Source organism: Frankia alni ACN14a (assembly GCF_000058485.1).
Classification (GTDB): domain Bacteria; phylum Actinomycetota; class Actinomycetes; order Frankiales; family Frankiaceae; genus Frankia; species Frankia alni.
Map to the genome: position 1 here is coordinate 7,066,485 of NC_008278.1, position 57,671 is coordinate 7,124,155.

At 72.9% G+C, this 57,671-nt stretch carries 44 protein-coding genes, 1 tRNA gene and 1 riboswitch (2 of these 46 cut by a window edge); of the genes, 23 read left to right on the top strand and 22 right to left on the bottom strand.

From position 1 onward, the window contains the following. Window positions 1-1,187: the 5' portion of a serine hydrolase domain-containing protein gene (locus FRAAL_RS28340; RefSeq protein WP_083867061.1), read on the bottom strand. 364 nt of this gene lie to the left of the window's left edge; the window shows 1,187 of its 1,551 coding nt (coding positions 1-1,187); its start codon is at window positions 1,185-1,187; the stop codon falls past the left edge of the window. Between the two features lie 59 nt (window positions 1,188-1,246). After that, a complete protein-coding gene (locus FRAAL_RS28345; protein ID WP_011607541.1) occupies window positions 1,247-2,311 on the bottom strand; it encodes an isopenicillin N synthase family dioxygenase in 1,065 nt (354 codons plus the stop codon). A 368-nt stretch (window positions 2,312-2,679) separates the two neighbouring features. Here FRAAL_RS28345 and FRAAL_RS28350 point away from each other — a divergent pair, with 368 nt between their 5' ends. Beyond that, on the top strand, window positions 2,680-3,294 hold the full coding sequence (locus FRAAL_RS28350) for a superoxide dismutase family protein (RefSeq protein ID WP_011607542.1): 615 nt from the start codon (window positions 2,680-2,682) through the stop codon (window positions 3,292-3,294). A gap of 42 nt (window positions 3,295-3,336) precedes the next feature. Here the strand turns inward: FRAAL_RS28350 and FRAAL_RS28355 are convergent, their stop codons facing one another. Continuing rightward, window positions 3,337-3,852, bottom strand: coding sequence for a DUF3291 domain-containing protein (locus FRAAL_RS28355; RefSeq protein ID WP_231861403.1), 516 nt, complete (start codon window positions 3,850-3,852; stop codon window positions 3,337-3,339). A 528-nt stretch (window positions 3,853-4,380) separates the two neighbouring features. Here FRAAL_RS28355 and FRAAL_RS28360 point away from each other — a divergent pair. The 5 genes from FRAAL_RS28360 to FRAAL_RS28380 all read left to right on the top strand — a co-directional run bounded on the left by FRAAL_RS28360 (window position 4,381) and on the right by FRAAL_RS28380 (window position 13,483). After that, the gene (locus tag FRAAL_RS28360; protein WP_011607544.1) at window positions 4,381-4,845 is read left to right on the top strand and encodes a hemerythrin domain-containing protein; all 465 of its coding nucleotides are present in this window, start codon (window positions 4,381-4,383) and stop codon (window positions 4,843-4,845) included. Between the two features lie 290 nt (window positions 4,846-5,135). Further along, entirely contained in the window at window positions 5,136-5,720 is a 585-nt protein-coding gene (gene idi, locus FRAAL_RS28365; RefSeq protein WP_011607545.1) for an isopentenyl-diphosphate Delta-isomerase, read from the top strand. A 1,654-nt stretch (window positions 5,721-7,374) separates the two neighbouring features. After that, the gene (locus FRAAL_RS28370) at window positions 7,375-8,790 is read left to right on the top strand and encodes a family 2B encapsulin nanocompartment shell protein (protein ID WP_041939907.1); all 1,416 of its coding nucleotides are present in this window, start codon (window positions 7,375-7,377) and stop codon (window positions 8,788-8,790) included. A 122-nt stretch (window positions 8,791-8,912) separates the two neighbouring features. Then, window positions 8,913-11,189 (top strand): family 2 encapsulin nanocompartment cargo protein terpene cyclase, encoded by a 2,277-nt coding sequence (locus FRAAL_RS28375; RefSeq protein ID WP_011607548.1) that lies wholly within the window; start codon window positions 8,913-8,915, stop codon window positions 11,187-11,189. A gap of 317 nt (window positions 11,190-11,506) precedes the next feature. Continuing rightward, complete coding sequence (locus tag FRAAL_RS28380; protein ID WP_157734512.1) at window positions 11,507-13,483, top strand: serine/threonine-protein kinase; 1,977 nt, start codon at window positions 11,507-11,509, stop codon at window positions 13,481-13,483. Window positions 13,484-13,519: 36 nt separating this feature from the next. Here FRAAL_RS28380 and FRAAL_RS28385 read toward each other — a convergent pair whose 3' ends face one another. Next, window positions 13,520-15,418, bottom strand: coding sequence for an ABC transporter ATP-binding protein (locus FRAAL_RS28385; protein ID WP_011607550.1), 1,899 nt, complete (start codon window positions 15,416-15,418; stop codon window positions 13,520-13,522). Between the two features lie 577 nt (window positions 15,419-15,995). Between FRAAL_RS28385 and FRAAL_RS28390 the strand changes: the two genes are divergently transcribed. Then, window positions 15,996-17,363, top strand: coding sequence for a lipase (locus tag FRAAL_RS28390; protein WP_011607551.1), 1,368 nt, complete (start codon window positions 15,996-15,998; stop codon window positions 17,361-17,363). Between the two features lie 97 nt (window positions 17,364-17,460). Here the strand turns inward: FRAAL_RS28390 and FRAAL_RS28395 are convergent, their stop codons facing one another. Beyond that, window positions 17,461-18,315, bottom strand: a complete 855-nt coding sequence (locus tag FRAAL_RS28395; RefSeq protein WP_011607552.1) for a hypothetical protein — start codon at window positions 18,313-18,315, stop codon at window positions 17,461-17,463. A 683-nt stretch (window positions 18,316-18,998) separates the two neighbouring features. Here FRAAL_RS28395 and FRAAL_RS28400 point away from each other — a divergent pair. Both FRAAL_RS28400 and FRAAL_RS28405 read left to right on the top strand, forming a co-directional pair. Beyond that, the gene (locus FRAAL_RS28400; protein ID WP_011607554.1) at window positions 18,999-20,651 is read left to right on the top strand and encodes a peptide deformylase; all 1,653 of its coding nucleotides are present in this window, start codon (window positions 18,999-19,001) and stop codon (window positions 20,649-20,651) included. Between the two features lie 496 nt (window positions 20,652-21,147). Next, window positions 21,148-21,323, top strand: a riboswitch (cyclic di-AMP (ydaO/yuaA leader). Between the two features lie 2 nt (window positions 21,324-21,325). Then, the gene (locus FRAAL_RS28405) at window positions 21,326-21,706 is read left to right on the top strand and encodes a transglycosylase family protein (RefSeq protein WP_041939909.1); all 381 of its coding nucleotides are present in this window, start codon (window positions 21,326-21,328) and stop codon (window positions 21,704-21,706) included. Window positions 21,707-21,908: 202 nt separating this feature from the next. Here the strand turns inward: FRAAL_RS28405 and FRAAL_RS28410 are convergent, their stop codons facing one another. Together FRAAL_RS28410 and rlmB are read right to left on the bottom strand one after the other, a co-directional pair. After that, window positions 21,909-24,092 carry a hypothetical protein gene (locus FRAAL_RS28410; protein WP_011607557.1) on the bottom strand — a complete coding sequence of 728 codons (2,184 nt, stop codon included), beginning with the start codon at window positions 24,090-24,092 and terminating at the stop codon, window positions 21,909-21,911. A 191-nt stretch (window positions 24,093-24,283) separates the two neighbouring features. Continuing rightward, window positions 24,284-25,330 carry a 23S rRNA (guanosine(2251)-2'-O)-methyltransferase RlmB gene (rlmB, locus tag FRAAL_RS28415; protein WP_011607558.1) on the bottom strand — a complete coding sequence of 349 codons (1,047 nt, stop codon included), beginning with the start codon at window positions 25,328-25,330 and terminating at the stop codon, window positions 24,284-24,286. A 742-nt stretch (window positions 25,331-26,072) separates the two neighbouring features. On the opposite strand from rlmB, the gene FRAAL_RS28420 reads away from it, so the two are divergent. The 3 genes from FRAAL_RS28420 to FRAAL_RS28430 all read left to right on the top strand — a co-directional run bounded on the left by FRAAL_RS28420 (window position 26,073) and on the right by FRAAL_RS28430 (window position 30,100). After that, window positions 26,073-27,188 (top strand): PP2C family protein-serine/threonine phosphatase, encoded by a 1,116-nt coding sequence (locus tag FRAAL_RS28420; RefSeq protein WP_041939910.1) that lies wholly within the window; start codon window positions 26,073-26,075, stop codon window positions 27,186-27,188. After that, on the top strand, window positions 27,188-28,540 hold the full coding sequence (locus FRAAL_RS28425) for a VWA domain-containing protein (RefSeq protein ID WP_011607560.1): 1,353 nt from the start codon (window positions 27,188-27,190) through the stop codon (window positions 28,538-28,540). Before FRAAL_RS28420 ends, FRAAL_RS28425 begins: the two co-directional genes overlap by 1 nt. 75 nt (window positions 28,541-28,615) lie before the next feature. Then, window positions 28,616-30,100: an FHA domain-containing protein gene (locus FRAAL_RS28430; RefSeq protein ID WP_231861405.1), complete on the top strand. Its 1,485-nt coding sequence runs from the start codon at window positions 28,616-28,618 to the stop codon at window positions 30,098-30,100. A gap of 163 nt (window positions 30,101-30,263) precedes the next feature. Here the strand turns inward: FRAAL_RS28430 and cysS are convergent, their stop codons facing one another. The 5 genes from cysS to FRAAL_RS28455 all read right to left on the bottom strand — a co-directional run bounded on the left by cysS (window position 30,264) and on the right by FRAAL_RS28455 (window position 34,464). Continuing rightward, window positions 30,264-31,805: a cysteine--tRNA ligase gene (gene cysS / locus FRAAL_RS28435; protein WP_011607562.1), complete on the bottom strand. Its 1,542-nt coding sequence runs from the start codon at window positions 31,803-31,805 to the stop codon at window positions 30,264-30,266. A 47-nt stretch (window positions 31,806-31,852) separates the two neighbouring features. Further along, window positions 31,853-32,245, bottom strand: a complete 393-nt coding sequence (locus FRAAL_RS28440; RefSeq protein ID WP_041939911.1) for a PPOX class F420-dependent oxidoreductase — start codon at window positions 32,243-32,245, stop codon at window positions 31,853-31,855. A 113-nt stretch (window positions 32,246-32,358) separates the two neighbouring features. Then, window positions 32,359-32,841 carry a 2-C-methyl-D-erythritol 2,4-cyclodiphosphate synthase gene (ispF, locus tag FRAAL_RS28445; RefSeq protein ID WP_011607564.1) on the bottom strand — a complete coding sequence of 161 codons (483 nt, stop codon included), beginning with the start codon at window positions 32,839-32,841 and terminating at the stop codon, window positions 32,359-32,361. Between the two features lie 71 nt (window positions 32,842-32,912). Beyond that, window positions 32,913-33,707, bottom strand: coding sequence for a 2-C-methyl-D-erythritol 4-phosphate cytidylyltransferase (gene ispD / locus FRAAL_RS28450; RefSeq protein ID WP_050997289.1), 795 nt, complete (start codon window positions 33,705-33,707; stop codon window positions 32,913-32,915). A gap of 274 nt (window positions 33,708-33,981) precedes the next feature. After that, window positions 33,982-34,464: a CarD family transcriptional regulator gene (locus tag FRAAL_RS28455; protein WP_009741775.1), complete on the bottom strand. Its 483-nt coding sequence runs from the start codon at window positions 34,462-34,464 to the stop codon at window positions 33,982-33,984. 761 nt (window positions 34,465-35,225) lie between these two features. On the opposite strand from FRAAL_RS28455, the gene FRAAL_RS28465 reads away from it, so the two are divergent. From FRAAL_RS28465 to FRAAL_RS28480, 4 genes are all read left to right on the top strand, one after another. After that, window positions 35,226-36,002, top strand: a complete 777-nt coding sequence (locus tag FRAAL_RS28465; protein WP_041939913.1) for a copper chaperone PCu(A)C domain-containing protein — start codon at window positions 35,226-35,228, stop codon at window positions 36,000-36,002. 313 nt (window positions 36,003-36,315) lie between these two features. Beyond that, a complete protein-coding gene (gene radA, locus FRAAL_RS28470) occupies window positions 36,316-37,773 on the top strand; it encodes a DNA repair protein RadA (protein WP_011607568.1) in 1,458 nt (485 codons plus the stop codon). A 129-nt stretch (window positions 37,774-37,902) separates the two neighbouring features. Beyond that, a complete protein-coding gene (gene disA / locus FRAAL_RS28475) occupies window positions 37,903-38,982 on the top strand; it encodes a DNA integrity scanning diadenylate cyclase DisA (RefSeq protein WP_011607569.1) in 1,080 nt (359 codons plus the stop codon). 67 nt (window positions 38,983-39,049) lie between these two features. After that, entirely contained in the window at window positions 39,050-40,042 is a 993-nt protein-coding gene (locus FRAAL_RS28480; RefSeq protein ID WP_011607570.1) for an HhH-GPD family protein, read from the top strand. 94 nt (window positions 40,043-40,136) lie between these two features. Here the strand turns inward: FRAAL_RS28480 and FRAAL_RS28485 are convergent, their stop codons facing one another. The 5 genes from FRAAL_RS28485 to pstS all read right to left on the bottom strand — a co-directional run bounded on the left by FRAAL_RS28485 (window position 40,137) and on the right by pstS (window position 45,257). After that, entirely contained in the window at window positions 40,137-40,961 is an 825-nt protein-coding gene (locus tag FRAAL_RS28485) for a response regulator transcription factor (protein WP_041939914.1), read from the bottom strand. A 32-nt stretch (window positions 40,962-40,993) separates the two neighbouring features. Further along, a complete protein-coding gene (gene pstB, locus FRAAL_RS28490; protein ID WP_011607572.1) occupies window positions 40,994-41,770 on the bottom strand; it encodes a phosphate ABC transporter ATP-binding protein PstB in 777 nt (258 codons plus the stop codon). Between the two features lie 76 nt (window positions 41,771-41,846). Next, window positions 41,847-42,914, bottom strand: coding sequence for a phosphate ABC transporter permease PstA (gene pstA / locus FRAAL_RS28495; RefSeq protein WP_041939915.1), 1,068 nt, complete (start codon window positions 42,912-42,914; stop codon window positions 41,847-41,849). Then, window positions 42,911-43,954, bottom strand: a complete 1,044-nt coding sequence (gene pstC / locus FRAAL_RS28500; protein WP_011607574.1) for a phosphate ABC transporter permease subunit PstC — start codon at window positions 43,952-43,954, stop codon at window positions 42,911-42,913. Before pstC ends, pstA begins: the two co-directional genes overlap by 4 nt. A gap of 232 nt (window positions 43,955-44,186) precedes the next feature. After that, complete coding sequence (pstS, locus tag FRAAL_RS28505) at window positions 44,187-45,257, bottom strand: phosphate ABC transporter substrate-binding protein PstS (protein ID WP_011607575.1); 1,071 nt, start codon at window positions 45,255-45,257, stop codon at window positions 44,187-44,189. A gap of 957 nt (window positions 45,258-46,214) precedes the next feature. Here pstS and FRAAL_RS28510 point away from each other — a divergent pair. From FRAAL_RS28510 to FRAAL_RS28535, 6 genes are all read left to right on the top strand, one after another. Continuing rightward, window positions 46,215-46,523, top strand: a complete 309-nt coding sequence (locus tag FRAAL_RS28510) for a hypothetical protein (protein WP_011607576.1) — start codon at window positions 46,215-46,217, stop codon at window positions 46,521-46,523. Window positions 46,524-46,651: 128 nt separating this feature from the next. Continuing rightward, entirely contained in the window at window positions 46,652-48,058 is a 1,407-nt protein-coding gene (proS, locus tag FRAAL_RS28515) for a proline--tRNA ligase (protein WP_011607577.1), read from the top strand. Between the two features lie 200 nt (window positions 48,059-48,258). After that, a complete protein-coding gene (locus tag FRAAL_RS28520) occupies window positions 48,259-49,266 on the top strand; it encodes a phosphopantetheine-binding protein (RefSeq protein WP_011607578.1) in 1,008 nt (335 codons plus the stop codon). 52 nt (window positions 49,267-49,318) lie between these two features. Continuing rightward, window positions 49,319-50,935, top strand: coding sequence for a long-chain-fatty-acid--CoA ligase (locus tag FRAAL_RS28525; protein WP_308205970.1), 1,617 nt, complete (start codon window positions 49,319-49,321; stop codon window positions 50,933-50,935). Continuing rightward, window positions 50,932-51,390: a hypothetical protein gene (locus FRAAL_RS28530; protein WP_011607580.1), complete on the top strand. Its 459-nt coding sequence runs from the start codon at window positions 50,932-50,934 to the stop codon at window positions 51,388-51,390. Before FRAAL_RS28525 ends, FRAAL_RS28530 begins: the two co-directional genes overlap by 4 nt. Before the next feature lie 177 nt (window positions 51,391-51,567). After that, complete coding sequence (locus FRAAL_RS28535; RefSeq protein ID WP_011607581.1) at window positions 51,568-51,993, top strand: hypothetical protein; 426 nt, start codon at window positions 51,568-51,570, stop codon at window positions 51,991-51,993. A gap of 295 nt (window positions 51,994-52,288) precedes the next feature. Here FRAAL_RS28535 and pyrH read toward each other — a convergent pair whose 3' ends face one another. The 4 genes from pyrH to FRAAL_RS28555 all read right to left on the bottom strand — a co-directional run bounded on the left by pyrH (window position 52,289) and on the right by FRAAL_RS28555 (window position 54,953). Continuing rightward, a complete protein-coding gene (pyrH, locus tag FRAAL_RS28540) occupies window positions 52,289-53,083 on the bottom strand; it encodes a UMP kinase (RefSeq protein ID WP_011607582.1) in 795 nt (264 codons plus the stop codon). A gap of 239 nt (window positions 53,084-53,322) precedes the next feature. Next, window positions 53,323-53,676: a VOC family protein gene (locus FRAAL_RS28545; protein WP_011607583.1), complete on the bottom strand. Its 354-nt coding sequence runs from the start codon at window positions 53,674-53,676 to the stop codon at window positions 53,323-53,325. Window positions 53,677-53,818: 142 nt separating this feature from the next. Continuing rightward, a tRNA-Pro gene (locus FRAAL_RS28550) sits at window positions 53,819-53,895 on the bottom strand. A 125-nt stretch (window positions 53,896-54,020) separates the two neighbouring features. Beyond that, entirely contained in the window at window positions 54,021-54,953 is a 933-nt protein-coding gene (locus FRAAL_RS28555) for a metallophosphoesterase (protein ID WP_041941120.1), read from the bottom strand. Window positions 54,954-55,270: 317 nt separating this feature from the next. Here FRAAL_RS28555 and FRAAL_RS28560 point away from each other — a divergent pair, with 317 nt between their 5' ends. After that, entirely contained in the window at window positions 55,271-55,747 is a 477-nt protein-coding gene (locus FRAAL_RS28560; protein WP_041939917.1) for a GatB/YqeY domain-containing protein, read from the top strand. A gap of 97 nt (window positions 55,748-55,844) precedes the next feature. Here FRAAL_RS28560 and FRAAL_RS28565 read toward each other — a convergent pair whose 3' ends face one another. Continuing rightward, window positions 55,845-57,671, bottom strand: partial view of a penicillin-binding protein gene (locus FRAAL_RS28565; protein WP_011607586.1) — the 3' portion only. It continues 912 nt past the right edge of the window; 1,827 of the gene's 2,739 nt are visible here — the last part of the coding sequence; its start codon lies off the right edge, out of view; it ends in the stop codon at window positions 55,845-55,847.

Consider the following 57,671-nt stretch of genomic DNA (forward strand, 5'->3'; position numbering starts at 1 on the left):
TCCCGCCCCGCCACCGGCGCGGGCACCCACTCGGCCGCCAGCGGCGGCTCGGCCGTGTCGACCGCGTCGATCAGGCCGACGGCGAGGTCGACGACGGCGACCCCGCTGGTCGCGTTCGCCATCGCCACCGCTGCGGTCCCCCGCGGTCGGGTCCACAGGGCGGCGACGAAGCCGGGCATCGAACCCCCGTGCCCGACAAGCACGCCACCGGGTTCGCGCAGCAGCTGCACGCCGAGCCCGGCTCCCAGGCGCCACTCGCCGCTGTCACCCTCGACGGCGGCCGGCTCGCGCATCTCGGCGAGGGTGTCCGCGGACAGCACGGCGTCGGTGTGCCCGGCGAGGACGGCCGACCAGCGCACCAGGTCCGCGGCGGTCGACCAGAGCTGGCCGGCCGGGGCCAGCACGCCCGCGTCGTGGGCGGGCTCGGGCAGCAGCACGTCGGCGTGCGGGTGGACGGCGAAGCCGTGGGCGTGCGGCGCGACGGGCAGCGCGGTGGTGCGGACCATCCCCAGCGGCGCCAGCAGCTCGCGGTGCAGGGCCTGCGCCCAGCTCGTCCCGCGCAGCCGGGCGACGAGCTCGCCGAGGACCGCGAATCCGACGTTGGAGTAGTGATGGCGACGTCCGGGGCGAAACCGGTCCGGGTCGGGACCGAGCGCGTCGGCGAGGGTGGGATGGGCCTGCCCGGCCACCCGCTCCCACCACGGCGGCGGCGTCTCGGCCGCGATGCCGCCGAGATGGGACAGCAGCTGCGCGACCGTGCGATCGCCGACCGCGGTCCCCGGCAGATGCCGGTCGAGGGGGTCGCCGAGCGCCAGGCGACCCTCGTCGCGCAGGCGCATCACCAGGACCGCGGTGAAGGTCTTCGTGATCGAGCCGATCCGGTACTGGGTGTCGGCGTCAGGCCGCCGGCTGCCCCGGCCCTCACCGACTGCACAGCCCTCACCGACGGCACAGCCCTCACCGACGGCACGGCCCCGCCCGACCGCCCACACCGGGCGGCCGTCGCGCGCCACCGCGGCGACGAGCGACGGCGCCCGCCCGCCAGCCTGCTCGGCCGCGACCCGCTGCAACAACAGCCGCTCGGTGGCGGGCAGCAGGCCCCCGCCCGGTCCCGGCCGCGACGCGGGCGCCACGGGCACCCGGGTCGCGGCGTCCGACTGTGGGCCCTCCGGCGGCTCCGGCGGCATCGGCACCCCCCGTCTGTCGACCAGCCCTCCCGGTTCGGCGTCCGGGCTATCCCATCTGATCAGCCTCTTTGCCTCGGCGCCAGTGGAACCCGCGGCGTGAGCTCGCCGTTCGCGGCGTACTGAGCCGCCTGCGCGGCAAGGTACTGTGCCTCCCACCCGTACGGCGTGACCGGACCGTAGTGCGGACCGTCCGCGCCCACGCAGGTCGCCAGCGGCTCGATCACCGTGTCGACCGCTGGGTAGCAGAACGTGGTCAGCGAGGTCCGCGTCATCCCGGGCCGTGGCGGCACGGCGACGCGGTGCCGCGTGGCCAGGAACTGGTCGTTGGTCCACCGGGACATCAGCAGGCCGACGTTGACCACCAGCGCGTCGTCCCGCACCGGCACGGTCAGGACCTCGCCGTCGAGCAGCCGCACCTGCAGGCCGTCGTAGTCGCCGCGCTGGTGCAGCAGGGTGAGCATGCCGGAGTCGGCGTGCTCGGGCAGAACGATGTCGATCGTGTCGAGGTCGGCGGCCTCGACGGGGTGGGCGTCGGCGGCAATGGGGTCGGCGGGGCCGGTGGGATCTGTGGGATCGGCGGGATCGGCGGGGTCGGCGCGGTGGTAGTGGTTGGCTGCCATGTCGCTGACGTCGTGACGCAACGCCGGCGCGAAGTAGTCCGACGGCAGGCCCAGGGTGACGGCGAAGTAGGACATGAGTGTGCGGCCCACCGCCCGCACCGCGGCGAAGTGGGCGCTGAACGCCTCCTGGAAGGCGACGTCGTCCGGCCACGGGCAGAGCTGGAAGTAGTCCAGGTAGCGCTCCTCGACGCCCAGCGCCGCCGCCTCCGCCGCGGACGGCACGGCGCAGGCCTGGAACCGCTGCATATCCGTGTCGCAGCCCACCCGCCGGTGACTGCTCCAGCCGCGGAACGGGTGGGGGTGCTCCAGCCTCGCCTTCTCTTCGGTCGGCCAGGCCAGGAAGCGCGCCACCGCGGCGTAGGCGGAGTCGATGACGGCGGCCGGCACCCCGTGCCCGACGACCTGGAAGAAGCCGATCTCCCGGCAGGCCCGGCCGATGGCGGCGGCGACCTGCGCGCCCGCGGGGCTGTCGACGTCGGGGCTGATGTCGATGACGGGAATCACGCAGGCTGCTCCTTCGGGATACGGCGCCGCGGCGGCCTTCGGCGGTGTCGGCCGCCCCTACGAGGACTGTCGGTCCCGCGTGTGTCGGCCGGCAGCGCTGTTTCGTTACCGCTGACCACTCACCACCGTCTCCTGGCCGCGGGGTGCCGATCGGCAGCCCGCAGGCGGGAGGTGATCTCGCACCGTGACCGGCAGTGCGTGGCCGGGAAAAGCAAGAACGGCTCGACGGGATCGCGGCGTTCAGTCCGTTATCACCGGAGAATGGGGTGGCACCTTTTTCCCATCGGGCCGAGTCGGTGCCCGCCGGGCAGCTCCGTCCGCCCTAGGATCGTCGCCAGCGACCGGAACTCCCGTCTCAGAGGGGTCTCATGCGACGGCGTCTGTCCATCATTGCGGCCGGGCTCGGACTGCTCCTGCTGTCCGCCGCGCCGGCCGGGGCCGCCGGCTCTCCGTCACCGGCCACGACCAGCGGCCCGATCCCGAGCCCGGCCGAGGCCGACAGGGTGGTCGCGGAGCCGGTGGTGTTCGGCGCGTGGAACGACCGGCAGCCGCCCACGGCCGTCACCTACGACGCCCATCTCGTGCCGCCGGGCACGACGGCGGTCGCGCTCGCCGTCCGCGGTAAGCGGACCGTGGTCGGCCTGATTGTTCAGGGCCTGGCGCCGAACCACCAGTTCGGTGCGCACGTCCATCAGAAGGCCTGCGGGGCGACCGGCACGGCCGCCGGTGCGCACTACCAGAACGTCCCCGATCCCGTGCAGCCGTCGGTGAACCCCCGCTACGCCAACGCGAGCAACGAGGTGTGGCTGGACTTCACCACCGACGACCGTGGCACGGGATCCGCGTTCGCGGCGGTCGCGTGGGACTTCCGGGCGGGCGGCGCGCACTCGATCATCCTCCACGAGCACCACACCGACAGCTCCCCCGGCGCCGCCGGGACGGCGGGCGCACGCGCGGCCTGCCTCACCGTCCCGTTGTCCTGATCGTCCTGGCTGGCCGGCGGGCCGGCTGGCCGGCGGTCGGGCTCAGGCCGGGCAGGTCCAGTGCGCCCGCCGGTCCGGCAACGCCGCCGGGTCGGGATCGCCGCCCGGCGGCGGGAACGGCTCGCGCAGCGTGAAGGCGTACGCGGTGGGCCCCTGCCGGCGCAGACGGCGGACGCGCTGCTCCGCCTGCGCCGTCGTCGGGCGTACGCCCGCGGGCACCCACCACAACGCCGCGTACGCCTCGCGCATGGTCTCGAACCACTCGCGCCGCCGTCGCAGCACGTCGCGATGCGGACCGGAGAACGCGAAGTTCCCCAGTGATTCGACCGAATCCCACACCGTCAGGTTGACGATGACCCCGGCGCTCGTGCCGGCGTCCCAGGCAAAGGCGCGTATCGCGGTGGCGTTGCCGTCCTCCGTCTGCAACCGCCACCGAAATCCCGGCGCCGCGTCGGCGAGGGCGTTCACGGGATCGAGGGCGGCCACGAAGTCGGCGAGGATGGGATCGTCCAGCGGCGCCCGCAACCGGGCGATGTTCACCTGCGCGAGTTCCCACATTCCCTGATTGTCCCGCATGTCGGCGGGCGCCGGCGATCCGCCGACCGGCACAACGGCACCGAGCGCATTTCGTTCGCGATTTCCGCGCATTGGCCGTGTCGACAGCGGCGACTCCCGGACCTGCCGTCGCAGTCGTTCGGAAGGCCCGGAAGGGGACGAAAGTCCATATAGCTGACGCGAGCGCCGGCCGATGATGGCGGCAGCGGCGCTCCCCGTGCGCCGCCGGGCGGGGCAGGAGCGAGATGACGTTGTCGGAGCTCGATCGCGTCACCGGTCGCGGCGCCGCCACGCGGTCAGTCCGCCCGGCCGGCGGGCACCCTGACGGACCTCGCCGGCATCCTTGCTGCCCGGCCCGCCCCATCGGCCCGATTCCCGACCGCGTCCGCATATCCGGGCCTCCCGCAGAGCCGGCACAACCAGCACGGAGCATGGTTGGACCGGTCCCCGGCGGCACGCGGCGGATCCGGCGCATCTCGTTCCCGGCGCCGGAAATCAGCCGATCTTCTTCTCCCCGAGGACGGCCCTACTGTGTCTGATTACTGCTGGTGCACGGCCACTCCGGCCATCGAGGACCTGATCCGGGAGCACGACGAGCTGGTCGAACTCTCGGCCGAGGCGCGTGAGGCCTTCCGGCGGGGCGACCTCGACTCGCTGATCGACTGCTGCGCCCGGATCTCCACGGTCCTCGGCCCGCACACCGTGGTGGAGGAACGCGGCCTGTTCCCCCCGATGGCCACCGAGTTCCCGGAGAAGATCGCGATTCTGCGCGGCGAACACCGCCGGATCGAGGCGGTCCTCGCGGGCGCGGCCGACGGCACCGCCCGCACCGATCCGGCCTGGGCCCCCCTGGCCGTCGAGATGCTGACGCTGCTACGGCGGCACATCGTCAAGGAACAGGAGGGGCTCTTCCCCGCTGCCCTCGCCGTCCTCAGCAACGAACAGTGGGACATGCTCACCGCCATCCGCGCGGGAACGAGCCTCATCGGCTCCTGAACCGCGGCCCGGACCGGCGGCGGGCGGACAGACGGAGCGCCGGGCGGGCGAAGCGACGGGCTGGCGGGCCGGTGGGCCGCCCGCCACCTTCAGGTGCCCCCTCGCCGCCTGTCGACCCCGACAGGCGGGCCGTCTGCAACGGATGTGACCAGCGGGATCCGGGGTCGGGGCGCCGCCTGGTCGCGGCGGCGGGAGGATGGGGCGATGAGGACATCCACCGGGGACGTTACGCATCGCTTACGTGCCCGGCGGGATCCGGTCGCCACTTCCACGGAAAGCGAGGCCCACGCGTGAGTCCACAAGGACCCGGTACCGCCGTCGACGTCGACGACGAGGTCGTGCTGCTGGACCCCGACCGCCGCCCCTGCGGGACGGCGCCCCGGCTCGCCGTGCACGGTCTCGACACGCCCCTGCACCTGGCCTTCTCCTCGTACCTGTTCGACGCGGCCGGCCGGCTGCTGGTCACCCGCCGGGCGCTGGGCAAGCGCACCTGGCCGGGGGTGTGGACCAACAGCTGCTGCGGGCATCCTCGCCCCGGTGAGGACATCGCCCTCGCCGTCGAGCGCCGGGTGGACCAGGAGCTGCGGCTGGCCCTGACCGACCTGCACTGTGCGCTGCCGGACTTCGCCTACCGCGCCACCGCCGCGGACGGGCTGGTGGAGAACGAGGTGTGTCCCGTCTACGTGGCCCGGGCGGTGGGCGACCCGGACCCGGACCCGGCCGAGGTCGTGGAGTGGCGCTGGGTCGACTGGGAGAGCTACCGGCAGGCGGCGCTCGCCGCGCCATGGGCGCTGAGCCCCTGGTCGGTCGATCAGATGACCGCGTTCGGCCAGGCCGCGCACCCGTTGACGGCCGCCCTGCGCGCCGTCGGCTGACCGAACGTCGCACGAGGAGCCCATCCGGGGGGTGGCCTGGTCGGCCCGGGCGACGCCCGAGTACCGCCCGGGTGGGTCCCGTCCTTCCGCGGCGCCGGCAGGCATGCCGGGAGGTCCTGGCCCGGATCAACCGACCCGTCGCCCGCCCAGGGCCAGATCTTCTGGTCGGAACGGGTCACCCTTCCGCCCGATACGTGTGGCTACTTATCACTAGTACAGAAACGGGTTCGGCTACTCTTCGTCAACGCTTGATCGCGAAGCGATCATTGTCGAGACGGTCGGACGGCATTCCCGCAATGCGGTGTCGAGTTACAGCGCTGTCACTACATCGGCAGCCCCCCGAATTCCGCGGACGGCGCCGCGCCCGGCAAGCCGTGACCCGTCGGTCGGTCAGGAGTAACCGGGCGCCGCCACGGGCACATCCGCCCGGCCGACCGTCCCGCGCTCCGACGGCCTCTCGCTCCGGTGCATCGGGTCGGCTACGGACGACCCTCGATCGAAAGCACGTCTGTCGACCGGCAGCAACGGCAGGACGCCCTCTTCTCGTCAGGCAGTTGGTCCCGGCTGACTACCACGATGGTGCCGGGTCGCGCACCGCTCGAGGTCGGCCCGGGCCGGCAGAGCCGAGTCCGCGGAGCTGGGCCTGCGGAACCGAAGCCGGCGTCTCGGCTCCCGTCCCGCCCCGCCGCCCACGGCGGCCCACCGCGAAGGCCGGCAGCCGGCCGCCCTGGTGACGATCCGCCACCGGCGCCGCTGACCCGGCGTTCCGCCCAGGCCCGACCGCGCGGGGCGCACGGGAGGGGTCACGGGGGCCGCGGCGCGTTTCATCCGTGCCAGGGAATCAGGCGGGATGACGAGGTCGGCGGTACCGCCGAAACCCAGACGCCCGCCACGCGAACCATTGTCGCGGCAAGCCGTCCGCACCCGGATCCCGCGACTCCGAGCCGATCGCCCGGTCGGCCGTCCGGAATAGCGGTCATTCAATTTTCAAGAATTCCGGGCGACGAGCGATGTATTGACTGTCCGTGACCGTGGACCCTGGGGGCAGGGCTAGAAGTAGCCCTCTTCTCGGGCCAGTCCCCGATTGGTTCCGCAAAGTGCTTGCCGCCCACGCCGTCGATGCGGGAGGCTGCCGATGCGCGCCGAGACGCGCCTGCCAGCACGACAAAGCGCATGTCGGCGAACCGCGCGACACCCACGGGGGTTACTGGTATATGGAGCGTTCAACGGTGCGATCAGCCGGGCCGCGACCGGCCCGACGGTGTCCGTACCCATTGTTCGAATCCTGACCGGGCGAGACCGGCAAACTCGCTCCGGCCGTCGGCCCGCGGCCGAAAAAAGACCACGCAAGTCGTCGAGAGGCCGTCACTCTTCCGTGCGCGGCCTCGGCGTACGACCGCGCCGCGTTCCACCCCGACCCCTGTTTTCACCCCAGTCCCAAGGTCACTTCAGTCCCAAGGTTCGCCTCAGTCCCAAGGTTCGCCCGAGCCCCGGGGTTTCGCCCCAGCCCGATGATTCACCCGGGCCCCATGATTCACCCGAGCCCCGTGGGCTCACCCGAGCCTGCTGGTTTCACTCCGAGCTTCGGGATCTCACACCGAGCCCCGAGGTCTCACCCCAGTCCCTGGAAGACCGACGATAGGTGGAGTCTGCCATGACCGAGCCCGTACCGACCGACCCCGGAGCGACCGGCGCGGCCCCCGGCGAGGACCCCCGGCTGAGTCTGAGCACGGCGGCCGCGCGCAACCTCGCGACGACCACCAAGTCCGTCCCGCAGATGCAGGAGATCACCTCGCGGTGGCTGCTGCGGGTGCTGCCCTGGGTCCAGACCGCCGGCGGCGTCTACCGGGTCAACCGGCGGTTGACCTACGTCCTCGGCGACGGGCTCGTCACGTTCACCTCCGTCGGATCCGAGGTGCGGGTGGTGCCCGGCGAGCTCGCTGAGCTGCCCGCGCTGCGCGGCTTCGACGGCGGCGCGCTCGCCGGTCTCGCCGACCGCTTCGTCCAGCGGGAGTACGCCCCGGGCGACGTGCTCGCCGAGACGGGCGCGCCCGCCGACGAGGTGTTCCTCATCGCCCACGGCAAGATTGGGAAGTTCGGTCCCGGCGAGTACGGCGCCGAGCGGTCGCTCGGGGTGCTCGGCGACGGCGAGTACTTCGGCGACGAGGTCCTCACCGAGTCGGAGCTGTCCTGGGAGTACACCGCCAGGGCGCTGACCGCCGCCACCGTGCTGGTGCTCTCCCGCCAGCAGCTCGCCGAGATCTCCGGGCAGGACGCCGAGCTCAGCGGGCATCTGGAGGACTACCGCAGCCGGCCGCGGCCGGCGAGCAACAAGCAGGGCGAGGCGGAGATCGCGATCGCCGCGGGGCACGCCGGCGAGCCGGACCTGCCGGGCACGTTCGTGGACTACGAGCTGAAGCCGCGCGAGTACGAGCTGTCCGTCGCCCAGACGGTGCTGCGCATCCACAGCCGCGTGGCCGACCTGTACAACGAGCCGATCAACCAGCTCTCCCAGCAGTTGCGACTCACCGTCGAGGCGCTGCGCGAGCGCCAGGAGCACGAGCTGGTCAACAACCCCGACTTCGGCCTGCTGCACAATGCCGACCTGCGCCAGCGCATTCACACCCGCTCGGGCCCGCCGACCCCGGACGACCTCGACGAGCTGCTCAGCCGGCGGCGCAGCACGCATTTCCTGCTCGCCCACCCGCGGGCCATCGCGGCTTTCGGCCGGGAGGCCACGGCGCGGGGAATCTACCCGGCTACCGTCCTGTTCCACGACCAGCACGTGCCGGCCTGGCGCGGCGTGCCGCTGCTGCCGGTGAGCAAGATTCCGATCAGCGCCACCGGGACGACGTCCATTCTTGCGCTGCGTACCGGCGAGGAGAACCAGGGCGTGATCGGCCTGCACCACACCGGGCTTGCCGACGAATACGAGCCGGGGCTGTCCGTCCGATTCATGGGCATCAACGAGAAGGCGATCATCTCCTACCTCGTGACGACCTACTTCTCCGCCGCCGTGCTCGTGCCGGACGCGCTCGGGATCCTGGAGAGCGTCGAGATCGGGCGCTGAAACCACCGACCGGTGCGCCGCCGCGGCCACGACACTCCGCGGCGGCGCACCGGTTTCGGTGATTCCTTCCGGATCGCACCGTCCCGGCCCCCACGGCAACCAAGGGTTTTCCCGGAGAAATCATGCAGCCTTTCACCCTCCCCGAGTTCTACGTGCCCTATCCCGCACGGCTCAGTCCGCATCTTGAACAGGCCCGGGAACACAGCAGGGAGTGGGCCCGGGCGATGGAGATGATCGACACGCCCCAGCACGGCATCGCGATCTGGACCGAACGGGACCTCGACGCCCACGACTACGCCCTGCTGTGCGCCTACACCCATCCCGACGCCACCGCCGATCGCCTCAATCTGATCACCGACTGGTACGTCTGGGTCTTCTACTTCGACGACCACTTCCTCGAGCTCTACAAGCGGTCGCACGACCTGGCCGGTGCCCGGGCCTACCTCGACCGGCTCCCCGCGTTCATGCCGGTGGACGGCGAGATCACCGAGGAGCCGTCGAACCCGGTGGAGCGGGGCCTGGCCGACCTGTGGACACGGACCGTGCCGGCCCGCTCGGCCGACTGGCGGGCCCGCTTCGCCGTCAGCACCCGCAACCTGCTCGACGAGTCCCTCTGGGAACTCGAGAACATCAACGCCGCCCGGCTGTCCAACCCGATCGAGTACATCGAGATGCGCCGCAAGGTCGGCGGCGCCCCGTGGTCGGCGAACCTCGTCGAGCACGCCGCCGACGCCGAGGTCCCCGCCCGCGTCGCCGCCACCCGCCCGTTGCAGGTGCTGCGCGACACCTTCGCCGACGCGGTGCACCTGCGCAACGACCTGTTCTCCTACGAACGCGAGGTCACCGAGGAGGGCGAGCTCAGCAACGGGGTGCTGGTCGTGGAGCGGTTCCTGGACATCGACACGCAGGCCGCCGCCGACACCGTCAACGACCTGCTGACCTCCCGGCTGCACCAGTTCGAGCACACCGCCGCCACGGAACTGCCGGCCGTCCTCGACGAGCACGCCATCGACCCGGCGGGCCGGCTGGCGGCGCTGGCGTACATCAAGGGTCTGCAGGACTGGCAGTCCGGCGGGCACGAGTGGCACCTGCGCTCCAGCCGCTACATGAACCGCGAGGCGACACCCGACGCGGTCCCGCCCGGCCTCGGGCCGCTCGCCGGGCTCGGGGGGACGGGCAGCCTCGTCCCCGCCGCCGGGCTGCCCGGCATCCCGGGGATCCCCAGCCTCGGCACCTCGGCCATCCAGGTCCTTCCGTCGCTGCTCGCCACCGCACCGCGGCGGATCCGGTCCTTCGCCAACGTGCCGTTCCGGCTCGTCGGCCCGACCCCGCTGCCGGAGTTCTACCTGCCCTACACCACCGGACTGAGCCCCCATCTGGACTCCTCGCGACGCGCGATCATCCCCTGGGCGCGCTCGATGGGGATGTTGGACCGGGTGCCGGGCATCTGGGACGAACACAAGCTCTGGTCCTACGACTTCGCCCTGTGCTCGGCGGGCATCCATCCGGACGCGACCGCCGACGAGCTCGACCTCACGACGGCCTGGCTCACCTGGGGGACCTACGGGGACGACTACTACCCGGTGATCTTCGGCGCGTCCCGGAACCTGGCCGCGGCGAAGCTGTGCAACGAGCGCCTGCGGCTGTTCATGCCGGTCGACGGTCCGCTGACCGAGCCGCCGGTCAACGCCCTGGAACGCGGCCTCGCCGACCTGTGGGAACGGACCGGTGCCGGGATGGAGCCCGCCGCGCGGGCCACGTTCCGCCGGACGATCGAGGTGATGATCGACAGCTGGCTGTGGGAGCTGGCCAACCAGGCCCACAACCGCATCCCCGATCCCGTCGACTACCTGGAGATGCGCCGCGCGACCTTCGGCTCGGACCTGACGATGAGCCTGTGCCGGCTGGCTCGCTGGCACAGCGTGCCGGCGGAGGTCTTCGGGACCCGGCCGCTGCGGGCGCTGGAGAACGCCGCCGCGGACTACGCCTGCCTGCTCAACGACATCTTCTCCTACCAGAAGGAGATCCAGTTCGAAGGCGAGATCCACAACTGTGTGCTGGTCGTCGAGAACTTCCTCGACTGCGACCGCGGCCGGGCCGTCGAGGTGGTCAACGCGCTCATGACCGCCCGGATGCGGCAGTTCGAGCACGTCGTGGACCGTGAGCTGCCCGATCTGTTCGACCGCCTCGACCTCGACGGCGAGGCCCGCGCGGCGATCGTCTCCTACGCCCGGGAACTGCAGAACTGGTTGGCCGGCATCCTGCGATGGCACCAAGGGACGCACCGATACGAGGAGGCCGAACTGCGCTACCACCCCGCTGCCGACAGGCGGCCCTTCGGTAGCCCGACCGGGCTAGGCACCTCCGCCGCCGACGTTCGCCGGCTCGCGTCCCGCTGACCCACCGGTCGCCGCGCCCGACCGAACCCGCAGGTGGGCGCGGGGTCACCGCGTCCGCGTGGTCCGGTCGCGTTTGGTTGGCCTGCTCGCCCGATCGCGCCCCTCGGGGGTACCGGCCCGTCCAGGCGTACTTCACAGAGAGTGGTCGAGTGGTCCACATTCCGGCCGAATCGTCCGGGTACAACAGATTCGGTCGGGTGGCGGCGTGGGCCGCGACCGGGCGTGCCGGCGTTCGTGGTGTCGCCGCACCCCGGTGCCCGGCACGGCGGCGCCTGGGCGCGGCCTCGGCGCACGCAAGCATCCGAGGGGGACGTGGCGTGTCCTGGAAAGCTTTGCGGGCGGGCGATCCGCCCGAAGTGGGTCCGTACCGGCTGATGGGCCGGCTCGGCAGCGGGGGCATGGGCATCGTGTACCTCGGCGTGGACGACGCGGGTACCCGGGCCGCGGTCAAGGTGATGCGGGAGGAGCACACCGCCGACACGGCGTTCCGCCACCGTTTCCACCGGGAGGCCGCGGCGGTGGCGGCGATCGACAGCCCCCGGGTGGCGCGGCTGCTGGCTGCGGACGTGGACGGCGACCAGCCGTGGATCGCCACCGAGTACGTGGCGGGCCCCACCCTGTACTCGTCGGTCGCCTCCGGGGGCCCGCTGTCCGGTGAGGCGCTGTGGGAGGTGGCCCGCGGGCTCGCGGAGGCGCTGTGCGCCATCCACGACGCCGACGTCGTGCACCGCGACCTCAAGCCCGGCAACGTGATGCTGGCCGCGGACGGCCCGAAGGTGATCGACTTCGGCATCGTCGCCGGCCTGCCCGGCATGATGACCGCCTCGGGCGTGGTGATGGGCAGCATCGGCTACCTCGCGCCCGAACTGCTGACCACCACGCGCCGCCCCCGGCCCGCGTGCGACATCTTCTCCTGGGGCCTGACGGTGTGCTTCGCCGCGAGCGGGCGTCCGCCGTTCGGCGGCGGCCCCCTGGACGCGCTGCTCTACCGGACGGTCCACGGTGAGGCCGACCTCAGCGGCCTGCCCGGGCCGTTGCGCGGCGTGGTCGCCGCGAGCCTGCGCAAGAAGCCGGAACGCCGGCCGGACGCGCACCGGGTCCTCAGCCAGATCGCCGCCACCGCGAGCGCGGTGGCGGCCGACGGCGCGGACGCGGCCGTAGCCCTGCCGGGTGGGCGCCTGCCGGTCACCCGGCTGCGCGCGGCCGGCGCCGAGCCGAACCCGACGCTCCCGCGCGAGCGGCGCCCCGCCCGCCGACCGCGGACGCGGCGCGGCGTGCTGGTCCCCGGTGCGGGGGCGACCGCGGTCGCCGCGGCGGTGACCGCCGCGATCCTGCTCGCCTCCGCACCGGCGGAGCCGCCCAACGCCATCGCGGCGGGGGGCGCCGCCGAGCCGGACGCGACCAACTCCCATCCCGCCGGTCCGACCGGCCACTCTCCAGGCGGCACCTCTGGCGGCGGCCGCTCCTCCGACGGCGGGGGGCAGTCTCTCATCGCCGCCGGTCCGGCCCTCCACCCCGGCGGGGACGGCCCGACCCCCGACGACCCGACCACCGACGACCCGACCGCGGGCTACCTGGCCGGCGCCGGTCCATGGGGCCTGGCCGTGCCCGAGGCCGCCGGGCAGCCGCTGCCGGGTGGGTTTCGCACCGGCCGGAAGTACCTCTCGGCCCCGCCCGGCTCGGCGGCGGCCTACCCGGCGGGCACGGCAGCGCCGCCCGGCGCCGGGACGCCGACCCGCGCAGCGGGCTGGGTCGCCTCGACGGCCACCTGGGCCGGTCCGGCGGCCTCCTTGGCGGGCGGGACGAACCCCGCGCCCGTGACGGGCGCGACGGCGGGAACGACGGGGGGCACAGGCCCCGCCGCGGCGGCCGCGGCGCAGGTGAGCGCGGGGTCTGCGGCGGTGATCCGCGAGGTCGACTTCCCGGCACCGGTTGCGCAGGCCGGCCCCGCCACCACCTCCGCGAGCGGAACCGGGACGCCCGCGACGACGCCCACGACGACCCCCACGACGACGCCAGCGGGAACCGCCGCCGCTGCCGCCTCGACCGCCAGGCGCATCGCCGCGACCCTCACGACCGCGTCCGCCGCCACCCGCACGACGAGCACCTGCCTGCCCGGCGGACCCTGGGGGCCGCTGCAGTTCACGCCCGGTTGCGGCGGCGCAGTCGCCCTCCCGGCGATCTTTCGTGCCGCGACGGCGCCGCCGCCGTGGTCGACGGCGCTCGCCGAGGGCATCCCCCGGCTCATCGCCGCCGCCGTCAGCTCCGAAGTGCCCTGGGACGAGCTCGACTGACCCGACTCGCCGCCGCCCGGGCCCGAGCCCGGGCGCTCAGTCGACGGGGATCATGCCGCCGCTCTGCCGCTGCCAGAGGGCGTGGTAGCGGCCGCGACGGTCGAGAAGCTCGCGGTGTGAACCCTGTTCCACGATGCCGCCGTCGGCGAGGACGATGATGCGGTCCATGTTCAGCAGCGTCGACAGGCGATGCGCCACGGCGATCACCGTCTTGCCGCGCCAGAGCTCCTCCAACGCGTGCTGGACGAGCACCTCGCTCTCGCTGTCCAGGGCGCTCGTCGCCTCGTCGAGAACGAGCATGGGCTTGTCGTCGAGGAAGGCCCGGGCGATCGCGATCCGCTGCCGCTGCCCAGTCGACAGCTTGATGCCGCGCTCGCCGACGACGGTGTCGTAGCCCTCGGGTGCCTGGCTGATGAAACCGTGCGCGTGGGCCCGCCGCGCCGCCGACTCGACCTGTTCCTGCGTGGCCGCGGCGGCCGTCCCGTAGGTGATGTTGTCCCGGATGGAACGGTGGAACAGCGTGGTGTCCTGCGGGACGTAGGAGATCGCCGCGCCGAGCGCGTAGTTCGGCGTCGGGCGGCCGTCCAACCGGACGGTGTCCGCCGGCAACGGGTAATAGCCGAGCAGCAGCTTGACGAGCGTCGTCTTGCCACTTCCGCTGCGGCCCACGATGCCGATTTTCTCGCCCGGTTCGATCGTCAGATCGATGCCGGCGAGCACCGGCCTGCCGTCGTTCTCGGGATAGGCGAACGACAGCCCACGGAACTCCAGTCGCCCCGGCGCTCCCGGCACAGCCGCGGGAGACGTCCCAGCCAGCACGGCCGGCCGGTCCGCGGTGACGGGTCGACCGGCGAAGAGATAGTGGTAGGCCTCCTCGACCCGCGCCAGGCGGAGGTTCAGCTCGGCGATCTCCCAGACCGTGCCCCAGATGAAGTCCGAGAACATCACCAGCACCGACAGGAACGTCGCGAACTGCGCCAGGCTCAGCTCGCCCGTCAGATACAGGTGGAGGTTGAGCAGGATCGAGACCGGCCAGACCAGATAACGTACCACGAGGGACATCGAGGCCCAGAAGACGATGGTCCAGAAGAACGAGCTGCGGGCGGCCTCGATGACGGCACGGCGGCGTCGGGTCACCTGCTCGTACTCGGCCGTCTCCTGCCGGAACGACTTCACGCTGACGAAGTTCGCGATGACGTCGATCACGTAACCGTCCATCTCGGAGACCTCGTCCGCGAGACGCTTCTCCGCCCGCGACGAGCGGCTCACGGTATGCCGGCCGACGGCCATCATGAGCAGCACGGCCACCAGGAACGTGAGCCCCGAGTAGACGTTGACGGAAAACATGATTATGACAATGGAAGGCACTCGGATAACCTGCTCCACATAGGTGAAGCAGGTGGTTTCCAGGATCTCCCGGAACTCGCGGCCCAACGACGCGATGTAGCTGCTGATCTTTCCGGTGAACTTGCCGACGAAGTACGGGTAGCGCTCGTCGATGACGCTGCGGAAGAGGATGTTCTCGTACTCGTAGCCCCGATCGTTCAACAGGCGAAGGTAGGTGAGCTCGCCGGTGCGCCAGGTCAGGTCGTGCAGGAGATTGCAGCCGATGAGGATGGCCGCATACCGGTACACCCCGTCGGTGGACTCCGTCACCTGGGCCAGCGACTGGACGAACCTCCCGATGAAGACGGGCAGGATGGCGAGCGCCGTGTTCGAGACCGCGAAAAAGGCGACCACGACCAGCAGGGATCCCTTGAAGGTGCCGACGAAACCCAGGTAGGAACGCAGCCCGGCATGCCGCCCCGGCTCGCCGCGAGCGGCGCTGCCGATATCGCCGGCCGAGGACTCGGCGGATCCTGTTCGTTGCCAGGGAATGTCGTCGCCCGCAGCGTCCACCCGGAAATCATGACAGGCTGGGGGCGGTATCCGCATCCCATTTTTCGGCCGCGGCCCCGCCGGGGCCGCAGACCCTCCGGATCAGTGCGCATCGGATCGGACCGCTCCGAATCGGGTCGCACCACATCGGGTCGGGTTGCACCCCATCGGGACGGGTTGCTGCCGGGCCCGGGACCGGAGCGGATGGCGTGGGACTGTTGGGGCGGCCCGCCGCGGTGAACCGCTCACCCCACCGACTCACTCAGCGAAGTGGAGCGAGCACGCTCGCCGGGCGACGTGGAGCGAGCACGCTCGCCGGGCGACATGGAGCGAGCACGCTCGCCGGGCGACGTGGGTTGGACGTCGTCGCCGGGCGAGGGGCCGCACGGGCACCCGACCGCAGTCGGCGTGACGGCCGTTCACCCCACCGGGCGTTCTCACCGCTTCCCCAACGGACGCCACACCCTGCGGCGAGGGGGTGGCGACGACGCCCGAAAACGATAGCTTTTGTCGGCCGACCAGGCGATTGCGACTCGCTCCGGCGGGTTCTCGCGCTTCTGTAGCGTCATGAGCGGAGCATTCCCGGTGGCGGCCGGCCGCGGCCGCCGAACACCCACAGGGAAAGGGGCGTCGCATGCCTCGCGGACGCTGGTTCGGTCTGGCGGCGGTGGTTCTCGTCGCGGTGACGGCCGCGTGTTCCACCAGCGAGGGCTCGGCCGGCGCGCAGGCCCGCTCCGCGGCGCTCGCTCGAGAGGTGGCGGGCCCCGTGGGCCCGCCGGACGCCGCACGCCTGCCGCTGCTGTTCGTGCACGGCAGCCTCGGCTCGGGGGACCAGTTCGAGTCGCAGGCGCAGCGCTTCACCAGCAACGGATATCCGGCCGACCGAATAGCCGCCTTCGACTACGACGGATCGGTCTCGGACATTCCGTTGGACAAGATCTTTCCACAGCTTGACGCGAAGATCCAGGACCTGCTCCGGGCGACGGGGGCGAAGAAGGTCGATCTGGTCGGGCAGGCGGAGGGCGCCGGAATCACCGAGCGGTACCTGGCAAGCTCCGCATCGCGGGCGAACCGGGTCGCGCATCTGATCAGCGTGGAGGGCTCCCTCGCGAGCGGACCGCCCAGGGGGGTGCCGATGCTCGCCATCTGGGGCATCGGGGATCCCACCCGACGGGTGCCCGGGGCGAGCAACGTCCGTTTCCCCGACCAGGAACGCACCCGCCTGCTGACCTCGACGGGCACCTTTCGGGAGATGTTCCGCTTCCTCACCGGGACCGAACCGTTCACCACCGACGTCGTCGCGGAGAAGGGTCAGATCGAAATCTCCGGCCGCGTGCTGCTCTATCCCGCGAACACCGGGGTCGGACGGGCCCGCCTGGAGGTCTACCGACTCGATCCGAAGACGGGCAGGCGCCTGCCGAAGGGGCTCGGGGGCCTTTTCACCCTGACCGACGACGGATCCTGGGGCCCGTTGCGGGCGGACGGCACCACCCCCTACGAGTTCGCCGTCGTCCGGTCCGGGGAACCCGTCCACCATTTCTACTACCAGCCCTTCCGCCGCACCGATCGACTCGTCCGCCTCCTGACCAGCCGGCCGGGCGAGGAGGTCGGCGGTGGTATGAAGACCGACCCGAAACAGACCGATCTCGTCGTGAGCCGCGCCCTGGAATGGTGGGGGGACCAGGGCCGGAACAGCGACATCCTCACCGTCGACGGGACGAACGTCCTGAGCTCGGCGGTGGCCCCGCGGTCCAAACTGGCCCTCGCCGTGTACCTGTTCGATCGCGATGCCGACGGTGTCTCCGACGTCATGGTTCCGATCCCCGACTATTTCGGGATCGGCTTCATCACCGGCGCCGATCTGCACATCCCGGCGGGCGACCGCTCGGTCGAGGTCGTGGTCACCCCTCGCGGGCAGGCCGCGCACCGGGCGGTGCTGCGGGTACCCGCCTGGCCATCCGACACCGACCGCGTCACGCTGCACTTCCGCGACGACAACTGACCACGCGCGGACGACCGCCGACCACGCGACGACAACCCACTACGCGCGACGAAGCGCACTACGACAACGCACTGCGCCAGGGCACTACGCCAGGGCACTACGCCAGGGCACGCCGAATGCCGTCCGCGGCGGCCGCGTACCCGGCCCGGAACGCCTCCCGCTCGCCCGCGGTCATCCAGCGTGCCTCCAGCAGTCCCGCCGGCTCGGCGCCGAGCGCGGTCTCGACGACCGTCGGCGGCCGGGCCGGCGACGCCTCGCCGCCGGGCGCCCGGCCGTACACGAGCACCACGTCGACGTCGCCGTAGGCAGCGGTGAAGACCAGGCCGGCCGGCAGCCGGCCGACGGCACGGAACGCCTCCGCCGAATCGGACCCCGCGCCCAGCGCGACCGCCCAGCGGTCCGATCCCCAGGGGGTGACGGAGACTCGCCGGGCCTCCGCCCGGTTCACCACCGGCCGAGCGGCGGTCGCGTTCTGCGCTCCGGCCGGCCCCGTCCCCGCCTGGCCGGCGGGGGGTTGGGGTGGCGCCGCCGATCCGGGGGGTCCGGCCGGATCGGCGGCGGATTGGTGACCCTGCATGGGCAGGGCAGGGTCACCTGTCCACGGCCGCCGGTCGGCGGGGCCGGCCGGCTCGCTCGGGCCGGCACCGGTCGGCGGCTGCCTGGGAGGAACGGGGGGCGACGGCGTCGACGAGGGTGCTGGCCTGGCCGGGGAGGGAGCGGGCCGGGTCGGAGGTGGCACCGCGACGACGGCGGACTGCCGTTCGTGGACGAAAAAGCGCACCGGCGCCACCTCGTACTCCGGCCAGCCCTGCTCCGCCGCGAAGTCGTCCGCCGCCGACGGGGACACGAAGGTGATCACCACATCGGCGACCTGCCGGTCACCGCCGGGCGCGAACCGGACGACGCCGTAGACGATCGCAGTTCGATCATGATCTCTCCTCGGCTCCGTCACGATTGGCACCGCCCTTCCGGACCCACACCTCCTGCGCCACATTCCCTGTGCCGCCGCCGTCGCGGCCCGGCCGACCGGGCCGGTGGCCGCCACCGACGCTGGTGGCGGCCACCAGGGTCGGTGGCCGTCGGTCCGCCCCTCCCCTCCGGGCCGGCGATGACCCACCGGCCGCCGGATGCGCCGGCCCCGCCCGGCGGAGGTCGCGGCTCGACGCGGGGCGGGGCCGGCCTGCATCCAGGGTGGCCCGAGCGGGCGTGGCCGGGAAACGTCAGTCAGGCATGCTCTTCTCGTATGGGCTCGACGAGCCCCGGCCGACCCAGCCCGGGCCGGACCGGGCCGGGCTGGACCACGGCCGCATCCGCACCGCTGCGTGCCCCCGCACCAGCGGCGCATGGACAACCGCGCAGCCTCCCCCAGCCGGGGCAGGAGCGCATGACCCGGTCGGATGAGACCGAGGCAGTCAGCTGGTCGCCTACCAGATCCGTCGCGGCGCCGCCCGCTCATCCGGGCCGGCCGGATGTCGGATCCACGACAACCTCGCGATCACCGCAAGCGCCGGCAACCTATGCCGGTTTGGCATAGCGTCGTCATCCTGACGTCTCAGCCGCAGCCCGGCGCATCGGACTTTCCGCCGTCCCGGCCGGGCGATCGACGCAGGTCGAAGCCCGACGGAAGGCCGGTCGATGTCCTACGAAGCCGGTCCCTACCGGGTCTCCCGCACCCTGCTCGCCCGATCCGACTTCCGGACCGCATGCGAGACCCGGGACTTCCGGACGGCCTTCCGGCTGATGAAGAAGTACGACGGTGCGAGCCAGAACCGCATCGCGTCCCCGGTCGAGGGTCTCAGCCAGAGCCGCGTCAGCCGGATCATGCAGGGCGAGGACCACATCGCCCGCCTCTCCCTGATCGAGCGCATCGCCGATGCGCTGCGAATACCGGGTGCCTATTTCCAGCTCGCCGCGCGCCCGTGGGAGGCGGCGGACGAGGCGGGTGACGTCGACTCCCGTCCGCCGGCAGCCCGGCCGGCGGAGCCCGGTGGCCGGGTGTCCCCCCCGCCACCGGGCTCGTCGGCGGCGATCACGGCGGCCGAGCCGGTCGGGGCCTCCCGAGGTACCCGGGCCGGCCCGGACCCGGGTGGGCTCGTCGTCGAGGAGGATCGCGCCGAGCTGCGGTACGAGGACGGCATGTACGTCGCCCATCAGCGCCGGCTCGTGCTCAACACCGGCGTCGAACCGGTGACCCGCTACCTGATGCGCATCTCCGTCGACCGCTTTCCCGGAGATCAGGAACGCGCCGCCCGGCTCTACCGCAGCAATCCGCTGCGCTGGGAGGAACTGCAGCTCAGCGCGCACTGCGGCGACGAGCGCATGTCCTGGCAGGTCAAGACCGACTGGGATGCGCTGAAGGAGGTCTGGCTGCTGTTCGAGAACAATCGTGGCCGATTCCCCCTCTACCCGGGCGAATCAGCCTGGATCGAGTACAGCTACCGGGTCGGCGAGGAGAAGTGGGGCCCGTGGTTCCAGCGGGCCGTCCGGGTACCGACCAGCTTCCTGTCGGTCGTGCTGGACTTCCCCGCCGAGGTCGATCCCGTGGTCTGGGGCATGGAGACGTCGATGACCGCGGACGCCTTCCCGTTCCGCACGGCGATCGCCCGCACGGATGATGCCAAGAGGCGCGTTTTCACCTGGTCCACGAACAATCCTCCGCTGCACGCCAGATATCGCCTGGAATGGAACTTCCGGGCGGTCGCGTCGAGCCGGGATCCCGCCGACCGAACCGTGGCCCGGCCCAGCGGGCAGATGGCCGCGGCGGGCATCGTCCAGGTCGGCGATCCCTCCCTGCACCAGCCGGCTCGGTCGTTCGAGCTGCCCGTCGAGGCCGAGGACGCCCGCCGCGTCGTCGCCGAGCTCTCCTCGGCCATGGAGCGGGTGTCCGCTCTGCACACGTTCGGGAAGGGGATGGGCATCGCCGCGCCCCAGATCGGGATCAACCGAGCGGCGGCCATCGTGCGGTCCGCGGACGGCGACATCCTCACCCTGCTCAACCCGCGCGTCATCGAGTCCGTCCCCGAGAGCGACGAGCAGTACGAGGGGTGCCTGAGCTTCTTCGACGTCCGCGGCATCGTCCCGCGGTCCCTGGAGCTGCACGTGGAGCACACCGACACCTCGGGCCGCCGCCACATCACGGTGTACCGGCAGGGCCTCGCCCGCCTGGTCGCCCACGAGATCGATCACCTGCACGGGCGCCTCTACACCGACCGGATGCGCCCCGGGGTCGTCCCCATCCCGGTCGAGCAGTACCGCGGCACCGGCTCGTCCTGGACCTACAACCCCTGAGCTCCGCCACCACCCGACCGGTCGGTCTCGCCCCGTCCGACCGCGCCGCCCGACCGCGCCGTCCGGCCGAGCCCCGGTCACCGACATCACCGGGCCGCCCGACCGACACATCCCCTTTCGACAGGACTACTCGCGGCGTGCCGTATAGTTCGGAAAAGCGCGGAAGAGCCGCTCCGCGCGAGGGCGGCGGTGGAATTTTTCTCGACTCCGTTAACGGCTGCGCCGACGCGGGTAGAGAACGCCCCCGGCCACGCCCGGGAGAGAACCGGCCACGGACCGCGAAGGGTTTGTGGTCAGCGTGGCCGACCAACCGCAATCCAGGCATTCCGCGGGGCCACGAAGGCCGTTAGAATCGGGCGCGCACGCGGGCGCGAAACCGCAGAACCGAGATCATTCAAAGACGATAGAACGCACTGTGGCTATCGTCACGTACCCTTGATTTCCCGGGGTCACGCTCAGCTATGTTCGTCGCCATGCCGTCAACTGATGGCAGACGTCGGGTGGCACGCCGAACCCTGCCCCCACCCGATGAGAATCAAACCTGCGGCAGGGACGGGGGAACCAATTCCGGGCGCCGAAGTCGGGCGTCCTAGGGGTGAAGCCGAGAACCGCGGCCGGGCATTCCCAGCCCGAACCCGACAGCTCACCTCGCAGGCGTGGGGAAGGGCAACTCAATGTCCAACGCTCGTTCGCTCGGTCGGGGCCTCAACCGGATCAAGCTCGGCACCCGGGCCGCAGTCATCGCCACCACTCTCGCCGCCTCCGTCGGCGGCGGCCTCGCGCTGTCCCAGCCGGCCAGCGCGGGGACCAACGCCGACCACTTCCTGCGCGCCGTGATCCCCTGCGAATCCGGCGGTAACCCGCACGCGGTCAACTCCATCGGAGCTGGCGGCCTGTTCCAGTTCCTGCCCAGCACCTGGCACGGTCTGGGCGGCCGTGGTCTGCCCCAGAACGCCAGCGTCGGGGAGCAGTGGCAGCGCGCGCGGCAGCTCTACGCGCAGGCCGGCACCAGCCCCTGGTACGCGTCGAAGCCCTGCTGGGGTCACCGGATCTGAGGCCCCGACACACCGCGCCGACATCCGCACTCGGCCGACTCTGATCCGCACATGATCGATCGGATCGTGCTCGACAGATCGTGAGCCGTGGCCGGCGCGAGGCGACGCGACCCAGCACGGGTCAGGAGCCCCGTCCCCCGAGCGGGGGCGGGGCTCCGTCACCACCCGAACCAGGCACCAGCCACCAGCTACCGGCCACCAGCTATGGCCGCCGCCCGAGCGGCACCTTCGCGGGCGGCCAGCGCAGCTCCATGCAGAGCTGCCCGTCGTCGACGTCGACGATCATGTCGATGGCCCGACCCGACGGCGCCGGCGGCAACTGGCCCGCCGGCCAGGAACACGACAGAAACAGGCTGGCCGTACGTGCCTGCGCAGTGACGGTGAGCAGGACCCGGCGGCTCGGCATCACCCGCAGCGCATGGTGCACCTGCTCGACGAACTCGCCGCGCACCGAGGCGGGAAGCTGGTCGAGACCACCGGAGATCTGGCTGGACACGACCGTGCCGTGCCGTTCGGCGGCATCGATGGCCTCCCCGAGCGCGCTGTGCACGGCGTCGTCGTCGAACAGCAGCCGCCGCACGGCGACCGCCCGCCGGGCACATTCCGAGCGCACGGCGTCGGCCTGCGGATCGAGCCGGCCCGCCGCGACGCCGGCCAGCAACGGCGCCACGTCCCGTTCGACGGCCCGCAGCAGCACGCTGCGACGCTCGCGCACCCGGTCCCGGTTCTCGGCGCGTCGGACCAGTTCTCGCTCGCAGTGACTGGCCCAGGCGCGGACATCGGCCGTGCTCCACAGCAACGGACCGACCATGACCAGGCAGATCTGCATGATCCACAGGTAGTAGAGCTGCATGAGCAGGTGGGACAGCGCGAACGGGTCCCGTGGGTTGGTCAGCAGGCTCACCGCGATCATGGCGGCGCCCACGGTGACCGAAGCGAGCACCCAGCGCCACACCGGGCGGGACACCGTCACCAGCATCACCAACGGCGGCAGGCTGACGAGCGGCCAGGCCATCATCCGCACCTCGCCGGCCTCGCCGGCGTTCCACCCGCCCCCCACCGCGATCCCCAGGCAGAGCAGCACCACGGCGGCCGCCTGGGCCGGCGTCAGCGGCCCGGACCGGAAGCGCCGCCGGGCCACAGCGACCGCCGCGAGCGGCGCGAGCAGCAACGCGAGCGCCAGCGGGATCGAACGGACATGGGGCAGGGCACGGCCGGCGGGCAGAACCAGCAGGATCAGCCAGAGTGCGGCGAACCGGCCGGTCACGTGGCGTAGCTGCGCGGTGTAGAGGGCGCGCAGCAAGCCGGCCGCGGGCGCCACCCTGGCCCAGGGGTCCGCACGCCCGGCTCCGCGGTGTGCCTCGCCCGCCGACTCGGATCCGACCGGCACATCGCCGACCGGCACGTCGCCGGCCAGCAGGTCGCCGGCCAGCCCGGACTCGATCAGCACGTCGCCGGCCGGCCCGCAGTCGATGGGCAGGCAGCCGGCCGCGCCCTCGTCGGACGTCGGTCCGCGTGCCGCCGCGAGGATTCCACCGGCCGCCGGCAGGCATCCCGGCGCGGCCCGGGACGGTAGCTCGCGCTCATCGACCAACTCGTCGAGGGCCGTCGCACCGTCGGCGCAGCGGCGGCGAGTGAGATACCCGTCGGCGCCGCCGCCCCAGGCTATGCCGGTGAGGGTGTTGAGCACCGCGTTGTGGATCGTCAGCTCATGCTCCCGCCGCTCGCGCAGCAGGGTGAGCACATCCTGCTCGCCGGCGCGCCGCTCGGCCACCTCGGCCAGCCGAGACTGCGCTCCACCCGCGAGCGCGCACACCTGCGGCCGGGCGTACCGGACGAGCAGGGCCGTGCAGACAATCGCAGCCAGCGGCATCGGAGATGGCGGCCCGGTGCCGGCCGCCCCGGCCACGAAGGCGCCGGCCGTCAGCACCGTCACGGCCAGGGACGGACCGGCGGGGAAGGTCCAGGCGGCCACCGCCGTCGCGTGCGTCGCCGCGAGCAGCACGAACGAGGCCGAGTCACCGACCGATTCCGGCGGCAGCCACAGGCGCGCCCCCGCGGCCAGGACGAGCGCGGCGACCACGTTGCCGGCCGCCAGCACCCACCCGATGCCGCGACGCAGCGCGACCAGGGCGAACGTCAGCGACCAGCCGGCGGCCAGCGCCGCGACCAGCAGGCCGAGCGGATGGCCCGCGTACCAGTGGTGCCAGAGCAGCACGAACCCGAGGCCGAAGAGCGCCCCGTACAGCCGCACCGCCGCGAAGACCGCCGCCAGCACGAGCCGAAGCGCGACGGTGGGCAGCAGGGTCAGCCGCGGTTGCGGTTCGGGCAGGAGCAAACGCGGCAGCGCGAACAGCCGCGCCGACGGTCTCCGCCTGCCCCGCACCGTCGTCCGTTCCCCCGAGATGGCCCGACGCCCAAGTAGGGCATGAGGCTACAAGGGCGCCGAGACGGGCTCAGCGTTCCGCCGCGCAAGACTCGGCTGAGTCACCTTATTCGCCGCCGGCCGCCAGGAAGGCCGCCGCCACCCGGCGGCCCCCATGGCCGGGCGGCCGCCGCCCGGGCCTGCCGGAGTGGTCAGGTGCGGCGGCGGCGGGCGATCTCGGCCAGCGCGATGCCGGCGGCGACCCCGGCGTTGAGAGACTCGACCGCGCCGGCCATCGGGATGCGGACCGTCACGTCGCAGCGTTGCTCGACGAGCCGGGACAGCCCACGGCCCTCGGACCCGATCACCAGGACGACTGGATCGGTGGCCATCTCGAGCTCGTCGATCGTCGTGTCGGCGTCCGCGGCCAGCCCGACGACGAACAGGCCGGCCTCGGCGTAGGACACGAGGGTCCTGGCGAGGTTGGTGGCCCGGGCGACCGGCAGCCGGGCGGCGGCACCCGCCGACGTCTTCCAGGCGGCGGCGGTGATCCCGGCGGCCCGGCGCTCGGGCACCAGGACGCCGTGGGCGCCGAAGGCCGCCGCAGAGCGGACCACGGCACCGAGATTGCGGGGATCGGTGACGCCGTCGAGCGCGACCACCAGACCGGGAGCCGCGGCGCGCGCCCGGGCGAGCAGGTCGTCGGGATGGGTGTAGCGGAACGGCGGGACCGCCAGGGCGAGTCCCTGATGCGGCGCCGTGCCGCACATGCGGTCGAGGTCCGGGCGAGCGACGTCGACCACCGCGATCCCCGCCCGGGCGGCGAGGCGGCGGGCATCGGCGAGCCGCTCGTCGAAGTCCAGCCCACCGGCGACGTAGAGGTTCGACGCCGGCACGCCGGCCCGCAGCGCCTCGACCACCGCGTTGCGGCCCACGACCAGCTCGTCGGCCTCGGAGCGGCGCGTGCGCGGCCCCCCCTGCCCGGACTGGGTGGCGTCGTCGGCACCGGAGCGGCCGGCGGTGGCCCGCCCCCGCTCCCCGCCCTGCGCGGTCCTGGCCGCGGCGGCCGCCCGGCGCTGCGCGGGATGGCCGGGACGCAGGTGGGCGGGCGGCGTCGCGCCCCGGCCCTCCAGAGCCTTGCGGCCCTGGCCACCGCTGCCGGCACCGGCTCCCTTGCGATGCGAACCCGCCTTGCCGGCCCGGCCGCCCTGCCCGCCCCGGGCGATCCCGCCGCCACCCCGGCGCGCGGCGCCGGCCATCAGTGCCACCGACCGGCGTGCGCCGTGGAAATGACCATGTGACCACGGTATACGGCCGGCGTCGGGGACGCGGCCGGCGCCGGACGCGGTCGGGGCGGGCCGCGACCGGCCGGTTGCGGCCCGCCCCGCCGACCGGCCAGGGGTCCCCGGTCGGGGGTCTGGCGGGCCCGAACCCGGCCGCCTGCCGCGACATGGTCGTTCGGGCCTGCCCGGCGCCCTATCCTGAGGCGGCAGTCCCACGCCGGTGACCTGGGTGGTCCCGGCCGCCCTCGGCCAGGTCAGGAGGGTCCGGTGCGCGTTGTTCGCCGCGCGTCATCACGCAGTCGCGGACCGCGGCTGGGGCGCGTGCCGTGCTGAGCTCTGGCGGGGTGCGGGCCGAGGACGGGCCGGGACCGGCCGGCATGGCCGACGCTCCGGCACCGGCATGGCCGCCGTCGCCGACCCTCGCCCCTTACGCTCTCCTGAGGTTGCGCGCCGACGGAGGGGGACGCACCGGGACCTGGCCCGCCCCTGGCGATCTGCGTCATCGACGGGCCCCGGGGGAACCTGGGAGAATACGTCCCCATGAATCCACGATGACCAGCTCGACGCGTGTGACCAGTTCGTCCGGTCGCCGGCCGTGCGCCTCCGGCGTCGCGGAGCGACGGCGGCGAGCTCCGATGACCGGACCAGCAGGGGCAGGAGGCACCCAGCACATGGCTCTGCGCACACCGCCCGCACGCGAACGTTCCTTCCCGGCGGAATGACGGTGGACCTCAACCCGCACGACGACGCCCCCACGGTGGCCTACCAGCTCACCGGCAGCGGGGCCTTCGACCCCGACGACGACCTGGGCCGTTGCCCGGTGTGCGCGGCGCCGGTGTATTCGGACGACCACTACTGCGAGGTCTGCGGGCATCCGCTGGAGGGCCCGGATCCGGCGCACGGGGACGCCGACCACAGCGAGGTCGACCTCGGCGAGCTGGCCGGGGTGTGCGACCGGGGCGTGCGCCACACGACCAACGAGGACGCGATGGGGCTCGCCGTCGTCTACGGCACGCTCATCGCGGTGGTGTGCGACGGGGTCTCGACCACGCCCGGCTCCGGCCAGGCCTCCGCCGCCGCGGCGGCCACCGCGATGGCGGTGCTCGCTGACGCGGTGCGGGCCCACGGGCCCGGTCACCCCGTCCACCACGACACCCGCCCGCCCCGCGGCGGCAGCGCGGCCGACGACATGCTGGACATCCTGGAGCCGGCGTACCCGGAGTACGACGAGCCGCGCACGGCGCCGCGGGCGATCGTCGGGGGCTTCTCCCCGGAGGACGCCGAGGCCGCGCTGCACGCGGCCGTCGATGCGGCGCAGGCCACGATCGCCCAGCTCAGCGCCGCCGAGGGGCGGATGGCCCCGTCGTGCACCTTCGCCGCCGCCATCGTCACCCCGCCGACGCCCGACGGCCCCGGCATGGTCACCGTCGGCTGGGTCGGCGACAGCCGCGTCTACCTGCTCGGACCGCGCTGGTGCGAGCGGCTGACCTCGGACGACACCTGGGCCGCCGAGGCCGCCAGGGCGGGTCTCATCCCCGCCAACGAGGCCGAGACCCATCGGCGCGCGCACACGTTGACCCGCTGGCTCGGCGGCGACGTCGAGGACGTGGCCCCGCACACGGAGATCTTCCCGATCGAGGCGCCGGCCACGGTGCTGGTGTGCTCCGACGGGCTGTGGAACTACGCCTCCCGCCCGGACGTCATGGCCTCGCTGGTCAACCAGCTCCCGCCGCGCTGCACGGCGATCGACGTCGCCCGCCACCTCGTCGACTTCGCCATCGACGCCGGCGGCCACGACAACATCACCGTGGTCGCCGCCAGGGTGGATCACTGATGGGCGTCTTCTCCGCGGAGGTCTACCAGAACGAGTACCTTCCGCCCGGTGGGACGGACGTGCACGCCGTCGTCACCGTGACGTCGACCGGCCGGCCCGACGGCCCGGGCGGCCTCGCCGGCGAGGCCGCCCCGCCCGGCCTCCCACCGCACGGCTCCGTGTCGGCCCACGGCTGCCCGCCGCCGGCCGGATCGCGGCGCCCGGAACTCGCCGAGGTCCTCCTGCTCGACTGTTCGGGCTCGATGGCGAACCCGCCGGCGAAGATCGCCCAGGCGCGCCACGCGGCGAGTGCGGCCATCGACTGCCTGCCCGACGGCGTGTGGTTCGCGATCGTGCGCGGCACCGGCGCCGCCAGCATGATCTACCCGGACGCCCCGTACCTGGTGGCCGCCTCGACCGTCACCCGGGAGCGGGCCCGCCTCGCGGTGAGCCAGATGGAGCCGCACGGCGGTACCGCCATCGGCCGATGGCTGGACCTGGCGCGGGCGCTGACGGCAACCCGGCCGCGGGCCATCGCGCACGCGCTGCTGCTCACCGACGGCCAGAACGGTGAGCTGGCGACGGACCTGGCAGCGGCCGTCGCCGCGGCCCGCGGCCGGTTCCAGTGCGACTGCCGGGGCATCGGCACCGACTGGCGCGTCGCCGAGCTGCGGCTGATCGCGGCGAACCTGCTGGGCACCGTCGACGCGATCGCCGGCCCGGACGAGCTCGTCGCGGACTTCACCAGCGTGATCGCGACCGCCACCAGCCGCGCGACCGACCGAGTGGCGCTGCGGGTGTGGACCCCGCGGGGCGCCGAGGTGGGGTTTCTGCGCGAGGTCTCCCCGATGTTGCGCGACCTACAGGCCGAGAGGACCACATCCGACGATCACAGCGTCGACTACGCTACCGGCGCGTGGGGAACGGAGTCGCGCGATTACCACCTGAACATCCGGGTGCCCGCCCGGCCGGTCGGGACCGAGGCGCTGGCCGCGCGGGTCAGCCTCGTCGTCGACGGCCGGGAAACGGCGCAGGCGCTGGTGAGAGCGTTGTGGACGGACGACGAGACCCGTTCCACCCGGGTCAGCGCGGTCGTCGCTCACTACACCGGACAGACCGAGCTGGCGGCCTCGGTGCTGCGTGGGCTGGAGGCGCGTCAGTCCGGCGACGAGGCCACTGCAACACTGTTGCTCGGACGCGGGGCCCAGCTGGCGCTCGCCTCCGGCAACGAAGACACCTACCGCCTCCTACAGAAGGTGGTTCACATCGACAATGCCACAACAGGTACGGTTCGGTTGAAGAAGAACGTCGAGAAGATCGATGAGATGGTCCTTGACACACGGTCGACGAGGACCCTCCGGGTGAACCGGTGATCAGGTGAGGGCACGTTGCCCTGCGGGGCACCTGTCTCACGACCCGACTACTGCGATCGGTGCGGAATTGGGATCATGAGTGGTCAGGAGAGGTACGAATACCGTCCGGACGACGGCGGTCGGTCTCCCTACGGGACGGACGAGCCCGGCGGCCAGCGTCGGCGTGGCCCGTCGCAGGCGGACGGCCCGGACGCGGCGGGGGGGTACGACCCGCTGGGCATCCGGCGCTCGCCGGCGGACCAGTCCAACGTGGCGGATCCGCCGCGCGGCGGCGACCCGTACGGCGGCTACGGCCGCGACGGCTACGCCGACCAGCCACGCGGCGGTCGCGGCTACCAGGCCGACCCGTACGACGAGCCGGGCGGGTACGACCGTGATCCCTACGCCCGACGGCGCGACGAGCGGCCGGGTGCCGACGACCGGGCCGACCGCGGACGCGATCCCTACGGACGCGACGAACGCGCCCCCGCCGGCTACCCCGACGCCGACCGCGACCCCTACGGCCGCGCCCCCGACGACCGGGCCGACCGCGGACGCGACCCCTACGGACGCGACGAACGCGCCCCCGCCGGCTACCCCGACGCCGACCGCGACCCCTACGGCCGCGCCCCCGACGACCGGGCCGACCGCGGACGCGACCCCTACGGACGCGACGAACGCGCCCCCGCCGGCTACCCCGACGCCGACCGCGACCCCTACGGCCGCGCCCCCGACGACCGGGCCGACCGGGGTGGCTACCCCGCCGGACGCGACGACCGCACCCCCGGCGCCTACCCCGACGCCGACCGCGGCGGGTACCCGCCGGCCCGGGAGGGCCGCGGGGCGGGTGGCTACGGCGAGGACCTGGACCGCGAGTCCGACACCCACCGCCGCAGCCGGCGTGACGACGGGTACGGCTACGGCCCAGCGGATCCGCTGGGCCTCGACCCGGGCGCCGCGCCCGCGGGCTCGCCCGAGCGGAGCCTGCCGGGCCGCGGCGGGGATCCGCGGCACACCACCGATCCCCGCTACGCCCGCCCCGGGGCCGATCCGCGGCTCGACGACCCACGGCTGAGCGACCCCGACCTCGACGACCCGCGCCACGACACCGGCCGGGGCGGCCGGCGCGATCCGATCGCCGACGACCCGCGCGGTGCCGGCGGGTGGGACCGCGACCGTCCCCCGTCGGGAGCCACCGTCTGGGAGGCCATCGTCGAGGCGGAGCGCGAGTACTACGACAGCGGCGACGACCACCGGGTGCCGTTCCCGACCTTCTACCCGCGCCGCGTCTTCGCGCTCGCCGGCGCGCAGATGCTCGTCGGTCGGCGCAGCGAGTCGCGCGGCATCCACCCGGACATCGACCTGTCCGGCGCGCCGGAGGACCCGGGCATCTCGCGCAGCCACGCGTTGTTCGAGCAGCTCCCCGACGGCGGCTACGCCGTGCGCGACCCCGGCTCGACCAACGGCACGCGGCTCAACGACGAGCCCGATCCGATCGAACCCGGGCAGCCCGTCCCGCTCCGGGACGGCGACCGCGTCTACCTGGGTGCGTGGACGCGCATCACGTTGCGCGCCCGCTGATCGACCGGCGCCGGCCCGTCACCCGGGCCGGCGCCGCACGTCCCGCAGTTCCTGATCCCGCCGCTCGGGCCGGCGCCGCACCTGCGGCAGTTCCGGGTCCCGCCGGCGGGCCCTGGTCGGCCGGACGGTGGCCCCGCGCCTGCGCAGCCACCACCGGTCGAACTCAGGCCAGGTGCCAGCGCTGCCCCTCGGGGGTGTCCTCGACGATGAGGCCGGCCGCCGCGAGCCGCGAGCGGATCGAGTCGGCCTCCGCGAAGTCCCGCCGCGCCCGCGCCGCCGAGCGCAGATCCAGCGCGATCTGCACGACCCCGTCGAGCGCGGGCCGAAGCTCGGCACCGGCGGAGGGCCACTGCTCGTGCGGGTCGAGCCCGAGGACGCCGAGCATCCGGCGGGTGACGTCGACCCAGCCCGCCAGCTTGCGGCTGTGCGCCTTCGACAGCACCTGATTGCCCTGACCGACCGCGCCGAAGATGGCCGCCAGCGCACGACCGACCGCGAGATCGTCGTCCATGGCCGCCGCGAAGTCCGCCCACGCCCGCTGCGGGGTGAGCCCCGCCTCGGGACCCCCCGCCCCGAAGCCCCCCGCCGCGGCGCCCACGGCGTCGCTGGCGGCCCCGCCACGGGCGGTCCGTCGCCGCCCATCCGACACCGCGGACGGGCCGTCGTCGGCCGCCAGGGCCGCCGCCTCACCCGGGCCGCCGAGGATGTCCAGTGCGTTGCGGACGAACGTCTCCACCCGATCGTGCGCGGCGGCCGACTCGCCCAACGCCTCCGGGGTGTACTCCAGCGTCGAGCGGTAGTGCGCCGAGAGCAGGTGATAGCGCAACACCTGCGGGCGGACGGCCTCGAGGGCGTCCGCGACGAGCACCGAGTTCCCGAGCGACTTCGACATCTTCGTGCCGCCGGTGGTCAGCAGCCCGACATGCATCCAGTACCGGGCCATCTCCTCGGCGCCGGCACCGGCGGCGCCGCCCGCCGCGCAGACCGTCTGCGCCCGCTCGTTCTCGTGGTGCGGGAAGACCAGGTCGAGACCGCCACCGTGGATGTCGAAGACCGGGCCGAGGTACTTGCCGGCCATCGCCGAGCACTCCAGGTGCCAGCCGGGACGACCGTCGCCCCAGGGCGAGGACCAGAACGGCTCGCCGGGCCGGGCGGCCTTCCACAGCGCGAAGTCCCGCGGATCGGCCTTGCCGGGCTCCGACTCCGCCGAGGGCAGCATGGAGTCCGGCCGCTGGTGCGACAGGGCCCCGTACCCGGGGAAGGAACCGACCCGAAACCAGACCGAGCCCGCGCCGGCGTAGGCGTGGCCGCCGGCGATCAGCGCGGAGATCAGCGCGATCATCTCCGGGATGTGGCCCGTCGCGCGCGGCTGGATCGTCGGCGGCAGGATGCCGATCGTGCGGTAGGCGTCGTCGAACGCCCGGGTCTGGCGGGTGGCGAGCTCCCAGACCGAGGTGCCGTCCCGGTCCGCGTTGACGATGATCTTGTCGTCGATGTCGGTCACGTTCTGGACGAGCGTCACCTCGTGCTCGGACTGCACCAGCCACCGGCGCAGGAGGTCGAACGGGAGGGCCGTGCGGAGGTGGCCCACGTGCGGCGGCGACTGCACGGTGGGTCCACACACGTAGACGCCCACGTGACCGGGGCGCAGCGGCTCAAATGGCCGCACGCGCCGCCTGCGCGTGTCGTAGAGGTGGAGACCCATCTGTCAAGGGTACGGCTCCAGCCCCGGCGGCGGGTATGCAGCCCGTGTCAGCCGACCGTCAGCACCCGGTCGGCCACGACTCGGATGACGAGCCGAACCTCGCCCGGATCGTCCCAGCGGTAGATGTCGCCGGTGTACTTCAGCGACAGCCGGTCGATCAGCTCCCGGCCGCCCTGCTCCGTGAGCGTGGCGGTGCCGCGCACCTCGACGTACGAGTAGGGGTCGTCCTGATCGAGGAACATCAGCCCGACCCGCGGATCACGCGCGATGTCCCGTTCCTTCGCGCGTCCGCGCGCCGTGGACAGCAGCAGCTCGTCCTCGTCGCGATCCACCCAGAGCACGGTCATCCGCGGCGAGCCGTCGGCCTGGACGGTGGCCAGGACGACGTAGGTCCGCGCGTCCGCGAGGGCCCGCACCGGCTCGGGAAGGCGACCAGCCATCAGACTCCTCGGGGCTCCTCGGGGAGCGGCCAACGACGGCCCAGCCTTTCACCCACCACCGGAACACTACCGAGCGATGACGGATCGGCATACCCTCCCGGGCCCGGCTGAGCTCAGGCGCGCACGACCAGGGCCGTGGCGATCGCCGCGAGTCCCTCGCCCCGCCCGGTCAGGCCGAGCCCGTCGGTGGTCGTCGCCGACAGGCTCACCGAGGCGCCCAGGGCCGCGGACATCGCCGCCTGGGCCTGCTCGCGGCGCGCAGCCATCCGCGGGCGGTTGCCGATGACCTGCACCGACACGTTCCCGATCACCCAGCCGCCGACGGCGAGCAACCGGGCCGTCTCGGCCAGCAGGACCGCGCCGGACGCCCCCGCGTACTCGGGCCGGTCGGTGCCGAACACCTTGCCCAGATCACCGAGACACGATGCAGTGAGCAATGCGTCACAGGTCGCGTGCGCGGCGACGTCCCCGTCGGAGTGGCCGGCGAGGCCCGTCTCCCCCGGCCACTCCAGGCAGGCGACCCAGCAGGGCCGACCGGCCGCGAACGGGTGCACGTCGACGCCGATGCCCACGCGCGGCAGCACCGCGGTCGTCACCGCGCTAGAGGCCGGCGCCGGGCGATCGGTGGGCGCCACGCCGCCGTCCGCCGGCTGGGGCGTGTCCGGGCTCACCCGAGGCTCCGGGCATCCGAGCCGGCACGCACGTCCGCGCCCCCGCGCGGGTCGGTCCCCGCACGGGGGTCACCGGCCGCGCGGGCGTCGCCCGGGGCGCAGCGGGCCAGCAGCGCCTCGGCGAGTACGAGATCGGGCGGTTGGGTCACCTTGAACGCCTCCTGAGCGCCGGGGATGGTCGTCACCGGCACCCCGAGAGCCTCCACCAGACCGGCGTCGTCCGTCGCCGGAATGTCCTGCAGGGCATACGCGGCGGCGAGCACGTCACGCCGGAATCCCTGCGGGGTCTGCACCGCCCGCAGCCGGTCGCGGGGCGGGGTACGGATCACCCTGCCGTCCGGGCCGACCTCCTTGACGGTGTCCGTCAGGCCGAGCACGGGAATCACCGCCGGATGACCGGCCAGCACCGCCGCGGCGACCGCGTCGACGAGCGAGGGCGGCGTCAGCGGCCTGGCCGCGTCATGGACGAGGACGACGGAGATGTCGTCGTCGATCGCGCGCAGGGCCCGGCGGACCGAGTCCACCCGCTCCGCGCCGCCGGCGATCACGCGCACGTCCCGCCCGAGCAGTTGCGCCACGACCTCGACCAGAGTCGGCGGTGCCGCCACGACGATCTGCGTCACCGACTCGGAACGCCGCAGCGCTTCGATCGAGCGCACCAGCATGGGCTTACCGCCCAGGGCTCGCAGCGCCTTCGGGGTGCCCCCGCCCAGCCGCTCACCGCGGCCGGCAGCCGGCACGATCGCCGCGACCCGCGGGCCGGTCGCCCGCGACTGGAGACCTTCGCCCATCACCAGACCTCCCGTGTGCCATCCACCACGAGAGCATGGCCTATCCGGCCGACCGGACGCGAGCCGGCCGACCGGTACGCCGATCGGGCGTGCGCAGCCGGATGGGTGCGTGCGCCGCCATCGGACCGCGCCGGCCGGCGAACCCGGCCCACCGGACGACAGGGCGTCCGGAGGGGCCGACCTCCCGGCCGGAAATCATATTCCGGTACTTTCACGCCGACCGAAGAAACCGGTCGACACCCGATCTGTCACGACCGGGCCGACAAGGCCTGGATCAGCCGGCGAGAACTTCGTCGAGCATCGCCTCGGCCTTGTCCTCGTTGGTGCCCTCCGCGAGCGCGAGCTCGCTGACGAGGATTTGACGCGCCTTGCTCAACATCCGCTTCTCACCCGCGGAAAGACCGCGCTCGCGATCACGGCGCCACAGATCGCGGACGACCTCGGCAACCTTGTTCACGTCACCGGAAGCGAGCTTTTCGAGATTCGCCTTGTAACGCCGGGACCAGTTCGTGGGCTCCTCGGTGTGGGGTGCCCGGAGCACCTCGAACACCCGTTCCAGCCCATCCTGCCCGACGACGTCGCGCACCCCGACCATGCCGACGTTGTCGGCCGGCACCCGGACAGTCAGGTCGCCCTGAGCGACCTTCAGCACGAGATAGAGTCTTTCCTCGCCCTTGATGACGCGGGTTTCTATCGCGTCAATCAGAGCAGCACCATGATGCGGGTAAACAACGGTCTCGCCGACTTGGAACGCCATGTGTCACGTGCCCCTTCCGCCTCTACCAGCGTAACACGCACGCATCGCCGCAGGTCAGACGCGCGCTGCAAGCGCAAGGGCCGCAACGCCAAGCCGAGGGGCCCGGCGGAGCCTTCCGGCCACCGTTCGCGACGGCGACACCGCCCGACCCGGATCCACGCACCCGTCCCACCTCGCCGCACACCGACACCGAACAGCCCTACCAGGTAAAACAGGCGACAGGTCGAGGGGTGTCGGCTGCGCGCCCAAGCGTCAACCGCGAGGCGAACGTAGCGCGGACGGACCTCTCCCGCGCGCCGACACGGCGGCGCCCTGCGGGGTGGCGGCGCGACCCGCCGGCCCGGCCCCGGCACGCGCCGCGGCGTGGTTCACCCGCGGATCGGCCGGGTGCGGGGCGTGACACTGCCCACGTCTCCGACCGGCCCTTCGTGGCCTGTCGGGCCGGTCAGCCCGGCTGCCGGCGCCCGGGCACCGGCCCGGCACGCGCCGCCCACCGGCCCACGCGGGCTGGCCGGGCCCGGCGGCCTGGGCACGTGGCGCCGCCGGGTGGCTAGTGTTAGCCCCGCACGGAGACCTCCGCGGACGGCCCTCGACACCGGGCCGGCGGCGGCGGGTCCTCCGGGCACCGGGGGTGACCCCTGCACGCCGGGTCCGACTACCGGCGCCGGGGCGCGCCGCCGGGTGGCCGTCCAGGCGACGGCCGTCGACCAGCACCGGCGCCGCCCAACGCGCCGGTCTTGTGCAGGAGGAGCCACCGAGCTGTGAGCCGCCGTCCGGGTGCCCGTTTCCCGTCAGTCACCGCCGTCGCCGAGGCGACGCCCGCCGCCGCGGCCCGCGACGACGCCTCTGCGCGCTCCGCGTTCCGGCGGCGGATGACCTCCCGCCGGGTGGGCGTCGCCCTGCTGGCCTCGGTGATCGGTTCGGCCGGCCTGGCGAGCTGCGCCTCCGGCAACGACGCGCTGACGAACCTCGCGCGGACCACGACCAACAGTGTCGCGGGGTCCGTCGGTTCCATCACCCTGCGCAACGTCTACGTCGCCGGGCCCGTGTCCCAGGGCGGTTCCGCGCCGATCGTGTCGGCGTTCTTCAACGGCGGCAGCGAACCGGACACCCTCGTCTCGGTGTCCTCGCCGGAGGCCGGCGGCGGCCAGCCGCCGAAGTCGGCGCAGCTCCCCCCCGGCGGCGGCCAGATCTTCATCGCTGACGCCGACGCGCCCACCCTGCGGGGCGTGCAGCACAACCTGCTGATCGGCTCCCAGCTCCCGATCACCTTCACCTTCGCGAAGGCCGGCAGCGTGACCCTGGACGTGCCGGTGGAGCCGGCCGCTCCCGGCGCCTCCGGCGCCCCGGCGGAGGCCACCACGAGCACGCAGACGCCCGCCGCCGGCTCGGCCTCGCCGAGCGCCGGCGCCTCTCCCTCCACCGGCGCCTCTCCCTCCACCGGCGCCTCTCCCTCCGCCGCCGCCACTCCGGCCGCCCGCAGCGCCACCCCCTCCGCCGGCACAGCCACCCCGACGGCCACCGCGACCGCGGGCTGAGGCCGCCGAGGCCCGGCCCGGCCCGGCCGCGGCGCCGCGAGGAGCGACTCGTGGCAGCCGGCGGTCGGGCAACAGCGCGGCGAGCGCGTAGCCGTGTCGCCCTGGTCCCCCAGCGGCGATCCCAAGGTTCCGCGGAACCGCATCGCCCCCGGACCCCGACCGGCGATCCCAGGGCCCGGGGTATCGGCCCGGGGCATCGACGGCGCCGGCCCGGCAGGGGCTGTGGGCGCCGACTGCGGCTGGTACGGCGTCGTCGGCTCCGGTCCTGGTCACACGACACCTGTGGGCGCCCCCACGCGCGGCTGGCTCCGACATGTCGGACCGGCCGGTTAACGTGGCGCCCATGACATCCACTCGGCCGGCGGCCGGCGGTCGCGCGTCCGGTCGAACGGCGTCGGGCGGGTTCCGGTGCAGCGGCTGCGGGGCGGAGTTCGTCCGCTGGGCCGGGCGCTGCCCGCGCTGCCAGGAGTGGGGGACGCTCGAGGCCCAGGCGCCGGCGCCACGGCGGGCCGCCGGGCTCGGCGGTGCGGGGCGGGCGGTCGCAGCCACGGAGGTCACGGCGCCGGCGCAGCCCGTGGTGTCCGTCGACGTCACGGCGGCCCGCCGCCGGCCCACGGGCATCGACGAGCTGGACCGGGTGCTCGGCGGCGGTCTCGTCCCCGGCGCGGTGATCCTGCTCGCCGGCGAGCCGGGCGTCGGCAAGTCCACCCTGCTGCTCGAGGTGGCCGCCCGCAGCGCGGCCGGCGGGGCCCGGGCCCTCGTCGTCACCGGTGAGGAGTCCGCCGCGCAGGTGCGGCTGCGCGCGGGGCGGACGGGCGCGCTCCACGAGGATCTGTGGATCGCCGCCGAGACCGATCTCGGCGCGGTGCTGCGCCATGTCGAGGAGGTCTCGCCGGCTCTGCTGGTGGTCGACTCGGTGCAGACGATCTCCGCAGCCGGGGTGGAGGGGGCGGCCGGCGGCGTCACCCAGGTGCGCGAGGTCACCGCCGCGCTGATCCGCACGGCGAAGGCACTCGGCCTCGCGACGGTGCTTGTCGGCCATGTGACAAAGGACGGGCTGGTGGCCGGGCCCCGCCTGTTGGAACATCTGGTAGACGTGGTTCTGCATTTCGAGGGTGAGCGGCACTCCGCGCTTCGCCTCGTGCGGGCGGGCAAGAACCGGTACGGACCCGCCGACGAGGTTGGCTGTTTCGAGATGGACGATGCCGGCATCCACGGGATCGCCGATCCCAGCGGGCTGTTCCTGTCCCGTTCGGGGGCGGGCGGTCTTGAGGCGGTGCCGGGGACCTGCGTCACCGTGACGGTGGAGGGCCGCCGGCCGCTCGTCGCGGAGGTGCAGGCCCTCGTCGCCGAGACGTCCGCCCAGGTGCCACGACGGGCGGTGTCCGGGCTGGACCCGGCCCGGGTGGCGATGATCCTCGCCGTGGTCGAGCGCCGGGCGAAGGTCCGGTTCGGCAAGGCCGACGTCTACGCCGCGACCGTCGGCGGGGTGCGCCTCGCCGAACCCGCGGCGGATCTGGCGACGGCGCTCGCGGTCGTGAGCGCGGCGCGGGACCGGCCGCTGCCGGCCGATCTCGTCGCGGTCGGGGAGGTGGGGTTGGCCGGGGAGGTGCGGGCCGTGGGTGCGGTCCGCCAGCGGCTGGCCGCGGCGGCCCGGCTGGGATTCCGCCGGGCGCTCGTGCCCGCGGGTGCCGGGCCCGGCCCCGAGGGCATGAAAGTCACCGAGGTGCCGGATCTGATCGGGGCCATAACCCGAATGCATGAAGCGTAACAAGAAATATGTCTGATTTGAGTAATTTCGTTACCCCATGAAGAGCTGGACCGCACCTACTCCGGTCGCCCCGATAGCATCGCGGCAGAGGTGGCAGACAGCGGGGAGCCGAGGAGCTGAGGGAGCCTGATGGCGGGACCACCCGGAGACGACATCTTCCGGGCGACACTGGCCGCGGTCGCCCCTGGAACTCCATTTCGCGACGGCCTGGAACGCATCCTTCGCGGGCATACCGGGGCGCTGATTGTGCTCGGCCACGACAAGGTCGTCGAGGGTTTGTGCACCGGCGGCTTCGAGCTCGACGTCGAGTTCTCGGCCACCCGGCTGCGGGAGCTGGCCAAGATGGACGGCGCGATCGTGCTGTCCTCGGACCTGCAGCGGATCGTGCGCGCCGCCGTGCATCTCGTGCCGGACCCGACCGTGCCCACCGAGGAGTCCGGCACCCGGCACCGCACCGCCGAGCGAGTCGCCAAGCAGACCGAGTACCCCGTGATCTCGGTCAGCCAGTCGATGCACATCATCGCGCTCTACGTCGCCGGGCGGCGCTACGTGCTCGACGGCTCGGCCGCGATCCTGTCCCGGGCGAACCAGGCGCTGGCCACCCTGGAGCGCTACAAGCTCCGCCTCGACGAGGTCGCGGGCACCCTGTCCGCGCTGGAGATCGAGGATCTCGTCACGGTCCGGGACGCGATCTCGGTGAGCCAGCGGCTGGAGATGGTGCGCCGCATCGCCGACGAGATCGAGGGCTATGTCGTCGAGCTCGGCACCGACGGGCGGCTGCTGTCGCTGCAGCTCGAGGAGCTGATGGCCGGCGTCGAGACGGAGCGCGAACTCACCGTGCGCGACTACCTGCCCGCCGGCTCGAAGGCCGGGTCGGCCGCGCAGGTCCTCAGCGAGCTGTCCGCGATGTCGCCGACCGACCTGCTCGACCTCACCGTGCTCGCCCGGGTGATCGGCTTCTCCGGCGGAGCGGACATCCTGGATCGGCAGATCAGCCCGCGCGGCTACCGCATGCTGGCGAAGGTGCCCAGGCTGCCGCGGATGGTGGTCGACCGGCTCGTCGACCACTTCGGCACGCTGCAGAAACTGCTCGCAGCCGGAGTCGACGACCTGCAGGCGGTCGACGGCGTCGGCGAGACCAGGGCTCGCGCCGTGCGCGAGGGCCTGTCGCGGCTGGCCGAGTCGAGCATCCTGGAACGTTACGTCTGACCTCCGTCCCGGCAGGCCCCGTGCCGCCGACCCCCGTCCCACGGCCACCACCCGCCGGCCTGGCACGATGGCGGGGATGACCAGCGCACCGCGGACCGCGCCCGCCCTCCCAGCCCTGGCCGCAACGTCGATCCCGGCCACGGCGTCGATCCCGGCCACGGCGTCGATCCCGGCCACGGCGTCGGCCGAGTCCGAGACGCTCGCCGGGCTGGTGCTCGACTGGTTCGCCGCGGCGGCCCGGGATCTGCCCTGGCGGCGTCCCGGCACGACGCCGTGGGCGGTCCTGGTCAGCGAGGTCATGCTGCAGCAGACCCCGGTCACCCGCGTGCTGCCGGTCTGGCAGGCCTGGCTGGACCGGTGGCCGACCCCGGCCGCGTTGGCCGCGCAGCCCGCCGGCGAGGCCGTGCGGGCGTGGGGCCGGCTGGGCTACCCCCGCCGAGCGTTGCGGCTGCACCAGGCCGCGACGGCCGTCGTCGAACGGCACGGTGGCGAGATCCCGGCGGACCTCGACGCGCTGCTGGCCCTGCCCGGGATCGGGACCTACACAGCCCGGGCGGTCGCCGCGTTCGCCTTCCGCCAGCGCCACCCGGTCGTCGACGTGAACGTGCGCCGTCTGTTCGCCCGCGCCGTGGAGGGCCGGGCGGACCATCCGGCCACCGTCGGCCGCCGCGACCTGGCCGCCGTCGCCGAGCTGCTGCCGGCCGAGCCCGAGACCGCGGCCATGACCAGCGCCGCGCTGATGGAGCTCGGGGCACTGGTCTGCGTGGCCCGCACCCCCCGCTGCGCCGCCTGCCCGCTGCTGCATCGCTGCGCCTGGGTGGAGGCGGGCAGCCCGGCCGCGACCGGTCCGGCCCGCCGGCCGCAGGGCTACGCCGGCACGGACCGCCAGGTCCGCGGGCGGCTGCTGGCCGTCCTGCGCGACGCCGAGCAGGCGGTCGACCAGGATCTCCTCGACCAGGTCTGGGACGACCCGGTCCAGCGGGACCGGGCGCTGGCCGGGCTGATCGACGACGGCCTGGTCGTCCGCGTCGCCCCCGGCGTCTACGCCCTGCCGAGCTGACCCGGCAGGCGCGAGGCCGACCCGACCAGGTGAGCCGCGGCCAGAAGGTGAGCCGCGGTCAGAAGGTGAGCCGCGGTCAGAAGGTGAGCCGCGGTCAGAAGGTGAGCTTTGGTCCGGCGGTGGGGTCGGGCGCGGCGCGGAACCGGTAGCCGACCCCCCGGATGCTTTCGATGATCGTCGGTTCGCCGGCCCCCTCGCCGAGGCGGCGGCGCAGCCGGCGCACGTGCACGGCGAGGGTGTTGGTCTCGGTGTGCGCCGAGCCCCAGACCTCCCGCAGCAGGGTCTCCCGCGGAACGACTCGGCCGGCCTGCTCCAGCAGCAGCGCGAGCAGCCGGAACTCCCGGGGCGGGACCGACACGACCGCGCCGTCGAGGCGGACCTCGTGGGCCGCCCGGTCCAACAGCACCGGGCCGCCGCGCAGGACGTCGTCCCCCGCCGACCGGGGATGCTGCGGGCCGGGGCGCCCCGTCCCGATCACGCCGACCATCGCCAGCACCTCGGGCACCCGGTACGGCTTGCCCACGCAGGCGCTCGCGCCCGCGTCCAGGCCGGCCGCCGCGGCCGGCCGGTCGTCGGGACCGACCGCGAGCAGGATCGGCACGTCGTCGTGCCCGGGCACGCTGCGGACCGTCCGCACGACGGTGACCCCGTCGACGACCGGCAGCCGGGCGCTGATGAGCAGGGCCGCGGGCTGCTGGAGGCCGATCTCCAGTAGGGCCTGCGCGCCGTCGGCCACCACGCTCACCTCGACCCCGCCGCCGACGATGGCGTCCAGCATGCCGTCGTCGACCTCGGAGTCCGCGATCAGCAGCGAGGGCCGGCCGGCCGACCTGACCTGCACCGCCGCCCCGTGCCGTTCGACCGCCGGGCCCCCGTCCGCACCCCCCGGCCCCGCGGACCCACGCCGTACCGGGAGCATCCGCGCGTCCTGTCCGTTGGCCTCCGCCGGCGTCAGCCGAACCGTCCGGAGACGTAGTCCTCGGTCCGCTTCTCCGTCGGGTTGCTGAAAATCTTCGAGGTCTTGTCGAACTCGACGAGGCGGCCGGGGTCTCCGGTCTTCTCCAGGGAGAAGAACGCGGTGGCGTCACTCACCCGCGACGCCTGCTGCATGTTGTGGGTGACGATGACGATCGTGAAGCTCGACTTCAGCTTCGTGATCAGGTCCTCGATGGCCAGGGTGGAGATCGGGTCGAGCGCGGAGCAGGGCTCGTCCATGAGCAGCACCTGGGGTTCGACGGCGATCGCCCGCGCGATGCACAGCCGCTGCTGCTGGCCGCCGGACAGGCCGGCGCCGGGCCGGCCGAGCCGGTCCTTGACCTCCTCCCACAGGTTCGCCCCGCGCAGCGACTCCTCGACCCGCTCGTCGAGCAGCGCCTTCTTGCGCACGCCGTTGAGCTTCAGCCCGGCGATCACGTTCTCGTAGATGGACATCGTGGGGAACGGGTTCGGCCGCTGGAAGACCATCCCCACGGTGCGGCGGACGTTCACCGGGTCCGTGCCGGCCCCGTAGAGGTCCTCGCCGTCGAGCAGCACCTTGCCCTCGACGCGAGCGCCGGGAAGCACCTCGTGCATCCGGTTGAGGGTGCGCAGCACCGTCGACTTTCCGCACCCGGACGGCCCGATGAATGCGGTGACGTTCTTAGGCTCGATGGTCAGGTTCACGTCGGCTACGGCCTTGAACTTGCCGTAGTACGCCGTCAGCCCGGTTACGTCGATGCGGGTGGCCATGGCAACCTCGACTCACGATCTGTCTGGACGCTGTTCGATGCTGGGACGGGGACGAACGCGGGTGGTGCGGGAACGGTCATCTCAACCGGTTGCGTCCGGCGAACAGCCGGGCGATGAGGTTCAGCACCATGATGATGATGATCAGCACCAGGGCGGCCGCCCACGCCCGGTCGACCGCGAACTGCTGCGGCTGACCGGCCTGGGAGTAGATGTACAGCGGCAGGGACGACTGCTCACCCGAGAACGGGTTGGAGTTGATGAGGTTCGTCCCGAAGACGGTAAGCAGCACCGGGGCGGTCTCGCCCGCCACCCGCGCCACCGCGAGCATGACGCCGGTCACGATCCCGGGCAGCGCGGTGGGCACGACCACCCGCAGGATGGTCCGCCACTGGGGCACGCCGAGCGCGTACCCGGCCTCGCGCAGCTCGTTGGGAACCAGCTTGAGCATCTCCTCGGCGGAGCGCACGACCGTCGGGATCATCAGCACGGCGAGCGCGAGCGCACCCGCGAACCCGGAGAAGCCCTGGTCGAGGGCGAGCACCCAGAAGGCCAGGATGAACAGACCCGCGATGATCGACGGCAGGCCGGTGAGCACGTCGACGAAGAAGCTGATCACCCGGCTGACCCGACCGCGGCCGTACTCCACCAGGTAGATCGCCACCAGCAGGCCGAACGGCACCGCCAGCACGCTGGCCAGCAGGACCTGCTCCACCGTGCCGATGATGGCGTGGTAGATGCCGCCGCCCACGTCCCGGGCGCCGATGCCGTTCATCGAGTGGGTGAAGAAGGCGCCGTCGAGCCGGCCAGCCCCCTTGCTGATCACGCTGGCCAGCACGGCGACCAGCGGAATCACGGCGAGCAGGAAGGCACCGTAGACGAGCGTCGTCGCGAACCGGTCCCGCGCCCGCCGCCCGCCCTCGACGGCGGTCGAGACGGCGGTCATCGCGATCACGAAGAACAGCGCGGACATCAACACGATCTGGATCTCGCTGTCGACCGGCGTGAGCAGGTAGATCAGCAGGGACACGACCACTGCGCCGGCGGCGACGGCGAGTGGCACCCAGCGCGGCAGGATCTGCCCGCGCAGGCCCAGGTGGTCCGCGCCGCCGTCGACGGCGGGTCCGGACACGGTCGCGGCGGTCATGCGGCGCTCCCGGAGAACTCGCGGCGGCGCGCGACGATGGCCCGCGCGATGATGTTCACGATCATGGTGACGATGAACAGCACCAGGCCGGAGGCGATCAGCGCGCCGCGACCGATGTCGTTGGCCTCGCCCCAGCCGTTCGCCACGTTCGCGGCGATCGTGTTGCCGGCGGGCGAGAGCAGGTGCGCGGAGATGTTGAACGAGGCGGGCAGGACCAGCGCGACCGCGATCGTCTCGCCCATCGCCCGGCCGAGGCCGAGCATCGAGGCGCTGATCACCCCGGGCTTGCCGTAGGGCAGCACCGCGACCCTGATCATCTCCCATCGGGTCGCGCCGAGGGCCAGGGCCGCCTCGCGGTGCGCGATCGGCACCTGGAGGAAGACCTCACGGGACAGGGCCGCGACGATCGGCAGGATCATGATCGCCAGGACGACCGAGGCCACGAAGAGCGAACGCCCCACCGACTCGGCATCGAAGATCGGAATCCAGCCGAAGTAGTCGTTCAGCCAGAGCTGGATGCCCTTCATGTGCGGCGCGAGGACGATCAGGCCCCACAGGCCGTAGACGACGCTCGGCACGGCGGCGAGCAGGTCGACGATGTAGCCGAGGACGGACGAGAGCTGCCGGGGCGCGTACACGGTGATGAACAGCGCGATCCCGACCGCGACCGGCACTGCGATGATCATCGCGACCGCCGCCGAGACGACCGTGCCGTACAGGGTCGCGGCCACCCCGAACTTCGGTGGGGTGGCGTTGGGGAACCACTCCTCGGTGGTGAGGAAGTTCCCGGTGTTGGCGTTGAGAGCGTGGGTGGCCCGCAGCACCAGGAAGACGGCGATCACGGCGATCAGCGCCAGCAGGCCGAGGCCGGCCGTGCGGGTGAGGTTCTTGAAGATCAGGTCGGCCGTTCCGACCCGGGGCTTGTCCGCGGATACGACCGCGGGCCCGCCGGCCGGCGGTGGGTCCTCCGGCGGGACCGTCGCCGTGGCGGCCCCCCGCGGCTCGGCGGCGTCCGCCGAGCTGTCCGGCTCCGTCGTCATGCGTCCTCTCCTTGGTGCCCGAACGGGGCTTGACGATCAAGGTCCCGGACGCGACACGCGCGGCGGGACGTGAGTGCCGCGGCCGCCGTACATCGACGAATCCGCGGTGGGTCGTTCCCCACCGCGGGCACCGGCCGGGCCGGTCGGGTCGTGCTGGCCGCCCCGGCCGGGTCCGGACCGTGTGTCAGATGGTCCGGGCCCGGCTCGGGGCGGCCGTGGTGGCAGCTGCGGGTCAGGCCAGCTTGGCCACGACCGCGCGGACCTTCGTCGCGACCGCGTCCGGCAGCGGCGCGTAGCCGAGGTCGCCGATCGAGGACTGAGCGGCGTCCGAGGCGGTGTAGGTCAGGAAGGACTTGACCAGCGCGGCCTGGTCGGCCGAGAGACCCTTGGTGCAGGCGATCTCGTAGGTGACCAGGTAGACCGGGTAGGCGCCCTTCGTCGCGGTGGTGTAGTCGAAGGTCAGCTTCAGGTCGTCGCCGTCGGCGACCTTGGCGGTGCTCAGGCCCAGGGAGGCACCGTCCGTGCTCGGCTCGATGTACTCGCCGGCGGCGTTCTTGACCTTGACGGTCGACAGCCCGGCGTTCTCCGCATAGGACAGCTCGGCGTAGCCGATGGAGTTCTCGGTGGACTTCACGGTCGAGGTGACGCCGTCACTGCCCTTGGCGCCCTGACCGCCGGGGGCCTTCCAGTCCGAGCCGGAGTCGAACGTCCAGTCGGCGCCGCCCGCGCCCTTGAGGAACTTGGTGAAGTTGTCCGTCGTGCCGGAGCCGTCGGAGCGGTGCACCGAGGCGATGGTGGCGTCCGGCAGCGAAGCGGCGCTGTTCTCGGCCTTGATGGCCGGGTCGTTCCACTTGGTGATCTTACCAGCGAAGATCTTCGCCAGGGTCTGGGCAGACAGCTGCAGGCCGTTGACGCCGGACACGTGGTACATCAGCGCCACCGGGCCGACGGCCATCGGCAGGTCGACCGCGGCACCGCCGGTGCAGCGCGCGTCCGCGTCGGTCTTCTGCTGGTCCTTCAGCGCGGAGTCCGAGCCGGCGAAGGCCACCTGCTTGCTGATGAACTGCTGGCGACCGGTCGAGGAACCCGTCGACTGGTAGTTGATCGTCGCGCCGGAGCAGGCGTTCTGGTACGCCTTGACCCACTCGTCGATCGCGTTCTTCTGCGCGGACGAGCCGGAGCCCGTTATCGACCCCTTGGCACAGGAGATCGCGGCCGCCGAAGTGGACGGCGCCGTACCCGTGCCGCCGGAGTCGTTGTTGTCGTCAGTTCCGCACGCCGCCACGGTGAGTAGTGCCACCATCGCGGCCCCGACGGCGGCCTGACGCTTGCCTCGGATCACAAGCAACCCTTCGTCCCCGCGCCGTTCGTGGCGCGCAATGTCGTCCGCCCCCCGGACTGGGGTGCCGGCGAGAATCGAAGCGATCCGGAGTGAACGAAAGATGAACAAGCGCATACGCCAACCCGTCACCAACCGGAACACATCCATGTCGGACGATTTATGGCTTGTTGGCCGGGCCGGCTGCCACCACTCCGGAACAACGCGTACGGAACTCTGAGAGCACCGTCACCGGCGGCCGCGGCGGCCGGCGCCGAACCACGCCGGAGGGGGCGCCGCCACGGGGCGCAGCGGGGGCACCGCGGGCACCACCCACCGCCTCTACGCCCACGAACGAAGGGACAACCAGCGGACAAGTCGATGACAAGTCGGCGTGGACGCCGGGACGGCCGGCGGCCCGAGCTGGAGGATGGCCCGGCCGACGGGGCGCTGCCGCACCGGCCGATCCGAGGCCCCGATGCCGGCCTATCGGCGTCATGCGACGACATCGAGCCGCTCGGGAATCTTGCGCCGCTGATACCGAATGTTCACTCGCGCGCGTCATGCCCGGCCCGGCCCACTGCGCCCGGCGACGCAGCGGGACGGAGCCGACGAACCGGCCAACTCGCACGCGGCGCTACGCAGATGATCAGGACTTGCGCCCGCAGTCACCGGACGTCCCACTCTGCCCGGAGATCGCCGGTGGCGTTCCTCCCGTTCCCGTGCTTTGCTTGTAAGCAACATCGACGTAGCTGACAGCATCCAGTCGAAACCTGAAAGTCCGATCGCGGAGGACGATTCCGCACGACGGTAGCAATAAGAAACATCAAGGCGACGTGACGAAGTTGTCCCGGTCCCGGAGAGAGCTCGACGCCCGCCAGGCCCGCCGGCCGCACGTGACGCGCACCGGAACAGACACACAGACAGGAGGACGGCCAGAAGATGAACACCGTCGACAACGACGATCTCCTGCCGGAGCCCCGGCCGATCACCGGCGGACGGCCCGGCTCCCTCGCCGAGGTGGTCACCGTCCACGACGGCCTGGCGATACGGCACGAGCTGGTCCTGGCGCCGGGAGCCACCGCGGCCGACCTGACCACGGCCATGATCCTCCTCCCGCCCACGGCCTGCCTGGTCAGCCACCACGGGGACGTCGACGTCTCCCTGGTGTTCCAGGAGGTCGGCCGCGACGGGCGGCCGGAGCCGGGCACCGACCCGCTGGAGCACGGCCGAGGGCTGCGCCACCGCTGACCCGGCCCGATCGGGGCCGCCCGCCCGAGGGTCGGCGCGGGCACCCCGAGCGGCACCTCGGGGCCGCGCCGCGCCCACCCGCCCGTCCCGATGGCCCCGCGGCCCGGCACAGGCAATATCGTGGCGAGGTGGCTGTACTCACCTCCCGTGCGACCGACTTCCCGCGCTGGTACCAGGACGTGCTCGCGAAGGCCGAGCTGGCCGACAACGGCCCCGTCCGCGGGACCATGGTCATCCGACCGTACGGCTACGCGATCTGGGAACGCATGCAGGCCGACGTGGACGCGAGGATCAAGGCGGCGGGCGCCGTCAACGCCTACTTCCCGCTGTTCATCCCGGAGAGCTACCTGCGCCGGGAGGCCGAGCACGTCGAGGGCTTCAGTCCCGAGCTCGCCGTGGTCACCATCGGCGGCGGCAAGGAGCTCGAGGAGCCGGTCGTCGTGCGGCCGACCAGCGAGACCATCATCGGCGAGTACCTGGCCAAGTGGACCCAGAGCTACCGCGACCTGCCGCTGTTGCTCAACCAGTGGGCCAACGTGGTCCGCTGGGAGCTGCGTCCCCGCCTGTTCCTGCGCAGCAGCGAGTTCCTCTGGCAGGAGGGGCACACGGCGCACGTCGACGAGGCCGAGGCCGCCGCCTACGCCCGGCGGATCGCCCTGGAGGTCTACCGCGACTTCCTCACCGACGTGCTCGCCATCCCCGTGTTCATCGGTACGAAGACCCGCAAGGAGCGCTTCGCCGGCGCCACGAACACCATGACCTGCGAGGGCATGATGGGCGACGGCAAGGCCCTGCAGATGGCGACCAGCCACGAGCTGGGGCAGAACTTCGCCCGGGCCTTCGACATCGACTTCCTCGGCGCGGACGGGGCGAAGCACCTGGCCTGGACGACGTCCTGGGGCAGCTCGACCCGGATGGTCGGCGGCCTGATCATGGCACACGGCGACGACAACGGCCTGCGCATCCCGCCCCGGCTCGCCCCGACGCAGGTCGTGGTGCTCCCGGTGCGCGACGACGAGACAGTCGTCGCCAAGGCCCGCGAGATCGCCGCGGCGCTCACCGACGCCGGGCTGCGGGTGCAGGTCGACGCCCGCTCGGGGCTGTCCTTCGGTCGCCGGGTCACCGACGCCGAGATCAAGGGCATCCCGGTGCGGGTCGAGGTCGGCCCGCGTGACCTCGCCGCCGGGAACGTGACGCTGGTCCGCCGGGACACCTCGGTCAAGGCCGCGGTGCCGCTGGCGGAGGCGGCTGCCCGGGTTCCGGCGCTGCTCGACGAGGTGCAGGCCGGCCTGCACGCCGAGGCCCTGGCACTGCGCGAGAGCCGGACGGCGGACGTCACCACGGTCGCCGACGCCGCCGCAGCGGCGCAGACCGGCTTCGCCCGCATCCCGTGGCGGCTCGTGGGCGAGGAGGGCGAGGCGCGCCTCGCCGAGGACGCCCTGACCGTCCGCTGCCTGCAGACGCCCGACGGTGAGATCCCGCCCGCCGGCGGCGACCCCGACGATCTGATCTGCCTGATCGCCCGCTCCTACTGACCGCCGGACCGCGACGCCCGGGCACGCGGTCGACCGCGTGCCCGGTGCGCGCGGTCGACCGCGTGTGACGCAGGCGCGCTAGCCGAAACGGGTTATCCGGCTTTGCGGCCCTTCGGCTCGTTTGCTAACGTCACCAATGTCCGAACTGCCCGAAATCGTCCATTCTTGATTCCGTCTTTCGCGCACGCAGAACAGGTAGCATGCTCCGACAAGACGAATTCGAGCAGCTTATCGCCCGGAAATTGGGGCTCGCCGATTCGGCGATCGCCGGCGGCAGCCGGCTCCACGAGGACCTCGGGCTGGATTCCTTCCGGCTTCTGGAACTCTGCCTGTACGTGATCGAACTCGGCGTCGACCTCTCCGAGGCGAACTGGCTGGAAATCGAGACCGTCGGGGAGCTCTACCAGCGTTATCGGGCCGGGCCGCCCGCTGCGCAGGCCCAACCGCTCCCCGCCGCGTCGGTGGGCAGCGGCGTACCGGCCGGGGTCGGCGCCGGCGCACGGCCGCTCGACGGGTCCGCGGGCCGCGCCGGGCAGCCGATGGCCGCCACCACCGCCACCACCGCCACCACCGCCATCACCGTCACCGCCGGATCTGCCCCGGCGACGGCCGCCGCCGCTGTCGCCGCCGGCACGACCGCGACCGCCGGCCCGCCCGCCCTGCCGCCGCCGCGGTTCGCCGGGCGGTTCCTGCGGCTGATGCCGGTGCTGCCGGCGTCGACACCGTTCCTGTACGAGCTCGCGGTCACCCCGGACATCGGCTTCCGCTGGCGCTACCGCGGCTCGGTGCCGTCGTACCCGCAGTTCGAGCAGGAGCTGTGGCAGGGCGTCCTGACCCAGTTCGTGATCGAGTCGATCGAGACGGGCCGGCCGGTCGGCCACGCGATCTGCTACAACCCGGAGTTCGCCCTGGGATACGCCTACGTGGGCGCAGCGATCTCGGCCGACTACACGGGGTCGGGTCTGGCCGTCGAGGCGCTGGACCTGTTCGTGCGTTACGTCTTCGACATCTGGCCGTTCCGGAAACTGTACTTCGAGGTGCCCGAGTTCAACTACCCGCAGTTCGCGGGGGCCGATCGGGAAAAGTCGGCCGGCGGCGCGCTCGAACTCGAGGGACGGCTGCGCAGGCACGACTTCTATCGCGGTCGCTACTGGGACCGTCTCATTCTCGCCGTCTACCGTGACCGCACGGACGGCGACGCCCGATAACGGGATCGTCCGCCGGGAGAGGGCCTCGACAATGGTTTATCTGCTGGATCGCATGAGGCGGGCCAGCACCGGTCCGAACACGGTGACCTTCCTCGCGCCCGACGGCGGACGGCGGGTCGGCTGGGCGGAGCTGTACGGGGATGCCCGGCGCGTCGCCGCGGGCCTGCAGTCGCACGGGGTGGGGCCCGGCCGTCCAGTGGCCATCCTCGCCGACACGTCGCGGCAGACGATCACCGCGGCCATGGCTACCTGGCTCGCCGGCGGCAGCCTCACCATGGCCCCCACCCCCGCCCGCACCGTCGACCTGGCCCGCTACCTCGCCGACACCCGCGACCGGTTCGACGCCCTCGGCGAGCCGCTCGTGCTGGTCGGCGCGCCGTGGGAGGACGCGGTGCCGGCGCTGTCCGGCGGAGCCGGGCGGGTCATCCCGCTGGCCGAGGCGGTCGGCGACCCGCCGGCGGCGCCGTGGCGCCCGCCCCTGCTGACCGCGGACGCCCCCGCGATCCTGCAGTTGACCAGCGGCACCACCGGCGCACCGAAGATCGCCCGAATCAGCCACGGCAACCTCGCGGCGAACGTCGAGGGCATCCGGGTGGCGACCAGCCACGAGGCGGTGCACGGCCGGATGCTGTCCTGGCTGCCGCTGTCCCACGACATGGGCCTCATCGGCGGGTTCATTCTGCCGATGGCGTGCGGCCGCTGCGACGCGCTGCTGTCCTCACCCGCCGACTACCTGGCCAGGCCGGCAAGCTGGATGCAGCTCGTCTCCCACCACCGCGCGACCAACACGGTCGGCCCCGGCTCCGCCTACGCCGTCGCGGCCCGGCTGCTGCGCGCCGGCCCCCGGCTGGACCTGTCCTGCCTGGCCTACGCGCTGTGCGGTGGGGAGCCGATCGATCCCGCGGTCGTCGACGACTTCCTCGACGCCGCCGGCGGTCACGGCTTCCACCCGGCCTCCTTCATGCCCGCCTACGGGCTCGCGGAGGCCACGGTCGCGGTCACGTTCTCCGCCGTGGGCCGCGGGCCGCGCTACGACACGGTGGACGCGGATGCCCTGGCCGCGGGCACGACCCGCTTCGTGCCCCCCGATCCGGCGGTGCGCACGAGGCGGCTGGCGCTGCTCGGGGAGCCGATCCCGGGCCTGTCGGTCCGCGTGGTCGACCCGGACTCGGGCCGGGTCCTGCCCGAGCGGAAGGTCGGCGAGGTCCAGGTCCGCGGCACCTCGGTGGCCGCCTACCATGACGATCCCGACTCGGCAGCGGCCCTGCGCGCCCGCGACGGGTGGCTGGCAACCGGCGACCTCGGCTACCTCACCGGCGGCGAACTGGTGGTCTGCGGTCGCCGGAAGGATGTCATCATCCTCGGCGGCCGCAACATCTACCCCGAGGAGGTGGAGCGGGCCGCGGCGCGCGCCGAGGGCGCCCGCGCGGGCAACACCGTCGCGTTCGGCTACCCACGTCCCGGCCAGCTCGGCGGGGAGGGGCTCGCCGTGGCCGTCGAGACCCGTGGGGCCGATCCTGCCGCGCTGCGCAGCGCCGTCACCGAGGAGGTCCGCGCCGCGCTCGGGGTGAGCCCCCACGTGGTGCTGGTGCTCGAGCCGGGCTCGGTGCCGAAGACCCCGTCCGGAAAGCTGCAACGAGCCGAGGCCCGGCGGAGGTTCGCCCCATGAGCACCCAGCCCGCCGCGCGGCACGACGCGCACAGCGTCGGCGCGGGCAGCGACGCCGCCACGGCCGAACGGCTCGCCGCGCTGGCCGACCGCCTCTACGCCGCCTGGGCGCAGCCGGCGGTGTCCCGGCGCGACGAGCTGCTCGCCGACTGCTGCGTCCCCGCGGTGACCTACGCCAACCCGCTCGGCGAGGCGGCCGGCATCCTCGAGTTCGCCGATCTCATCGGCGAGTTCCTCGCGCCCTACCCGGGGCATCGTCCGGTGCGCACCAGCGGGGTCGACGTGCACCACCGTCGTGCCCGCTGGGAGTGGGGACTGCGTAACAGCATCGGCCAGCTCGTGCTGGCGGGCCTCGACGTCGTCACCTTCACCGAGCGGCCGCGTCTGGAGACCATCACCACCTTCTTCGGGCCTCCACCGCGGCCGGTCTACACCTTCGGCGCGGCGCCGATCTGAACCGCGACGCGCCTGAAACCGCGCCGTCCGCGGTCGTCTCGCTGCCGTCGCGCCGCTGCGCCGACCCCGGTCCCCCGTCCACCCTGTCCCACCCTCCACCCGCTGTCCCACCGTCCACCCCCGGTCCCACCGCCCATCACCATCCCGCACCGCCCATCCCCCACCTGGAGGAAACCCGTGCCCAGCACCCGCGCAGCACTGCGTACCGCGGCCATCGGCGCGACCGGCGCCGTGGCGGCCGGCCTGTTCGGCGCCATCCCCGCCGACGCGTCCACCCCGATTTCCTCGACCGGCTGCACCGTGACCGCCTGGCCGCCCACCGGCGGCTCGACGATCTTCGCGAACGGCGGCATCACCTGCGACCCCCGCTACTCGGGCAACATGCAGATCAGCAACCAGCTGCGCAAGTACGCGAACGGTCAGTGGATGTCCGTCGGGGACCCGGTCAAGAAGTCGTACTGGGGCGGCAGCGGCATCGGCGAGGGCACCTCGGTGCCCTGCAGCTTCAACGGCCAGGCGCAGTTCAAGACCGTGACCACCGGCACCGCGGACGGCATGTCGACCACGGACACCTCGCCGAGCACCACCTACTCCTGCTTCTGAGCCACTCCTGGTGATCCCCGGCTGGTGATCCGCCGCCAGTGATCCACCGCCGCCGAGCCCGGCGCCGGTACCGGCCCGCTGTCGGTACCGGCCCGGCCAGGCGAGGCCGAGCAATTCCGACAAAAGCGAATCACCGCCAGAATTCAGGCCGTCGCCTTCACCGGCAAGACGACAGACTTCATGGCGAAGACGACAATCGCACGGCCCACCGTCAACGCACGGCGGCGGACAGGTAACCCCTGGGTCGACCGACGGCAGGTGACGGAAACGTCGACGGCCGGCGGCACCGCGCGGCTCACACCACCGTTTCGGCGGAACTCGCCAGCGCCGCGGAACCCGCCTTCCCGCCCGTGGTGTCGATGACGGTCCCCCGGTGCTCGCCGCGACAGATCGCCGTCATCGCACCCTGCTGCTCGATGTCGAAGATGTGCAGTGGGATACCGAAGTCACGGGCGAGAATGAATGCCGACTGATCCATGACCCGCAGCCCCCTGCTGATCACCTCGTCGTAGCTGAGGCGGGAGAAGCGCTGGGCCTCCGGATTGATCTTCGGGTCGCTGTCGTAGACGCCGTCGACGCCGTCCTTGGCGGCGAGCACCGCGTCCGCGCCCAGCTCCAGCGCGCGCTGCACCGCCGGGTAGTCGGTGGTGAGGAAGGGCTGGCCGTTCCCGCAGGCGAGAATGACCGTGGCGCCCTTCTCCAGCAGGTGCACGGCTCGCAGCCGGATATACGGCTCGGCCACCGCCGGGACCGGGACCGCCGTCATCACCCGCAGGTTGTCCTCCCCGAGGGCGGTCAGCTTGCCCCGCAGCAGCAGGCTGTTGATGACCGTGCCGAGCATCCCGATGTTGTCGGCCTCGACCCGATCGATCCCCCACCGGTCCGACTGGTTGCCGCGGAAGAGATTTCCACCGCCGACGACGATCGCCACCTCGACCCCGGACTGACGCACCGCGATGATTTCCCGGGCGAGATGTTCGAGCGCATTGGAGTCGAAGCCGAATTCGGCGGAACCCGCGATCGCCCGGCCACTTAGTTTTACGACCACTCGACGGTATTTGGCCACAGTCTCCCGCTTCCCCTTTTCCATCGTGCGATCCTAACGTAGCCGGGCCAATGATCGATCATGACCCGGGAAGTACTGGGTACACGGTAGAGCACCCGGCTCTCGGGACCGCACCATGACCGGCCGGCCACGAAAACAACCCACGCCGGCCGCAACGCGTCAGGTGCCGACGAGGTGTGGCCCGGCCACAGCCCGCCTGCCCGACCGGACGGCCGGACGGCCGGACGGGGAGCATCCGGACGGCGGGACTCGAACACATGTCCCTACGTCACGATGTGCAGATACTCGAACACCGTCCCGTCGGGGTGCTCGGCGATCAGCCGGGACCCGTTGGGTGCCTCGCCGGGCCCCTCGAGCAGCGCACCGCCTGCCGAAATGATCGTCGCGGCGACGACGTCGAGGTCATCGACGAGCACGGTCGCGGCCCGGTTGCGTAACGGTGCCAGCGCGGCGGGCGTACCCGCCACCAGGAGAAAGGGGCCGACCCACGCCAGCTCGACGTCGCGGAAGCGGAAGCGGCGGGTGGGCGCATCTCCAGCCAGTCGCTGGTAGAGGGGTAGCACGTCGTCCAGCGACTCGACGTAGACCCGGGCGAGCACCTCACGAATCGGACTCACAGCGCGACGCTACCCGCCCTACCCGCCCTGCCTGCGGGCCCATGGTGGAGCAGACCGGGTGTGATCACTTCGGTGCGCACCCGGAGACGACGAAAGCCCTGGTCCGACTCTCCCAAGGGAGCCTGAGACCAGGGCCTTTGCATGGTCGGGGTGGCGGGATTCGAACCCACGACCTCTTCGTCCCGAACGAAGCGCGCTACCAAGCTGCGCCACACCCCGCGACCGAGATGAAGCATACCCGACGGAGCAGTGGTTCAGGGCGGGGGGTGGCCACGGGTTCGGCCGGACGTCAGCCGGGACCGTGGCAGGCGGACGGGACCGTGATCAGGATGACGAAACCGCGGTCAGGCGGACGAAGCCGCGGTCAGGCAGAGCAGGGTCGCCTCGGGACGGCAGCCGAGGCGCACCGGCGCGAAGGGCGAGGTCCCCAGTCCCGGGGACACGTGCAGCCAGGACGCTCCCGCGGCGGTCGCGTGGCGGGACAGCCCGCGGACCCGGGACCGGTCGAGCCCGCAGTTGCTCACCAGTGCCCCGACCCCCGGCAGCCGGATCTGGCCGCCGTGGGTGTGGCCCGACAGGATCAGGCCGACGCCGTCGGCGGTGAAGGCGTCGAGAACGCGCGGCTCCGGCGTGTGCGACAGGCCGAGCGCGAGCTGCGTGCCGGGCTGCGCGGCCCCGGCCACGAGGTCGGGCCGGTCGCGGCGCAGCCGGGCGTCGTCGACCCCGCGCACGTCGATCCGGCTGCCGCCGGCCGCGAGTACGGCCCGGGTGTTGGTCAGCTCCGTCCAGCCGCTCGCCGCGACCAGGTCCCTGGCGAAGCCAGCCCAGTCCAGCGGGGCACCGGTCGGCTCGGCCGCCTCGGACCGGCTCAGGTACCGGCGCGGGCTGGTCAGCGTGGGGACGAAGTAGTCGTTGTTCCCGGGGACGAACACGCCCGGGAACGAGTACAGCGGCGCCAGCGCGGTCAGCAGCGGGCCGCGGGCCTCCTCGGCACGGAGCACGTCACCGGTGAGGGCGACCAGGTCCGGCACCAGCCGGGCCAGATCCGCCAGCCAGGCGAGCTTGTCCCGCTGGCGCGCCGTGACGTGCAGGTCGGACAGGTGCAGCACGCGCAGCGGACGCGAGCCGGCCGCAAGCGCGGGGACCGACAGCCGACGCAGTGTGTAGGCGTTGCGCTCGTACAGCGCGCCGTAGGCGCACGCGCCGGCCCCGGCCACCGCGACCGACGCCGAGAGACCCGCGACCCCGCGCGCCACCCGGCGCCTCGACGCCCCCACGCTCGCCACCACGACCTCCTCGTGCCCCGACCTCTCGTGTGCCCCGGACCGCCTGCGTCCCGGACCGCCTGCGCCCAGGACCGCTCCTGCCTCGGACCGCCCGTGCCTCTGGCGCCGTCCCCCGTGCCGCGTGTTCGGCCCGACGGTCCCACCGCGCCGGAGGGACCACTCCCGTGGCGGCGGCATGCCTCGGGCCGTGCAACACGGTCTCGGCACAGTCTCATCCCAGGTTCGCCGCGGCCGGGCGCCACCCCGGCCGTGGCACCGCCGTGGGCAGGCGTGACCAGGTCCCCCACGGACCATAGGCTTCGTTGACTATGAGCACCCCCACGGAACGGAGCACGCTGCACCAGCGGCTGCGCGCGGACCTGACCACCGCGATGAAGGCCCGCGACGAGCTGCGCACGTCCACCCTCCGGCTGGCGCTGGCCGCCGTGAAGGACGCGGAGGTCGCCGGTGCCACCGCCCGCGTCCTCGACGACGCGGAGGTCTCGAAGGTCCTGACCCGCGAGGTGAAGAAGCGCCGTGAGGCGGCCGACGCCTACGCCGCGGCCGGTCGCGCCGAACAGGCCGACCGGGAACGCGCCGAGGGCGAGGTGCTGGGCGAGTACCTGCCTCGCCAGCTCGGCGACGACGAGCTGGCCGCCATCATCGACCGCGTGCTCGCCGAGCTGGATCTGTCCGGGCCGAAGGCGATCGGCCCGGCGATGAAGTCGGTGCAGGCCGCCGTGGCCGGCCGGGCCGAGGGCGGCCGGGTGGCCGCCCTGGTGAAGGCGAGGCTCACCGGCGGCTGACCGCCGCCCCTCGCACCGCCGGTGCCGCCCTCACCGCCTCACCCATCACCGCATCACCTCGGCGCCTCAGCGCCTAGCGCGTCAGCGCTGCCGGGCGCTATCTGCGGTTGCGGCGCGGCCGGCCGGGCCAGACCGCCGGGTTGGCCCCGGGGCTGGCCGGCGAGCTCAGTTGCTCGCGCGGATTCGCCCCGAAGACGCCGGGCAGGCCGCCCTGCGGGGTGGGTTGGCCCAGCCCCGCCGGGGGCGAACCCCCGGGCAGCACCGGTACACCGGTCAGCCCGCCGGAGACCGACAACCTGATCTCCGTGTTGATCGAGACCGGGCCGCCGGGCGCCGGCGACATGTACACCACGATCCCGGGGGCGACCGGTGCGGGCACCGGCTGCGACGTGACGTGGAACCCGAGCTGGACGAGGATCTGCTCGGCCACCTGCTGCGGCTGCCCGACCACGTTCGGCAGAACCTTCGCCGGCACCTGCGGCTGGGTGTCGTCCGGCGCCGGCAGCGGCTCGACCGGCAGGCCCAGGCCGTTGATCGTCCGGATCATCGTCCGGGACCACACCTGCGCCGGGTACCCACCGCCGAAGACGTTGCGGCCGAGCACGTTGGTCAGCGGATGCGAGGTCGGGCCGCGCGGGTCGGCGAGGGTGACCGCCGCGGCCAGCTGCGGGATGTAGCCCGCGAACGAGGCGGTGCTGAAGCCCTCGGCGGTACCCGTCTTGCCCGCGGCCGGCCGGCCGATCTGCCCGTTCCCGCTGGCTGTCCCGTGGTTGATGACGCCCTGCAGCACGGCACTGACCGTGTCGGCGATCTTCGGGTCGAGCACCTGCTGGCAGGGCGCGCCGGCGTTGAACGGCAGCGGCCGGTCGGCGCCGCCCACCCGCTGCGTGATCGCGAGGACGGTGCGCGGGTCGCACCGGCGCCCCCGCGCCGCCAGCGTCGAATAGGCGGTGGCCAGGTCCATCGTGCTGATTTCGTTGGAGCCGAGGATCGACGAGCCGTCGACGCGGCTGACCCCGTCGATTCCCTTGCATTCCGGATCGTCGTTCCTGGCCGGGCGGATCCGGCAGGAGGTGACTCCCATCCGGCGGGCGACCTCGGCCGTCTTCAACACGCCCAGCTTCTCGGCAAGCTGGATGTAGTAGGTGTTGACCGAACCCCAGGTCGCGGTCGTCAGGGAATAGAAGCCGTCCTCGCTCGGATCGGCGTTGCCGTAGCAGTTCTTGCGTTGCGGATCCGGGTTCGGGAAGACGTTGGAGTGGTAGCACAGGGGGGCGTGCAGCGTCGTGGACAGCGGCAGGCCGGATTCCAGGGCGGAGATCAGCGTGAACACCTTGTAGGTCGATCCCGGCGAGAAGGAGTCCTCGTCGACCGGGTAGACCTCCTTCGTGTGCACGAAGTCCGTCGACTGACTCGAGGGCAGACCGTCGGCCGTCGCCCCGTACTCCCGGTTGATCGCGACGGCGAGCACCTGGCCCGTGCCCGGCTGCATCATCGCGACGCTCGCCGCCACCCGGTTGCCGATCGGGATGACCTCCGTGGCGGCCGACTGCGCGGCCTGCTGCGCGACCGGGTCCAGCGTCGTTCTGATCGTCAGGCCGCCCTCGAACAGGAGCCTGCGGGCGTCCGCCTCCGTGGGGGCGAAGGTTCTGTCGTTGAGCAGCTGCTGGCGGACCAGCGCGCAGAAGAACGGGGCACCCGAGTCGGCGCACGCGTCGGCCGACCGCGCGGGACGGTCGAGCACCAGCTTGCTGTCGTGCGCCTGGCGGAAGTCGGTCTGGCTGAGGTGATGCAGCTGCAGCATCCGGTCGAGGACCACGTTGCGCCGTTCCGTGGCCGCCTGGGGGTGCAGCACCGGATTGAAGGCGGTCGGGTTCTTCACCAGCCCGGCCAGGGTCGCCGCCTGCGGCAGGGTGAGCCGGTC

What these genes read in the sequence shown, in the direction of transcription:
- FRAAL_RS28385 (WP_011607550.1), bottom strand. Translation starts at nt 15,418, where the DNA reads ATGCGGATACCGCCCCCAGCCTGTCATGATTTCCGGGTGGACGCTGCG.
- FRAAL_RS28485 (WP_041939914.1), bottom strand. Translation starts at nt 40,961, where the DNA reads ATGCTCCCGGTACGGCGTGGGTCCGCGGGGCCGGGGGGTGCGGACGGG.
- FRAAL_RS28510 (WP_011607576.1), top strand. Translation starts at nt 46,215, where the DNA reads ATGAACACCGTCGACAACGACGATCTCCTGCCGGAGCCCCGGCCGATC.
- pyrH (WP_011607582.1), bottom strand. Translation starts at nt 53,083, where the DNA reads ATGGAAAAGGGGAAGCGGGAGACTGTGGCCAAATACCGTCGAGTGGTC.
- pstB (WP_011607572.1), bottom strand. Translation starts at nt 41,770, where the DNA reads ATGGCCACCCGCATCGACGTAACCGGGCTGACGGCGTACTACGGCAAG.
- cysS (WP_011607562.1), bottom strand. Translation starts at nt 31,805, where the DNA reads ATGGGTCTCCACCTCTACGACACGCGCAGGCGGCGCGTGCGGCCATTT.
- FRAAL_RS28430 (WP_231861405.1), top strand. Translation starts at nt 28,616, where the DNA reads ATGAGTGGTCAGGAGAGGTACGAATACCGTCCGGACGACGGCGGTCGG.
- FRAAL_RS28375 (WP_011607548.1), top strand. Translation starts at nt 8,913, where the DNA reads ATGCAGCCTTTCACCCTCCCCGAGTTCTACGTGCCCTATCCCGCACGG.
- FRAAL_RS28480 (WP_011607570.1), top strand. Translation starts at nt 39,050, where the DNA reads ATGGCGGGGATGACCAGCGCACCGCGGACCGCGCCCGCCCTCCCAGCC.
- FRAAL_RS28520 (WP_011607578.1), top strand. Translation starts at nt 48,259, where the DNA reads ATGCTCCGACAAGACGAATTCGAGCAGCTTATCGCCCGGAAATTGGGG.
- FRAAL_RS28440 (WP_041939911.1), bottom strand. Translation starts at nt 32,245, where the DNA reads ATGGCTGGTCGCCTTCCCGAGCCGGTGCGGGCCCTCGCGGACGCGCGG.
- FRAAL_RS28420 (WP_041939910.1), top strand. Translation starts at nt 26,073, where the DNA reads ATGACGGTGGACCTCAACCCGCACGACGACGCCCCCACGGTGGCCTAC.
- FRAAL_RS28400 (WP_011607554.1), top strand. Translation starts at nt 18,999, where the DNA reads ATGTCCTACGAAGCCGGTCCCTACCGGGTCTCCCGCACCCTGCTCGCC.
- FRAAL_RS28425 (WP_011607560.1), top strand. Translation starts at nt 27,188, where the DNA reads ATGGGCGTCTTCTCCGCGGAGGTCTACCAGAACGAGTACCTTCCGCCC.
- FRAAL_RS28370 (WP_041939907.1), top strand. Translation starts at nt 7,375, where the DNA reads ATGACCGAGCCCGTACCGACCGACCCCGGAGCGACCGGCGCGGCCCCC.
- FRAAL_RS28350 (WP_011607542.1), top strand. Translation starts at nt 2,680, where the DNA reads ATGCGACGGCGTCTGTCCATCATTGCGGCCGGGCTCGGACTGCTCCTG.
- disA (WP_011607569.1), top strand. Translation starts at nt 37,903, where the DNA reads ATGGCGGGACCACCCGGAGACGACATCTTCCGGGCGACACTGGCCGCG.
- rlmB (WP_011607558.1), bottom strand. Translation starts at nt 25,330, where the DNA reads ATGGCCGGCGCCGCGCGCCGGGGTGGCGGCGGGATCGCCCGGGGCGGG.
- ispD (WP_050997289.1), bottom strand. Translation starts at nt 33,707, where the DNA reads ATGGGCGAAGGTCTCCAGTCGCGGGCGACCGGCCCGCGGGTCGCGGCG.
- pstA (WP_041939915.1), bottom strand. Translation starts at nt 42,914, where the DNA reads ATGACCGCCGCGACCGTGTCCGGACCCGCCGTCGACGGCGGCGCGGAC.
- radA (WP_011607568.1), top strand. Translation starts at nt 36,316, where the DNA reads ATGTCGGACCGGCCGGTTAACGTGGCGCCCATGACATCCACTCGGCCG.
- pstC (WP_011607574.1), bottom strand. Translation starts at nt 43,954, where the DNA reads ATGACGACGGAGCCGGACAGCTCGGCGGACGCCGCCGAGCCGCGGGGG.
- FRAAL_RS28405 (WP_041939909.1), top strand. Translation starts at nt 21,326, where the DNA reads ATGTCCAACGCTCGTTCGCTCGGTCGGGGCCTCAACCGGATCAAGCTC.
- FRAAL_RS28560 (WP_041939917.1), top strand. Translation starts at nt 55,271, where the DNA reads ATGAGCACCCCCACGGAACGGAGCACGCTGCACCAGCGGCTGCGCGCG.
- FRAAL_RS28390 (WP_011607551.1), top strand. Translation starts at nt 15,996, where the DNA reads ATGCCTCGCGGACGCTGGTTCGGTCTGGCGGCGGTGGTTCTCGTCGCG.
- FRAAL_RS28455 (WP_009741775.1), bottom strand. Translation starts at nt 34,464, where the DNA reads ATGGCGTTCCAAGTCGGCGAGACCGTTGTTTACCCGCATCATGGTGCT.
- FRAAL_RS28355 (WP_231861403.1), bottom strand. Translation starts at nt 3,852, where the DNA reads ATGTGGGAACTCGCGCAGGTGAACATCGCCCGGTTGCGGGCGCCGCTG.
- pstS (WP_011607575.1), bottom strand. Translation starts at nt 45,257, where the DNA reads ATGGTGGCACTACTCACCGTGGCGGCGTGCGGAACTGACGACAACAAC.
- FRAAL_RS28530 (WP_011607580.1), top strand. Translation starts at nt 50,932, where the DNA reads ATGAGCACCCAGCCCGCCGCGCGGCACGACGCGCACAGCGTCGGCGCG.
- FRAAL_RS28525 (WP_308205970.1), top strand. Translation starts at nt 49,319, where the DNA reads ATGAGGCGGGCCAGCACCGGTCCGAACACGGTGACCTTCCTCGCGCCC.